The sequence below is a fragment of the Rhodococcus ruber NBRC 15591 genome (assembly GCF_001894945.1).
Lineage (GTDB): Bacteria > Actinomycetota > Actinomycetes > Mycobacteriales > Mycobacteriaceae > Rhodococcus > Rhodococcus ruber.
Genome location: NZ_BCXE01000021.1, coordinates 286,713 through 328,787 on the forward strand (window position 1 = coordinate 286,713; position 42,075 = coordinate 328,787).

Sequence of the window (42,075 nt, forward strand, 5' to 3'; positions counted from 1 at the left end):
GTAGCACCAGCAGGACCACGATGGCTTCGAGGACGAGCGTGCCGGCCATGACGCCTCGCAGCCCCTTCCACGGGTCCTTCGCGGGGGGCCGGACGGCGGAGTCCCGGTCCGGCGATGCGGCGGAGTTGTCAGCTGCCTCGCTCACGCGGGGTCCTTTCCGAAGAGAGTGCGGGCGGCGCCGGCGGTCACCACCGAGCCGGTGACCACGACACCCGCCCCCGATACTGCCTCACCCGGCTCGGCGACCTCCTCGGCGATGGCGACGGCGGTCTCGAGGGCGTCGGGCAGTGTCGGCGCGACGACCACGCGTTCGTCGCCGAACCGCGCCACGGCCAGGTCTGAGAGCTCGTCGACGTCCATCGCCCGCGGCGAGCCGTTGTGGGTCACGACGATCTCGTCGAACACCGGCTCGAGGGCGTCGAGCAGACCGGGCACGTCCTTGTCGGCCATCACCGACACCACTCCGACCAGCTTGCGGAAGTCGAACTCGTCGGCGAGGGCCGCAGCGAGAGCCTTCGCCCCGTGGGGGTTGTGGGCGGCGTCGAGGAACACCGTCGGAGCGCTACGCACCCGTTCGAGCCGGCCCGGGTTGAGCACCGAGGCGAACGCCGCGCGCACCGCGTCGGCGTCGAGCTGCCGGTCGGCACCGGCCCCGAAGAACGCCTCCACGGCGGCGAGCGCGAGCGCGGCGTTACGGGCCTGGTGCTCGCCGTGCAGCGGCAGGAAGATGTCGGTGTACACCCCGCCGAGGCCTTGCAGCTCGAGTTGCTGCCCGCCCACGGCGATGCGCCGGGCCAGGACCTGGAACTCGGCGCCTTCGCGTGCGACGGCGGCGTCCGCTTCGACGGCCCGGCGCAGCAGCACCTCCATCACCTCGGGTTCCTGCTGGGCCAGGATTGCGACGGTGTCGCGGGGCACGAGCCCGTCGTCGGGTGCCTTCTTGATGATCCCGGCCTTCTCCCCCGCGATCGTCGCGAGATCGGGGCCGAGGTATTCGGTGTGGTCGAGCCCGATCGGGGTGACGACCGCGACCTGCGCGTCGACGACGTTGGTGGCGTCCCAGGTGCCACCGAGTCCCACCTCGACGACGGCGACGTCGACGGGGGCCTCGGCGAACGCGGCGAATGCCATGGCCGTGGTCACCTCGAACTTGCTCATCGCCGGGCCGCCCGCGGCCTGCGACTGCGCGTCGATCATCGCGACGTACGGCTCGAGTTCGCGATAGGTGTCGACGTAGGTGCGCGGGGAGACCGGCGCCCCGTCGATGCTGATCCGCTCCGTGGCCAGCTGCAGGTGCGGGCTCGTGGTGCGGCCGGTGCGCCGGTGCAACCGGGTCAGCAGGGCGTCGATCATGCGGCTCACCGACGTCTTACCGTTCGTGCCGGCGATCTGGATGGACGGATAGCTGCGCTGGGGGGATCCGAGCAGATCCATCAGCGCCGCGATCCGGGTCAGCGAAGGCTCGATCTTCGTTTCGGGCCAGCGCTTGTCGAGTTCGGCCTCGACCAGGGTCAGCTCGGCCAGGTCGACCGGCGACGGCGTCGCCGGGCCGGCCGCGGACCGGTCCTCGCTCACGCCGACCCCAGTTCCTGCAGGCGCGCGGTGATCCGGGCGATCTCCTCCTCCGCGATCTGCCTGCGGGCGGTGATCTTCTCCACGACCGCCGCGGGCGCCTTGGCGAGGAACGCCTCGTTGCCGAGCTTGGCGGACGTGCCCGCGAGCTCCTTCTCGGCGACCGCGAGGTCCTTGCCGAGACGGGCGCGCTCGGCCGCCACGTCGACGGTGCCGGAGGTGTCCAGTTCCACGGTGACGGTGGCACGGGACAGGCGCACCTCGATGGCGGCGGTGGCGGCGAACTCCTCCGCAGGCTCGGTCAGCCGCGCCAGGGACCGTACGGCCGGCACCTGCGCAACCAGGTCGGCGGCGTCGATCTCGGTGAGGCGTGCGGCGACCTTCTGCGACGGCTTGAGGCCCTGGTCGCTGCGGAAACGGCGGACCTCGGTCACGAGCTTCTGCAGATCCTCGACGCGACGCGCGGAGTCGGCGTCGGGCTCGGTGCCGGTGGCGTTCGGCCAGGACGCGACGACCACGGACTCGCCGCCGGTGAGGACCTTCCAGAGGGTTTCGGTGACGAACGGGATCACCGGATGCAGCAGGCGGAGCAGCTGGTCGAGGACGTTGCCGAGGACCGCCTTGGTGCCCTGCGCGTACTCGCTGCCGTCGGCCAGCTGCACCTTGGCGAGCTCGAGATACCAGTCGCACACCTCGTCCCATGCGAAGTGGTAGAGCGCCTCGCACGCCTTGGAGAACTCGAACCGCTCGAACGCCTCGTCGACTTCGGCGCGGACCTGCTCGAGCCGGTCGAGGATCCACCGGTCCGCGTCGGTGAGGGCGGTGCGCGCCGGGAGCTCGGTGACGACCGCGCCGTTCATCAGGGCGAACTTGGTCGCGTTGAACAGCTTGTTGGCGAAGTTGCGGGAGGACTGCGCGTGGTCCTCGCCCACGGCGAGGTCGCTACCCGGGTTGGCGCCGCGGGCCAGGGTGAAGCGCAGCGCGTCGGCGCCGTACCGCTCCACCCAGTCCAGCGGATCGATGCCGTTGCCGCGCGACTTGGACATCTTCTTGCCGAACTGGTCGCGCACGAGGCCGTGCAGGAACAGGTCCTTGAACGGCACCTGGACGCCGGACTTCCCGCCGGCGGTGATCGCCTCGTCGTTCGCGACGTACAGGCCGAACATCATCATCCGGGCCACCCAGAAGAACAGGATGTCGTATCCGGTGACGAGAACGCTGGTGGGATAGAACTTCTCGAGCTCCGGCGTCCTGTCCGGCCAGCCCATCGTGGAGAACGGCCACAGACCCGAGGAGAACCAGGTGTCGAGGACGTCGGGATCCTGCTCCCAGCCCTCGGGCGCGGTCTCGTCCGGTCCGAAGCACGCGACCTCGCCGTCCGGGCCGTACCAGATCGGGATGCGGTGACCCCACCACAGCTGCCGCGAGATGCACCAGTCGTGCATGTCGTCGACCCACGCGAACCAGCGCGGCTCCTGGCTGGCCGGGTGGATCACGGTGTCGCCGTTGCGGACCGCGTCGCCCGCGGCCTTGGCGAGCGCATCGACCTTGACCCACCACTGCATCGACAGCCGGGGCTCGATTGTCTCGCCGCTGCGCTCGGAATGACCGACGCTGTGCAGGTAGGGACGCTTCTCGGCGACGACCCGGCCCTGCTCGGCCAGCGCCTCGCGCACCCGGACCCGCGCCTCGAACCGGTCCATGCCGTCGAATCGTGTTCCGGTGTCGGCGATCCTGCCGGCCTTGTCCATGATGGTGGGCATCGGCAGGTTGTGCCGCACGCCCATCTCGAAGTCGTTGGGATCGTGGGCGGGGGTGATCTTCACGGCGCCGGTGCCGAATTCGGGGTCGACGTATTCGTCGGCGATCACGGGGATACGCCGGCCGGTGAGGGGATGCTCGAGGGTGGTGCCGACCAGGTGCTGGTAGCGCTCGTCGTCCGGGTGCACCGCGACGGCGGTGTCACCGAGCATGGTCTCGACCCGGGTGGTGGCGACGATCACGTGCGGCTCGTCGTCGTCCAGGGAGCCGTAGCGCAACGAGACGAGTTCGCCCTCGACCTCCTCGAACTTGACCTCGATGTCGGAGATCGCGGTCTGCAGCACGGGCGACCAGTTCACCAGTCGCTCGGCGCGGTAGATCAGCCCGTCGTCGTAGAGCCGCTTGAACATCGTCTGCACGGCCCGCGAGAGACCCTCGTCCATGGTGAACCGGTCGCGGGACCAGTCGACGCCGTCCCCGATGCGGCGCATCTGCCCCTGGATGGTGCCGCCGGATTCGCGCTTCCAGTCCCAGACCTTCTCGACGAACAGTTCGCGACCGAAGTCCTCCTTGGTCTTCCCGTCCACCGCGAGTTGCTTCTCGACGACGGTCTGGGTGGCGATGCCGGCGTGGTCCATGCCGGGCAGCCACAGCACCTCGTAGCCCTGCATGCGTCTACGGCGCGAGAGCGCGTCCATGAGGGTGTGGTCGAGTGCGTGACCCATGTGCAGGCTGCCGGTCACGTTCGGCGGTGGCAGCACGATCGAGTAACCGGGCTTGTCGCTGGACGGATCGGCGGCGAAGTAACCGGCGTCCACCCAGCCCTGGTACAGCTCGTCCTCTACGGCGCTGGGGTCCCAGCTCTTGGGGAGGGCGTCGGCGGGGTTCTGGTGGTTCTCTGGCGCACTGGTCACCCCGCAATCGTAGTCAGCGGAGGCAAACCGCCTGCACACGCCCCACGTGCCCGGATCGGGCCTGCTGGACTGCGGATCACGGGTACGGCACCGTGGCAGACGTGAACGAGTTCCGCTTCGCCACGAACGTCTTCACCCTGGAGTCGGCCGGCGCGTTCGCCGGCCGATGCCGCCGCATCGAGGCGCTCGGGTACGACACGCTGTTCGCCGCGGACCACCTGGGGGTCGTCGCGCCGTTTCCCACGCTCGTCGCCGCGGCGCAGGCGACCGAGCGGTTGCGAGTGGGCACGCTCGTCCTCAACGCTCCGTTCTGGAACTCGGAGCTGTTGGCCCGCGACGTCGCGACCACCGACGTCCTCACCGGTGGCCGGCTCGAACTCGGCCTCGGCGCCGGGCACATGAAGTGGGAATTCGACGAGGCCGGCATCGGCTGGGATCCGATCGGCCGCCGCGTCGATCGGCTCGAGGCCCTGATCGAGGGTCTGGGGCGCCGCTTCGCGGAGGGCGGGTACCCACAACAGGCCGAGCTGCGCGCCGGCCTGGACCTGGCACCGCTGCAGCCGGTCCAGCGGTGCGGGTTCGGCGGCACCGGTCCCCCGCTGCTGATCGGCGGTACCGGGGACCGGGTGCTGCAGCTGGCGGCCGAGCGCGCCGACATCGTGGGGGTGGCCGGTGCCGTGCAGGTGCCGGGACAGGCGCCCGGGGTGCTGCGCATCGCGACGGCCGCCGAGGCCGACGAACGCGTGCGGTTCGCCCGCGAGCGCGCCGGCGCCCGCGCGGACCGCCTCGAGTGGCAGGTGCTGGTCCAGGCGGTCGTGGTGACCGACGACCGAGAGGCCGCGGCGCGGGCACTGCTCGAGCGCTTCGGTCCGATGACGAGCGTCGAGGAACTGCTGGACACGCCGTTCGCACTGATCGGCACGGTGGAACGGATGGCCGATCAGGTCCTGCGCGACCGCGACCGCTACGGCTTCACCTACTACACCGTCCACGGGCCGTACCTCGAGGCGTTCGCCCCGGTGCTCGAGCGGGTGCGGACGCTGGGCGGGTGAGCGTCGCCCCCGACGGAGATGCCGTTCGACTCCCGCGCCGCGCACCGCCGGGATCCGCGTCAGCCGAGCACCTCGGGCAGTTCCCGGGGACGCGCGAGCACGTGCTCCGCGAGGAACGCCTCGACCACCTCGTACCAGATCTTCGCGTGCTGGGGGCCGAGCACCCAGTGGTTCTCGTCGGGGAAGTAGAGGAAGCGATGCACGGTGGAGCCGTCCTCGGCGGCGGGTGCCCCCGACTCGGAGAGCAGTTCGTACCACAGTCGCAGCCCCTCCCCGATCGGCACGCGATAGTCCTTGTCGCCGTGGATCACCAGCATGGGAGTGACGATGTCGGCGACATACAGGTGCGGTGAGTTCTCCACCGCCATCTCGGGGGTCATCTCCCGCGCCCAGTACCAGGCCGAATCCGTGGTGGGTCCGAACTGGTCGAGAGCCCACAGGCTCGCGTGGGTGACGATCGCCCGGAACCGGTCGGTGTGCCCGGCCACCCAGTTGGCCATGTACCCGCCGAAGGAGCCGCCCATCGCGGCGGTGCGGTCGGCGTCGATCTCGGGGAGCTCGATCGCGGCATCGGTCAGCGCCATCAGGTCGGTGTAGGGCTCCTTGCCCCATCTGCCCCACCCGCGCCGGACGAAGTCCTGCCCGTAGCCGGAGGACAGGGCGGGGTCCGGGAGCAGCACGGCGTAGCCGCGGGCGACGAGAAGCCACGGGTTCCATCGCCACGACCAGGTGTTCCAGGAGCTGAGGGGGCCACCGTGGATCCACAGCAGCAGCGGTGCGGGGGCGTCGGGGTCGGCGGTGGCCGGCAGGGCCAGCCAGGCCCGCAGCGGGGTGCCGTCGGCGGCGGCAGTGGTCAGTTCCGTGAGGCGGCCGGGGAGGTCCGGCAGCTCGGCGGGAGCGCGCAGAACGGTGACGGCGCCGGAGCCGTCCAGCGGGATCCGCACCGGGTGCGGCGGAGCGTCGTAGGCCGCACGCAGGGCGTAGACGCACGTTCCGTCGGGTGCGACGCGCAGGTCGGTGTAGGCGGCCGGGTCGGTGGTCAACGGGGTGGGGACGTCGGCCCACAACGCGACCTGGAAGATCGGCGCGCGGCCGTGCTCGTCGGCGGTCACGAGCAGCGCCCCGGAGTCGGGACGCCAGACGACCGACGTCGGCCACCGGTCCCATCCGGGCACCAGAACCGTCGTGTCTCCCGATCGAAGATCGAACAGCCGCAACGTGATTGTCGGCGCGGTCTCGGGGTCGGAGTGTGTCTCGTGCAGGAATGCGATCCGGGTGCCGTCCGGCGAGATCGCGGGGGCGAACACGTCGGCGGTCTCGTCGTCGACGAGGACCGTGCGCAGTCCGGTGTCCGTGTCGATGCGCACCAGGGTGGTGCGGCGGGAGGCGAGCGGCCCGGGGACCGACCAGGTGGTGACGACGAACGTGCCGTCCGGGGCGAGGTCGAGGGTGGCCTCGCGCAGCGCGCCCCCGGGTCCGGGAGTCAGGTCCGACAGGGGCGGGTGGAGGCCGTCCGCGAGGGCGAGCAGGTGCGGCTCGGCCGGGCCGAGGTCGTGATCCCAGTGCCGGATCGGGTATCCGGTGTGCAGCACGGCGGAGATCTTGTGCTTCCTGCGGGCGTCCCGGATCCGTTCGTCGTCGCCGTCGGTACGGCCGAGCACGTCCGCCGTCACCACGATCCGGTCGGCGGCCCGCGCGGCGTGCACTGCGCGTACCCCGCCCTTGCGGGACACGACGCGCTGCGCTTCGCCACCGGCCGCCGGCAGCCGCCACAGTGCGACGGGGGCATCGTCGCCGTCCGTCCCGTCGGCCCGGGCCGCGGTGAACAGCAGGTCACCGGTGGCGGTGAAGACCGGGTTCGACTCGCCCTTCGCACCCCACGTGAGCCGCCGGGCGGGCTCCTGTCCGTGCGGGTCGACCTCCCACAAGGCCCCGACGTACCCGGTCCCCTCCTCGTCCAGGGTGGACTGGGCGATCACGACACGGGTCCCGTCCGGCGACAGCGCGAGCGCGGTGACGCGCGGGAGAGCGAGATAGTCGTCGAGGTCGTCGAATGCGGTCATGGTGCCCGAGGGTAGTGCGCGCCGGGGGCGTCACCGGGGAGCCGACACGGCCGTTTCGGACGGCGAATGCCCCTGCCGACCGGCACTGTGGTCTGCGCCGTCGCCGGCGCCGCGTGGGCGCTGCCCCCACGGTCGGACTCCTGGCGCCGCGTCACATGCGCGGTTGCCTCATCGCATCACCGGCAGGATCCGCGCGCCCGACCGGCCCGATGCCGCTTCGATAAAGTCCCGCGCGTCCGGGACGGCGGCGAGCACGTTGCGGGTGCGTTCGAGTGCCTCCGATTCGGGCGGCGGTCCGCCGACCGTGTCGACGACGTCGAGCAGGTGGACGGTCGTTTCGAGGATGGCCAGGTCGAGGAGTGCGCCGAGCGTCACCGAGCCCAGCAGAGGGTGTGGGACGACGGTCTCACGATCGAGGCCGGTCAGGCGATCGAACGCCTGCGGCAGTTCGACGGCGAATCGCTCGACGAGCGTCTCCCGGCCGGCGTCGGTGGCGGCGTGGCGGACCATCTCGGCGATCCGTCGGTGCATCGGTTCGGCGGCGACCGGGTCGGCGTTGAAGACGCGGAGCATCTCCGCGGCGCTGGTGACCTTTGCCGTGCCCTCGGGCGCGGGGTCGGCGATCAGGGCGATCAGGGCGTCGGGTGCGACGTGGACGTACAGGTCCCGAACGGTCCAGCCCGGCAGCCGGGTCGGGGCCGTCCACTGCTCGTCGCTCAATGCCCGGGCCCGTTCGGCCCAGGAGCGCCACAGCCGGATCAGCAGGGCTCGATCCCGGTCGAAGGTCGATGTCACCGCTCCCCCTCGTTCGGTCACCCGCGCGGCGGCCTCGGCCGGTGGGTGGTCGTCTTCCTGATGCTCCCGTCGGTGTCGTAGTAGGTCCACTCACCGGTCTTCCTGCCGTGCTCCCAGTGTCCGCTGTCGACGAGTGTCCCCGCCGCCGTCCAGCGTTCCCAGTAGCCGTGCTTGTCACCGTGGGCGAACCCGCCGCGCTGCAGCAGACCACCGGTGGCGCGGTACCAGGTCCAGGGACCGTGCAGGACGCCGCGGTCGTAACCACCCTCGGAACGTAGCGCCCCACCGGCGGAGAAGTGCCGCCACGTTCCGTGACGCTCGCCGTCGACGTAGGTGCCCACCATCAGCCCGCCGTGCGGGTCGGGCTCCGCCCATTCGCCGGTCTTGCGGCCGTGACCGTCCACGGCGTTCGGGCGCTCGAGGGGCGCGCTCACGTCGTGCCCCCGACCCGGGCCGGGGCTTCGCATACGCCGCTCGGTCCTGTGGCTGTCCGCGAGACATCACTCACAGATACCGACTATATGCAAGCAACTGCTTGCATATCAAGGGATCGGCCGATTCATCGCGTCACGGGTTCGCGCCACATCTTCCACAGGGTCGGCCCTCCGTTCGGGACGGCGATCTCGCCGGTGACCCGGAACCCGAACCGCTCGTAGTAGGAGATGTTCTTCTCCTTGCTCGATTCGAGATACGCGGGCATCCCGTCGGCGTCACAGCGGTCCAGCCGCGACCGCAGCAGGGCCTTCCCGAAACCTCCGCCACGCGCCGCGTTTCCGGTTCCGATGGCGGAGAGGTACCAGTGCGGCTCGGCCGGATGCGCCTCGTCGAGCGCGCCGTCGACCTCGGCGCCGACGCGGGCCCGGCGCCCGAGCGCGCGGATCATCCCCGCAGTGACCAGCACGGACCGCCACCCCGGGGCTTTCCAGCGACCCGGCGGCGCCCACATGGTCGCGCCTCCGGCGGAACCGTCCGGCCCCTCGGCGAGCTCGAGTCCGCCGTGCGACAGCAGATGATGCTGCGCCTCGGCGGCGAACATGCGTGGCAGACCTCGGCGCCGGCGCTCGTCGTCGGGCCACATCCACATCATCACCGGATCGTCGAAGAACGCGTCGGCGAGGGTGCGGGCGAAGACCGGTATGTCCCGTCGGGTGGCCGGGCGGACGACAGGGGTCATGCGGACGAGGCTACCGGCCTCGACGGAGCATCGTTGCCGCCCAGCAGGTTTTACGTCGTTGTCACACAGCGAGAACCGCGCGTGTTTCGTTTTATGCAACACTGTTTCCCTGTAAGAAACAACCGAAGTGCGAGCTGTGAGGAAATGCGATGACCGAAACCGCGAACATCGTCATCGTCGGCGGCGGACTCGAGGGCCTGGCTGCGGCCTGGTCCCTCGCCGAGCGCGGCGAAACGGATGTCCTCGTCCTGGAACGCGGGACGATGTGTTCCGGCATGACCGGCAAGTCCAGCGGCATCGTCCGCTGCCACTACGGCGTTCCGTCGCTGGCCGCGATGGCCTGGCACGGCGTGCAGGTGTTCTCCGAAGCCGAGGAGATCTTCGGGGCCGACATCGGCTTCCGGCAGACCGGATACGTCGTCGGCGTCGGGCCCCAGAACACCGCCCCGCTCGCCGCGAACGTCGAGATGCACCGGGCCCTCGGAGTGCCCGTCGAGACGATCGACGCCGGCGAGGTCCGCCGCCTGCTACCGGGGATAGCCCTCGATCCCTTCGCGGCCTTCGCGTACGAGCCCCTCGGCGGCCACGGCGACGCCTACATGACCGGAATGGCCTACGGCACCCGCGCCCGAGCCCTCGGCGTGCGAGTGCGCCAGGGCACCCCCGTCGCCTCCCTCCTGCAGCGCGAGGGCGGCGAGGTCTACGGGGTGCGGCTCGCGGACGGCTCCGAAATCCACGCGGGCACCGTCGTGCTCGCAACCGGCGTGTGGTCACCGGCACTCGGCGCGACCGCCGGCGTGGACCTCCCGATCCGGGCCCAGCGGGAACAACTCCTGCTCGTCGACCAGGGCGAACCCACCCCCGACATCCCCACCTTCTCCGACCTGGTGAACCTCCAGTACATCCGCCGCGAGCCCAACGGAGAGCTGCTGGTGGGCAACAGCGATCACTCCGCGCCGGAGTGGGCGGACCCGGACGACTACGCCAATCGCGCCGACGACCCGTTCGTGGAAACCGCCGTCGCGAAGCTCGACCGGTTGCTGCCGGCCATGCCCGATCCGCGGCTCGCCTCGTCGTACGCGGGATGCTACGACACCACACCCGACTACAACCCGATCATCGGCCCGTCCCCGGCGCCGGGACTGTTCCTGCTCGTGGGCTTCAGCGGCCACGGTTACAAGATCTCCCCTGCCGTGGGCCGGCTCGCCGCCGACCTCCTGCTCGACGGCATCAGCAGCGACCCCGCCGTGGACGGCACCGACTTCCGGTACTCGCGCTTCGCCGAAGGCAAGCCCCTCGCCAGCCTGAACCCGTACGTCGGGGCCGGGGAGATGCGCTGACGAAACGAACCGCCGGACACGCCGCTGTACCGAGGCCCGGGCGGGGTATAGAACAGAAGGTGAGGCTTCGGCGCGGAAACCGGAGAAGGTACACGTCATGCCGGACGACGAGGATCTGTTCTCGGCCACGGGAGAGCCGGACACGGTTCTCCGCGTGTTCGAGGCGCTGCCGTTCGCACTCGGAGCGTGGCAGGGACACGACCACGTGTACGTCGCGACCAACGCCGCCTACCGTGCGCTGCTCGGACGGGGCGATCTCCTGGGCCGGCCGGTGCGCGAGGCCGTCCCGGAACTCGAGGGTCAGCAGTTCTTCGAGCTGCTCGACCGGGTGGCGGCGACCGGCGTCGCCGAGACCGCCAAGGAATGGCGCATGCAGATCGACACCGACGGCAGCGGCGTGGTCCGCGAGCGCTACTTCGACTTCACTGTCGCCCCCTGCCGCGACCCCGGCTGCGGCGTCGCCGGACTGCTCTTCTTCGCCTCCGACGTGACCGACAGTGTCCTGGCGCGGCACGTCGCCGAGGCCCGGGCCCAGCTGATGTCGGAGAAGTACGAACAGGCCCGCGACGCGGTGACGGTGATGCAGCAGACCCTGCTGGCGCCGTCCGTTCCGGTCGTGCCGGGAGCCGAGGTGGCGGCGGCCTACCTGGTCGCCGCGGAGGACACGGCCGCCGGCGGTGACTGGTTCGACGCGTTGGCCCTCCCCGGCGGCGAGCTCGCGCTCATCACCGGAGACGTCGTCGGGCACGGCGTCGAGGCCGCCGCCGTGATGGGACAACTCCGGGCGGTTCTGCGCCAGCAGATCCTCGCGGGTGCAGACGTCGCCGGCGCCCTGTCCACGCTCGACGCCTTCTCGGCGCACGTCCCCGGCGCCCGCACCGCGACGGTGTGTGTCGCCGTCCTCGACACCGGAAGCGGCCGAGTCCGCTACTGCACGGGCGGGCATCCCCCGCCGCTGGTGGCGAGCCCGGTCGGGACGGTCCGCTACCTGCCTCCCTCGGGCGCGACGCCGATCGGAACCGGCTCGACGTTCCCCGTCGCCACCGACGCCCTCGCCACCGGCGACGTCGTGCTGCTCTACACGGACGGATTGATCGAGCGTCCCGGCCGGCCGCCCCCGGCGAGCACCGCCGAACTCGCCGAGCGGGCGGCTCTGAGCGTGGCCGGCCGCTCGTTCCCGATCCCGGACACACGCGCCCGGACGGTGGATCGGGTGTGCGGGGAGGTCCTCGAATTCCTGCTTCGGGAAACCGGATACAGCGACGACGTGACCATCGTCGCGGCTCAGCGGACGGCGATGCCGGATCCCCTGCACGTGCACCTGCACGCCGACCGGGAGGCGCCGAAGGCGGCGCGGTCGGCGCTGTGGCAGTGGCTCGTGCGTATCGGGGCCGACCATGCGGGGACCGTGGCCGTCGAACACGCGGTCTCCGAACTGGTGTCCAACGTCGTCGAGCACGCCTATCCCGGCACCGACGCCGAGCACAGCCCGGTCGAGATCGGCGGAGTTCTCGACGCCGACGGCTGCCTCCGGATCCGCGTACGGGACCGGGGCCGCTGGAAGACCCCCGCGACAACCCCGGAGTCCCACCGGTTGACGGACAGCCGCGGCCGCGGACTGACGATGGTCCGGCTCTTCGCCGACGATCTCCGCATCGACTGCGACGACACGGGCACGACTGCGACGGTCACGTTCCGGCTCACCCGGAGCGCCCGCGTCGTCACCGAGTTCACCGACGGCGCGATCGTCGGCCGTCCCGAGTCCTCGCGCGACTTCGCCGTCGACGAGACCGCACCCGGCCGCCTCGCGGTGCGGGGCGATGTCGACATCGACACCGCCCCCATCCTCAAGGGTCACCTCGACGTGGCGTCACGCGGCGGAACACTCTCGGTGACAGTGGATCTGAGCGAGGTCACCCATCTCGGCTCCGCCGGGGTCTCGTTGCTCTCGACGGCCCGTGAGCGTGCGGCCGGGCAGCACACCGCCGTGACCCTGGTGGCGCCGCCGGGCACCACCGCGCACCACGTGCTCACCCTGGTCGGACTCCACGGCCGGGCCGCACCCCCCGCGGGTGGCATCGCCGAACCCTCAGGCGACCCGGAGACGTGAACCCGGCACCGACGAAATGTCGATGCCGGGCGAAATCCTCGTCAGCTCGCGATCTTCCGTCTCCGGGACTGCACGTACTTCTCCCGCTCGGCGACCGACATCCCACCCCACACCCCGTAGGGTTCGCCCATCGTGAGCGCGTGCTCGCGGCACTGCTCGATGACCGGGCACCGATGGCACATCTCCTTGGCCTTCGACTCCCGCTGGTAACGCGCTCGGCCCCGTTCACCGTCGGGCGAGAAGAACACCGAGGAGTCGACACCGCGGCACAAGCCCTGCATCTGCCAGTTCCAGACATCGACGGTCGGCCGGAGGGGGTGAGGTGACAATGGCACGGGGCTCTCCTTGACAGCAGGCTCGCACGCAGTGCGAGCGGACCGGACGAAAGTCTGCGACCTTTCGTTCACTTCGATCCACGCGCCGCGACCCCCGCGAAGGGCCGGGTCTCGGTTCGTCGATCTCATGGACCGGGGAGTACCCCACGCCGCCGGAATTCATGCCAACAGAAAGAGAGATTTGTCGAAGATCCACGAAACTGGGGGCCGGACCGACCGCCCGCCCGGTCCCCGACCCGCATACCGCCTGTTCGCGGGGCGACGCGGCGGTACCCTCCTCGGACCCGGACCCGCGTCCGGTCGCGCGGAGCCGCCGGGGACGGTCAGCGGCCGGCCATCGCCCGGAGCAGTGGGGCGGCGGGCAGCGACGCGAAGAGCGCCGCCTCGTCGCGCCACGACGACTCCTCGTCGAGGAACCGCAGGATCGGCTCCGCGGAGGACCGGTCGAACAGGCCCGCGAAGGCGCGCTCGAGCACGGCGGGCCGCTCGACGACGGCCCGCAACAGCCCCTGGTCGTACCGGGCGAACCGGGACGGGGCAGGGCGCACGTCGAAAGGATGCCCGTGCCGGGCGAGCGACCGCGCGAGGGCCTCACTGTCGCGCTGGATCCGCTGATAGGCATATCCGCTGCTGCCCTTGAGCATCCCGCCCGCGGCGCCGATCCGCACGATGTTGCCGCGGCGCCGCGCGGGCGGCTGTGAGGCCAACGGCATCCGCGCGGACTCGTCCGCCTCGACCACGTAGGCGTCCTCGTCGGCGCCGAGCACCGTCGCCAGGTACTCCCGGAGTGCCTCGTCGTGGACGGCGGTGCCGACGGGCCCGGCGTCGGGACGCGCGAAACACGTGTGCTCGACGAGGGCGCGACGGTCGTCGGTGGGCAGCACGTACACGAAGGACGCGGCCCGGCCCTGATCGGTGCGGAAGTCGAACAGGGTGGGGACGCCGGGATCGAACAGGGGTGCATCGGCGCGGATCCGCCACCCCCGGAAGTCCAGCCACGCATCGGGGCCCGTCCCGTCGCGCGGGTCACCGCTGTCGGGGCCGCGGCCGTCGAAGACCCACTCGGGGTGCAGTTCCGTGCCGTCGGACAGGCCGACGCGCGGACGGGCCCCGTCGTGCACCCGCGTCACATGCCCGGTGCGGAACCCGATGTCGCCGACTGCATCCGTGATCTCGTCGACCACCGGCACCAGATCGGCGCCGCGGACGACGCCGTACCGGTACCGGCCGAGACCGAGGGTGCGGGACCGTCCGCCGACGTGAACCCGGATCCGGGCGAACCGCGCGGAGACGGCGGCGTCGAGGAGTCCGGGCCGGCGGGACCAGAACGCCCATCCGACTTCTCGGATGTCGCGGGCGCCGTCGTCGACGAGCACCACCGGACCGGGTCGCGCCGGGGCGGTGGCGAGATGGGCCGCCAGCGACAGCCCGCTCAGGCCCGCCCCCAGGACGGCGATACCGCCGTCGACCGGTTCGTTCCAGGCTCGCACGCTCGACCCTCCCCTCGCCGGAGCCGTCTCCTTCGTCACCGTACCGGCCACCGGGCACGGTCGTGCGGTCCTACGCGGCGTAGGTCCGTGTCCGTTCCCGCAGCCAGGCCATCGCCGGCCTGCGGTAGGAGTCGATGCCCTTGTACGCGGCGATCTCGCCGGGCAGCTCCTCGACGATGTCGGCGAGCTGTTCGGCCCACACCGGGACCTGCGCGATCTCCTCGAGCGGCGCCATGTAGGTGCGGATGTTGAACACGAGCGTTCCTGTCATGGGCAGCCGGATCAGGTGCTCGAGTTCGATGCGCAGCTGGATGCGGCCCCAGTCGCGGTCGGCGACGAGCCGTGGCATGTCGTCCATCCAGTCGGGCATCGTCTCGAGACTGGTGTCCCGCCGCCGCGAGCCGACCGCGGAGAAGGTCCAGTTCACCCGCCGGTACGGCCGCTCGGTCGTGAGCCGGCGCATGAACTGCTCGGCGCGGTCGGTCACCCCGTTCGAGGTCAGGCCGGGTACGGGACGGTGTATCTCGTGCAGGCTCATGCCGATGTCGAACTTGACGGACCAGTCGGCGGACGACGTGACCAGCGCCGCGTCGAACCACAGGTGCCCGTCGCGCTCGGTCACCAGCAGCACGTCGTCGGGCAGCTGGCATCCGATGAAGACCAGCGGGTGTTCCGGCAGGGTGGACAGATCGCCGAGCGCGAACCGCTGATCGATCCCGAGAAGGTCGTTGCGCCAGCGATACCCCTCGTTCTCGACGTCGAGATGCATGACGTCGGGGAAGGAGGCCGTCATGTCCCGCATGTAGTAGAGCATCAGATCCCAGCAGGCCGGCGTCATGTGGGGCAGCATCTGCACGCGGCCGGGGTCGGCCGCGAGGATCGCGCGACGCAACCGCATCATCTCGACGTACTCGGCGGGGCTCTTGCCGAGGTCGACGATGTGCTCGCCCCAGGCCCCGGCGGCGGTCTCGGTGCGACGCGGTGCCGGTTCGACATTGACGGCGTAGCGAAACACTCTGTCGCCCTGGGGGAAGGGCCACGGCAGGCAGGACAGGTCGCTGGCGACGGAGGCGGTCACGACGGTTCCTTTCCGGTAGGTGTCAGGCCACAGCGCCGAGATAGGCACCGTGGTGCCCCGACAGGTGGGGGCGGATCTCGAGGTCCAGGCCGCACGAACCGCAGGCGACGACATCCCCGGGTTCGGCGTCGACGGCCCGGGTCGTGCCGCAGTGCGGGCAGAACAGCGGCACTCCGTCGACGGCGGTGACATAGGTGGTCGTCTCACACGGCAGCAGGCCGGCGGTGCGCGCCGCAGCCGTCGCTGCCATCGCTTCCCGCCGCGGTCCGGCGATCAGCACGCGGGTACCGGCGCGAGCCTCGCGCACGAGCCGCGCCACCTCCGCAGCGCTCGCGTCCGGAACCACGGTGGCGACGCGGCCGGCGGCGAGCGCCCGCGCCGCCCAGGCCGTCACCGCGGCCCGCGCGTCGGCGCAGCCACCGAGGCAGAACATGAGGTGGATGCGCCCACTCGGATCGAGCGGGGGCAGCGCACCGGTGAGGAAACCGGAGTTCTTCACGGCCGCACACCCCCGAATTCGCGCAACCACTTCAGGCCCGGCTCGCGGGTGCGGGTGAGGCCCTTGTAGTCGGCCATGTCCTCGGGGAGTTCCTCGAGGACCCGGTAGAGCCGATCGGCCCATTCCGGCACCAGCGCGATCTCCTCGAACGGCAGCAGGTAGGTGCGGATGAGGAACATGATCGCGCCGGACGCGCCGAGCCGGATCAGGTGCTGCACCTCGACCCGCAGGTGCAGGCGACGGCCGACGTCCTCGAGGGGCCCCTCGGCGAGCAGGCGCCGGTCGCGTCCCCACTCGGGATACGTCTCGGTGGCCGTGTCGAGCCGGCGGTCCACGGTGAGGGTCCAGTTGGTGCGCCGGTACCGCTGCCCGGGTTGCAGTCCCATGAGGAAGGACTGGGCGCGGGTGATCACTCCCTCGGCGTGGATGCGGGGCACGGGACCGTGGATCTGCAGGAAGCTCATCCCGACGTCGAAGCGCAGCGACCAGTCCGCCGCGAACGTCACCAGGCCCGCGTCGCCCCACAGGGCACCGTCGCGCTGGTCGAGCAGCACGACGTCCTCCTGGATCTGCCGGCCGATGTACAGCAGGGGTGGCTCGGGCAGGGTGGCGGACTGCCCGTAGACGAACGCCTGCTCGAGGTCGAGGGCGAGGTTGCTCCACCGCCAGACGGTGCCGTCGCGGTCGAGCGCGAACGTCTGCGGGTACGCCTCGGCCAGCATCTTCATGAGGGTGAGCATCGCGTCCCACTGCGCGACCGCCATGTGCCCGAGCGTCTGGAAGCGGCTCGGGTCGGCGTCGAGCACGCGCCGTCGCTCGGCGAGCTCGTCGAGGAGGAAGCCGTCCATGTCGACCGGGTGCTCGCCCCAGCCGCCGGCCGCCGTGTCCGCGCGGGTCCCGGCCGGCTCGACGTTGGTGCTGTACCGGTAGGCGTCCCGCGGGAAGGGGAACGGGAACCGCGCGACGCGTTCCGGGAGCGCCTCGAATTCGGTTGCGGCAGTCACAGGTCCAGCTCCAATCGCTCGCCGCCGGCGCGGGAGACGCACGGCATCATGCAGTCGCCGGCGAGTTTCTCCGCGTCGGTCAGGTACAGGTCGCGATGCTCGATCGCGCCGCCGGTCACCGGGATCCGGCATTCGCCGCACACTCCCTGCCGGCACAGGTTCGGCACCGCGACCCCGTTCGTGTCGAGCGCGTCGAGCAGGCTCACGCCGGAGTTCACGACGATGTCGGCCCCGGTGCGGCGCAGATGTGCGGTGAACGGGGAGCCGGGGTCGAGGTCGCCGACACCGAAGTGCTCGTAGTGGATGCGGGCGTCCGGCCACCCCGCGCCACGGGCGCGGGCGGTGAGTTCGTCGATGAGACCGGTGGGCCCGCACACGTACAGGTGGGTGCCGAGCGGCTGATCGAGCAGGGCCGGGCCGAGTGCGGCCCAGAACTGCCCGGGTGTGTGATAGGTGTGCAGGCGGTCGCCGCACAGTTCGCGCAGTTCGCCGAGGTGCGGGCCGTCGCCCTCGCGGAACGTGTAGTGGACCTCGAAGGAGCGGCCCCACTGAGCGGCGGCGCGGGCGTGCGAGAGGATGGGTGTGACGCCGATGCCGCCGGCCACGAGCAGGTGGTGACGCGCGGTGAGGACCGGCGCGAAGGCACTTCGGGGCCTGCTGACCTCCACGACGTCGCCGACCTCGAGACCGTGGACCCAGCGGGAGCCGCCCCGGCCGGTCTCGTCGAGCCGCACGGAGATCGAGTAGCTGTGCGGTTCGAGCTCCGGACCGGTCAGGGAGTAGGAGTTGCGGCGGGGCCGGCCGTCGTCGCGGGGGCCGCAGGAGAGCACGACGTGGCTGCCCGGGGTGAACGACGGCAGTGGCGCACCGGTGGGGTCGACGAACCGCACGTGCCGCACGCCGGTGGCGACGGTGGTCACCTCGGCGACGGCGAGGGTCAGGGTCGCGTCGTTGCGCCGGACGGCCGCTCCGGAGTCGGATACGAGAGTCATCAGCATTCCTCCGCGTCGAGCTGGTAGCCGAGATATGCGCCGTGGTGGCGCGAAACGTGGTGGTAGACGACGAGGTTCGCTGCGCATCCCGGGCACGTGCTCGTCTGCCCGATCGCGGCGGCGGTGTCATGGGTGTGCGCGCAGTGCGCGCAGTACACCGTGCGGGTGTCCGTGGTCAGCACCTCGGGCAGGATCTCGTCGTCGAGTGCCCCCGCGGCGACGGCCACGGCCCGGGCGGCGAGGACGGCGGCCTCGTCGCCCACCAGGACGAGCCGCCAGCCGACGCGGGCCGCGGCGAGCTGGCGTTGCAGGACCTCCGCGGCCGCGTCGCCCCAGGTGGCGGGCGCCCGTAGCCAGCTCACCCGCCGGCCTTCGAAAGAGGTCACGAGGCGGCGGGCGTGGTCGCCGGCGGCGGCGCCGAACGACAGGACGGTGACGGTCCTGCCGCCGTCGGCGACGATGCGTTCCTCGTCCCAGCGCGGGACGCTGGTCGTCTCCGTACAGACGCTCATGTCCGGGTCCTCACGGCGCGAACGTGCGCTGGCCGACGTAGAACGCCAGGGCACCGTCGGGAGTGGTGAAGCGGATGCGTGAGCCCTTGGGGAAGAAGATCGCGTCCTTGGCGCGGGCGATCTCGACCTGGCCGGTGTCGAGGTTCTCGAGCCGGAACTCGCCTTCGAGGACGACCTTCATCTCGTCGTACTCGTACAGGTAGTCCAGGGGGGCGTCGGTGTGCTCGAGCTTGAAGTAGCCGGCCGCCATCTCCGACCCCTCGGGATTGGGGTAGACGTCGTCGATGAAGCCCGCGGTGCCCGGAAATTCGTCGGTGGACATCTGGGGCAGGCTCTTCCAGAAGTCGGCGGTGACGCGGAATGCGGGGGCGGTGGTGGTCTCTGCCATGGAGGCTCCTGGGATCGGGGCCGGTCGAGCCGGCGGGAGTGGAGAACGTCGATCGCTGACGTGAAACAGACAGTAATGAGGTGAAACACCCCGGGCGGTTGCCACCGCGTTAACGCGTGTAACCGAATCCTCTCAGCATCAGGAGAATTCGCGGCTCGGCGATCCGCCGGGCACGTCGAGCCGGACCGTCACCACAAACTCACGACCACGTAACACGCCCGTCATGCATGCTATGTTTCATTTCATTCGACAGCGATTCACCTTATGAAACTTCGCAGCCGGACCCCAGGAGTACCCATGACGCTCGAAGCCACCGACCTCCCCGTGATGCGTCTGCCCTCCCCGGACGCCCCCGCCGCCGAGCTCGCCGCTCTCGCCCGCGCCACCGACACCCGCTTCATCCTCGCGGTGTTCACCAATCTCGCCGGAAAGCCCTGCGCCAAGCTCGTCCCGGTCGAGGCGGTCGACGAGCTCCAGTCCGACGGGGTCGGTTTCGCGGGCTACGCGGCCGGAGCGATGGGTCAGGTCCCGAAGGATCCCGATCTCGTCGCACTCCCGGATCCCACCTCCTTCACGCCGATCCCGTTCGTGCGTCCGGGGCTCGCGCTGGTGCACTGCGATCCCCACGTCGAGGGCAAGCCCTGGCCCTACGCCCCGCGGGTGATCCTGAGGCAGGTCCTCGGCAAGGCCGCCGAGCGCGGGCTGTCCGTCAAGGTCGGCGCCGAGATCGAGTACTTCCTCGTCCAGCGGGACGAGGACGGGACGCTGCGCACCGCCGACGCGCTCGACACCTCCCGGCAGCCCTGCTACGACGCCCGGGACGTCACCCGCATGTACGAACACCTGACCTCGATCTCCGCGGCGATGAACTCCCTCGGCTGGGGCAACTACGCCAACGACCACGAGGACGGCAACGGACAGTTCGAGCAGAACTTCCACTACGCCGACGCGATGACCACCGCCGACCGGGTGGTCACGCTGCGCTACCTGATCTCGGTGCTCGCCGAGCAACGGGGCATGACCGCGACGTTCATGCCCAAGCCGTTCGCCGACCGCACCGGCTCGGGCATGCACATGCATCTGTCGCTGTGGCGGGAGGACGGGGCCGCCTTCCCCGATGCCGGCGATCCCCGCGGACTCGGACTGTCCGAGACCGCCTACGCGTTCATCGCCGGCATCCTCGACCATGCCTGCGCCCTGCAGGGCGTGATCGCCCCGACCGTCAACTCCTACAAGCGGACCGGTGCCACCGCGACCAGCTCCGGCGCGACGTGGTCGCCGCGGCACGCCACCTACGGCGGCAACGACCGCACCCACTATCTGCGCGTTCCGGACGGCAACCGCGTCGAGCTGCGCGGCGGGGACGGCTCGGCCAACCCCTACCTCGCTGCCGCGGCCGCCGTCGCGGCGGGCCTCGACGGCATCGACCGCAAACTCGATCCCGGCGTACCCGGAGGCACCCCGAATCCGGAGACACTGCCGATGACCCTGCTGCACGCGATGGACGCCCTCACCGCCGACCCCGTGGTGACCGGCGCCCTCGACGCCGCCGGCCCGGGTGTCGCCGAGTACTTCGCCGCGCTCAAGCGCGAGGAGTTCTTCCACTGGCACAACACCGTGACCGCGTGGGAGATCGACAGCTACCTGACCGCCTTCTGACCCGTGCGGGTCACCGCGAACGACGATCGAAAAGGAGAGACGACCCATGTGCGGAATCGTCGGGCTTCACCTGCGTGACGCCGCCCTCGCCCCCCGGCTGGGCAGCCTGCTGACCGGCATGCTCGGCCAGATGGTCGACCGGGGACCGGATTCGGCCGGGGTCGCCCTCTACGGCGACCCCACCTTCTCCCCCGCCGGCCACGCGTCGGTGTCCCTGCTCGGCGCCGCCCCGGACCTCGCCGCCACCGTCGGTGCCGCACTCGGGGTGAGCGTGACCGGAATCGACCTGGCGCCCACCACGGTGCTGCACGCGCCGGTCCCGGCGCAGCTGCTCGCCGACACTCTCCGCGCTGTCGATCCCGGCGCCACGCTCATCGGCTTCGGCGACGACGTGACCGTCCTCAAGGGCATGGGCGACCCGGTGGCGCTGGCCGAGCGCTTCGGGATCCCCGCCGCCTCCGGATGGCAGGGCGTCGGCCACACCCGCATGGCCACCGAATCGGCCGTCACCGCCGCGGGCTCGCACCCGTTCGCCGTCGGCCCGGACCAGTGCCTGGTGCACAACGGCTCGTTCTCCAACCACCTGTCGGTCAAGCGGGAACTCGAGGCCGAGGGGGTGGCGTTCGACAGCGCGAACGACACCGAGGTCGGGGCGCGATTCGTCGCCAAGCACCTCGCCGAGGGCGCCGACCTCGAGAAGGCCCTGCGTCTGCTCGGAGAACGCTTCGACGGGTTCTACACCCTGCTCGTGTCGACGTCCGACTCCTTCGCCGTCGTGCGCGACCCGATCGCGTGCAAACCCGCGATCGTCGCCGAGACCGACGCGTACGTCGCGATGGCCTCCGAGTTCCGGGCCCTCGCCGGCCTGCCCGGCATCGCGGACGCCCACATCTTCGAACCCGAGCCGGAGCGGGTCTACGTATGGCACCGCTGACCAGCACCGACGCTTCCCCCATCTCTTCGACGCCGGAGACGACCATGCCTGCCGAGACCCTGCCTTCCGAGACCCTGCCCACCGACACGCTTCCCGCCGACATGCTTCCCGCCGGCACGACGTACGACCTCGACGTCACCACCACGCGCGAACTCAACGCCGCACTGCAGGCCACCGAGGCACCCGCGTCGGTGACCGTCACCAATCCCCAGGGCAAGCACGCACTCGCGTGCGGGCTCGACCGGCCGATCGACGTGCGCATCGACGGCCACGTCGGCTACTACGCCGCCGGAATGAACAAGCACGCGACCGTCACCGTCGCGGGCAACGCCGGGGTCGGGGTCGCCGAGAACATGATGTCGGGCACCGTGCGCGTCACCGGGGACGCCTCCCAGTCCGCCGGCGCCACGGCCCACGGCGGGCTGCTGGTGATCGAGGGCAACGCCGCCGCCCGCTGCGGCATCTCCATGAAGGGCGTCGACATCGTCGTCGGCGGCAGCATCGGCCACATGAGCGCCTTCATGGGGCAGGCCGGGCGGCTCGTCGTCCTCGGCGACGCCGGCGAGGCCCTCGGAGATTCGTTGTACGAGACGCGCATCTACGTCCGCGGCACCGTCGCCTCGCTCGGCGCGGACTGCGTCAAGAAGGAGATGCGGCCCGAGCACCTCGAGGAACTGCGCGAACTCCTCCGGGCCGCCGGCTTCGACGCCGACCCCGCCGAGTTCACCCGCTACGGCTCCGCCCGCGGGCTCTACCACTTCCACGTCGACAACGCCTCGGCGTACTGATCGCACCGCATCCCAGGAGAACCCCATGACCTTCCAGCCCGGACTTCGTGAGTCGGCCACCTTCGACCGCAACGTCATCCACGAGATCCAGCGTGCCGCCGACACCGGCATCTACGATATCCGCGGATGGGGCGCCAAGCGCAAGCTCCCGCACTTCGACGACCTGCTGTTCCTCGGCGCGTCGATGTCGCGATACCCGCTCGAGGGTTACCGCGAGAAGTGCGAGACCGACGTGGTCCTCGGCGACCGGCACGCGAAGTACCCGCTGCACCTCGACATCCCGGTCACCATCGCCGGCATGAGCTTCGGGGCGCTGTCCGGGCGGGCGAAGGAGGCGCTCGGGCGCGGCGCGAGCGAGGTCGGCACCTCCACCACCACCGGCGACGGCGGCATGACGCCGGAGGAACGCGGCCAGTCCAAGCACCTCGTCTACCAGTACCTGCCGTCGCGCTACGGCATGAACCCCGACGACCTGCGCAAGGCCGACGCCATCGAGGTCGTCCTCGGCCAAGGGGCCAAGCCCGGGGGCGGCGGCATGCTGCTCGGGCAGAAGATCACCGAGCGCGTCGCCGGGATGCGCACCCTGCCGGTCGGTATCGATCAGCGCAGCGCCTGCCGGCACCCCGACTGGACCGGCCCGGACGACCTCGCGATCAAGATCATCGAGCTGCGCGAGATCACCGGCTGGGAGAAGCCGGTCTATGTGAAGGTGGGCGCAACCCGCACCTACTACGACGTCAAGCTCGCCGTGAAGGCCGGCGCCGACGTCGTCGTCGTCGACGGCATGCAGGGCGGCACGGCGGCCACGCAGGACGTGTTCATCGAACACGTGGGGATTCCGACGCTCGCCGCGATCCCGCAGGCCGTGCAGGCGCTGCAGGAGCTGGGGATGCACCGCACCCCGGGCGGCGTGCAGCTCGTCGTCTCCGGCGGCATCCGCTCGGGTGCCGACGTCGCCAAGGCCATGGCCCTCGGCGCAGACGCCGTCGCGATCGGTACCGCAGCGTTGATCGCGTTGGGCGACAACGACCCCCGATACCAGGCGGAGTACGAGAAGCTCGGCTCGGCCGCCGGGTTCTACGACGACTTCCAGGACGGCAAGGATCCCGCCGGCATCACCACGCAGGACCCGGACCTGCAGGCCCGGTTCGATCCGGTCGAGGGTGGCCGCCGCCTCGCGAACTACCTGCGGGTGCTCACCATGGAGGCCCAGACCATCGCTCGCGCCTGCGGCAAGTCCCACCTGCGCAACCTCGAGCCGCAGGACCTCGTGGCCCTGACCCTCGAGTCGGCCGCCATGGCGCGCGTACCGCTGGCCGGCACCGACTGGATCCCCGGCCGAGGCTTCTGAACCGCTCGGGCCCCGAGCGAATGTGCCTTGCCGTCGGACTGTCCGACGGCAAGGCACATTCGCTCGCTTTCGCATGTCCACCCCCCGCACGACCGTCCACTGTCGGGAAACAGCACGTACAGTGAGGACATGAGCAGCCCCGAGCGCCCCGTACTGCACGACGTGCCGGGCCGGGAGGTCCCACGGGACACCCCGACCGGGGTGGACCTGGAACGTGCCATCGCCCGGGAGGTCCGCAAGCTGCGGATCGCCAGCGGGCTCTCCGTGGGCGACATGGCCGCGAAGGTGGGCATCTCCAAGGCGATGCTGTCGAAGATCGAGAATGCCCAGACCTCGTGCAGCCTGTCGACCCTCGCTCGCCTTGCGGCGGGTCTCGACGTCCCGGTGACGTCGCTGTTCCGGGGCGCCGACGCGCAGCGCGAGGCGGTGTTCGTCAAGGCCGGACAGGGCGCGGAGATCGTCGGCCGCGGCACCCGCGTCGGACACCACTACGAACTGCTCGGCACGCTGCGGGGTCAGCACAAGCGGCTCGAGCCGGTCCTGGTGACGCTCACCGACGCGAGCGAGGTCTTCCCCCTGTTCCAGCACCCGGGAACCGAGCTGCTCTACATGCTCGAGGGCGAGATGGTCTACGGGCACGGCGAATCCGAGTACCGGCTCCAACCGGGCGACGCCCTGCTGCTCGACGGCGAGGGCATCCACGGGCCGAACGAACTCGTCACCCTGCCGATCCGGTTCCTCGCCGTCACCGCGTATCCGGACAAGCACCAGGACTGACCCGCCTCCCCCACGAGCGGGGAGTTTCCGCGCCGAGAGGGACACCGCCGCGGTGAATCGCGGGTGCGGGCAGCGGTGACCGCCCCTCGTCGCGAGAGTCTCCCGCTCGACGACGAACGAGGCCCCCGCCGTAGCGGGGGCCTCACCCGTTGTCGGTCCTCGGTCAGAGCTTCTCGGCGGCGGCCTTCGACGTGAGCACCGTCGCGGCCTCGGCCACCGACGCCGCCTCCGGGCGGGACGTGCCGGAGAATCCCACCGCGTCGAGCACGTACGCGGTTTCGCCGTGCACGACGACGTCGAGGCCTTCGTATTCGGTCTCCGGGTCGACGCGCAGGCCCATGACCAGGTCCAGACCCTTGGCGATGATCCAGGTGACCGCGAAGGAATAGGCCAGCACCGCGAGCACGGCGACGGTCTGGGTGCCCAGCAGACCGAATCCGCCGCCGTAGAAGAGCCCGGTGGCACCGCTCGGCGCCGCCGGCACGGCCAGGAATCCGATGAGAATCGTGCCCAGGACACCGCCGACGAGGTGGATGCCCACGACGTCGAGCGCGTCGTCGTAGCCCAGGCGGAACTTCAACGAGATCGCGAAGCAGCACAACGCGCCGGCCAGGGCGCCGACGACGAGCGCGCCGATCGGCGAGACGGCACCGCAGGCCGGGGTGATCGCGACGAGGGCGGCGATGAGGCCGGACGCCGCACCGAGTGTGGTGGCGTGGCCCTCCCGCAGCCTTTCGACGATCAGCCAGCCACAGATGCCGGCGCACGCCGCGGCGAGGGTGTTGAGCACCACGACGGAGGCGCTGTTGTTCGCGGCGAGCGCGGAACCGCCGTTGAAGCCGAACCAGCCGAAGAACAGGATGCCGGCACCGAGAACGGTCAGCGGAAGGCTGTGCGGCCGAGGCGGATTGAGGAACGATCGGCGCTTGCCGAGAACGAGGATCACCGCGAGAGCCGCGATGCCGGCGTTGATGTGCACGGCGGTGCCGCCGGCGAAGTCGACCGCGCCGAGGGTGTTGGCGATCCAACCGCCGACGACGGACCCGTCCTCCGAGTCGAACGCGAACACCCAGTGCGCGACGGGGAAGTACACCAGCACTGCCCACAGCCCGGCGAACACCATCCAGGCCGAGAATTTCATGCGGTCCGCAAGGGCGCCGCACACGAGGGCGACGGTGATGCCTGCGAACAGCAGCTGGAATCCTGCTATCAGGGCCGGGGGCAGCCCCGGTTCGGCCGGCGCCGCGAGCAGCTGGCCGAGCCCGAGATACTCGAGGGGGTTGCCGAGCAGTCCGGCACCGCCGAGCGAGTCTCCGAGCACGGCCGAGTAGCCGAACAGCACCCACAGGACTCCGACCAGTGCGAATCCTGCGAACGTCATCATGATCATGTTGAGCGTGCTGCGGACGCTCACCATGCCGCCGTAGAACAGCGCGAGCCCGGGAACCATCAGCGAGACCGCCGTGAAGGCCGCGAGAATCCAGGCGGTATCGGCGGCAGCGATTGCCTCTTCCATAGGTGTCCACCTTGTCCAGTCCCGAGGGATCGCCCCTCGTCCGTGTCGCGGTGACTGTCTTATGTTGTTAATCACCGTCACCTGAGAGTGAACTCGCTGTGTAATGTGCGTGGGAGCCGCCGGTGAACTTCGTGTAACGGCAGCTCGCGCCCGGAACTGCCACCCCCGATCGCTCGCTCGGCGGCAACCGGTAGCGTTCGAACTGGTATGCGCATCTCCCGCGGGTGAGGATGGACACATGACTCGACACGGTCCGCTGCACGACATCGTGGAATCCGACCTGGAGGTCACCGGGCCGAAGGACCACGCCGCCGGTGTCCCGGCGGTCCTGGTGTCGCTGAAGCGCGCCTACGAACAGATGGGCGTCGCCCGCACCGCCGCGACGCTGCCGCGTCTGAACCAGCGGCACGGCTTCGACTGCCCGGGCTGCGCCTGGCCCGAGACTCCCGGTCACCGCAAACCCGCGGAGTTCTGCGAGAACGGCGCCAAGGCCGTCGCCGAGGAAGCCACCCTGCGCACGGTCACGCCCGAATTCTTCGCCCGGCACTCCGTCGCCGAGTTGTCGCAGAAGACCGACTACTGGCTCGGACAGCAGGGCCGGCTGACCCATCCGATGGTGCTGCGCCCGGACGCGAGCCACTACGCCCCGATCGAGTGGGACGACGCGTACCGGCTGATCGCCGACCACCTGCGCGACCTGCCCACCCCGGACCACGCCGTCTTCTACACCTCGGGCCGCACCAGCAACGAGGCCGCGTTCCTCTACCAGCTGCTGATCCGCAGCTACGGCACCAACAACATGCCCGACTGCTCCAACATGTGCCACGAATCGTCGGGCAGCGCACTCGTCGAGAGCATCGGAATCGGCAAGGGCTCGGTGTCGGTGCCCGACCTCGAACAGGCCGACCTGATCCTCATCGCCGGACAGAACCCCGGCACCAACCATCCGCGCATGCTCTCCACCCTGGTGAAGGCCAAGGAGAACGGCGCGAGGATCATCGCGATCAATCCCCTGCCCGAGGCCGGGCTGCTCCGGTTCAAGGACCCGCAGCGCGTCGACGGCGTGCTCGGGCACGGCACCGACATCGCGGACGAATTCCTGCAGATCCGCCTCGGCGGCGACCTGGCCCTGTTCCAGGGACTCGGCAGGCTCCTGTTCGAGACGGAGGACGCGGCCCCCGGCACCGTGATCGACCGGGCTTTCGTCGACGCCCACTGCGCGGGCTTCGACGAGTACGAGCGGCACATCCGCGCGGTGGATCTCGGCACGGTCGTCGAGGCCACCGGGCTGAGCGAGGAGCAGCTGCGCGCCACCGCCGCGGACCTGGCGCGCTCGCAGCGCACCGTCGCGTGCTGGGCGATGGGACTGACCCAGCACACCCATGCCGTCGCCACCATCGCCGAGGCCGTCAATCTCCTGCTGCTGCGGGGAATGATCGGCAAGCCCGGCGCGGGTGTGTGCCCGGTGCGGGGACACTCCAACGTGCAGGGCGACCGGACCATGGGCATCTGGGAGAAGATGCCCGAGTCGTTCCTCGCCGCGCTCGACCGCGAGTTCGGCATCACGAGTCCCCGCGCACACGGGTACGACACCGTCCACGCGATCCGTGCGATGCGCGACGGACGGGCGAGCTTCTTCATGGCGATGGGCGGCAACTTCGTCGCCGCGACCCCGGACACCCGTGCCACCGAGGAAGCGCTCCGGCGCTGCGACCTGACGGTGCAGATCTCGACCAAGCTCAATCGCAGCCACCTCGTGCACGGCCGCACCGCACTGATCCTGCCCACTCTCGGCCGGACCGACCTCGACGTGCAGAAGAGCGGCAGACAGCTGGTCTCCGTGGAGGATTCGATGTCCATGGTGCACCTGTCCCGCGGCCGGCTGCACCCCGTCAGCGACGAACTGCGCAGCGAGGTCGCAATCGTGTGCCAGCTCGCGCGCGAGTTGTTCGGCCCCGACCACTCCGTCCGGTGGTCGGCGTTCGAGGGCGACTACGACCTGATCCGCGACTCGATCGGGCGCGTCGTGCCCGGCTGCGAGGACTACAACACGAAGGTCCGCCGACGCGACGGGTTCCAGCTGCCGCACCCGCCGCGCGACAACCGCGAGTTCGACACCCCCACCGGCAAAGCCAACTTCAGCGTCAACGACCTCGTCTGGGTGCCCACTCCCCCGGGCCGGCTCGTCCTGCAGACCCTGCGCAGCCACGATCAGTACAACACCACGATCTACGGACTCGACGACCGCTACCGCGGCGTGAAGAACGGCCGCAAGGTCGTCTTCGTCAACGCCGAGGACATCACCGAACTGGGCCTGACCGACGGCGATCTCGTCGATGTCGTGTCGGAGTGGCAGACCGGGGACACGGTCGAAGAACGCCGGGTGAAGAGCTTCCGGGTCGTCGCCTACGACACCCCGCGCGGCAACGCCGCCGCCTACTACCCGGAGACCAACCCGCTGGTGCCGCTCGACCACGTCGCCGAGAAGTCCAACACCCCGGTCTCCAAGGCGATCGTCGTGCGGCTCGAACCGGCCGGGACGGACTGATGGGCCGAGTCACCGCCCGCCGGCCCGTCCTGCGGATCACCGCGGACGGGCAGGCGCGCCGGCCGGACAGCCTCGCGGTGGAGGAACCGCTCGAGATCCGCCTGGACGGCCGCGCCCTCACGGTGACCATGCGGACCCCGGGACACGACGTGGAACTCACCCACGGCTTCCTCCTCGCGGAGGGCATCATCGGCGGCCGCGAGGACGTCGCCGTGGTGCGCTACTGCGACGGGGTCGACGACACCGGCGCCAACACGTACAACGTGCTCGACGTGCAGCTCGCGCCCGGGGTCGCGGTGCCGGACGGGGCGGGCGCACGCAACTTCGTCACGAGTTCCGCATGCGGGGTGTGCGGGAAGGAGTCCCTCGATCAGGTGCGCACCCGTACCCGGTTCCCGCTGACCGACGGTTTCGCGGTCTCCGCCCGCGCCCTCACCGGAATGCCCCCACGGATGCGTCAGCGGCAGAAGGTCTTCCAGAGCACCGGGGGCCTCCACGCCGCAGCGCTGTTCACCCCCGACGGCACCCTGCTGGCGCTACGGGAGGACGTGGGCCGGCACAACGCGGTCGACAAGGTGCTCGGCTGGGCGCTGACCGAGAACCGGATCCCGTTGTCGGACAGCGTGCTCGTCGTCAGCGGGCGGGCGTCCTTCGAGCTGGTGCAGAAGGCCGTGATGGCGGGAGTACCGGCGCTCGGCGCGGTTTCGGCCCCGTCGTCGCTCGCGGTCGATCTCGCCGCGGAGTCGGGCCTGACACTGGTCGGCTTCCTCCGCGGCGACTCGATGAACGTCTACACCGGCACCGTCGCGTGAATCGACGGTCCGGACCTCAGCTGCAGACGGCCGCCGGCGCCTCGCCGGAGCTCACCTCCTCGACGAACGAGCGCACGTCGTCGTGGGCGGCCTCGAGCACGCCGCGGTGGTCGGCGCCGTCGTAGACCTCGTACGAGACGGGGGATCCGTTGCTGCACAACGAGTTCGTGACCTCGTCGGTGATCTGGCGGGAGACGAGCACGTCGGTCGTCCCTTGCACGACGAGCGTCGGCACGGTCAGCGTCAAGGCTTCGGGTTCCTGCGTGGCGAAGTACTCGGTCAGGCGACCGACGTCGGCGCCGGGCGCGAACACCTGGTCCACGGGCACGGTTGCGGCCGCGGCGCGCACGTCGTCCATGCACCCGGTGCGCGCCGCCGCGAGCAGCGGCCGGGAGGCGTCGGTGAGCATCGCGTCGGCCGCGATGTCCGGGTCGGCGGCCTCGGCGCCGAGCAGGAGGACGGGCAGGAAGCTCAGCGCCTGCGCGATGCCCGGACCGCCGGTTTCGAAGTAGGCGGCCGTCTCGCTGGTGCGGCTGCCCGGCGCATAGGCGACCGCTCCCTGCAGTTCGAGCTCGGGGGCGCGCTCGGCACCGTGCGCGGCGGTGAACAGCGCGGCGTGCCCGCCCTGGCTGTGGCCCATCGCCGTCCACCGGGTGCCGACCCCGGGATCGGCTTCGCGGGCCGCCCGCACGATGTCGACGACGGTGTTCGCGGCGCTGTCGCCGTTCATGTACGGGTGGCCGCCGGGCGTGCCGAGCCCCTCGTAGTCGGTCTGCACGACGACGTAGCCGTCCGCGACCCACCGATCGAGCATGGCGGTGGTGCGGGACAGGTAGCCGTGGGCGGGTCCGCCGACCGTGTCGGCGGACGGTGCGCAGGCGTCCCCGACACCGGTGGTGCCGTGGGCCCAGCTGATCACCGGCCACCCACCGTCGGGAGCATCGCCCCGGGGGATTGCGACGGTCCCGGATACGAGGATGGTGCGGCCGGCCGCATCCTCGGACAGGTAGGTGATCAGGTCGGTACGCGCCGCACTGGGCAGTGCCGCAGCGGTGGTCAGGGGGCGGGAGCTGACGAGTGCACCGGGTGCGCGCTCGGACGGCGGCGGATCCGACTCCGAACACGCCGATGCAGCCACTACCGAGGACAGAGCGAGCGCGACGACGATGCGCCTGCCGGAAAGTCGGGTCACGAGTTCCTCCGTTAAGATGCTCGTATTAAATGGAAAGTTGAGCTTCTTAGTACAGTGGACGTCATGGTCGTGTCAACGGGTCGTCTCGCCCTGCTCGATGCCGCGGAGGAACTGATCGCGCACCGCGGCATCCACGGCGTCTCGGCGCGGGAGGTGGTCAAAGCCGCCGGTCAGCGCAACAATTCGGCCGTCGCGTACCACTTCGGGTCGTGGCACGGACTGCTCGACGCGGTGTGGACCCGGCACGCACCGCGAGTCAACGCGGAACGGGCCGCCCTCGTGGACGCCGCCCGCCTCGACACGCCGCCGCGCCTGGAACGGCTGGTCTTCGCCTACGTCCACCCCCTCACGACCGAGGTCGCCCGCGGCCGGCCCAGCTACTGGGCCCGCTTCAACGAGCAGTGGCTCGCCGTGGCGCCCCTGGAGTTCCTGACGATCCCCGCCTCCGGCGCGTCCCGTGCCGACTACTACCCGACCGACGAGTCGCTCACGGTGCTCACGTCGCTGTTCGAGGCGATCGTGCACAGTCTCGAGCTGGCCGAGGCCGAGGCCCGGCGCCGGGTCGGCCTGACGGTGCGGTTCGTCATCGGCTCCTACGCCGCCTGGGAACGCGCCCACGACGTGGGGGAAGCGCCCGAACTGGGAGCGTTCGAGTCGGAGATCGTCGATCTGGCCTGCGCGATGCTCCGCGTGCCCAAACGGTAGCCGCCCCGGAGGACGCACCCGGACGTGCCGGTCAGACGGCGACCTTCTCCGCTTCGATCAGGGCGGTCATGTGCGCGAGCATCCGCTCCGCATCGGGCTCCACGCCGGTGAAGATGCGGAATGCGTCGACGGCCTGGAAGACGGCCATCCCCGCCCCGGTCAGCGTCGGGGCGCCGAGCGCCCGAGCCCGCAGGACGAGCTCGGTCTCGATGGGCCGGTAGACGACCTCGGCGACCCACAGGTCGGGCCGCAGCAGCGCCGGGTCGAAGGCCGTCCCGGGGTGGGTGGCCATGCCGACGGGCGTCGCGTGGACGAGGCCGTCGGCGGCGGCCAACAATCGGGGCAGCTCGTCCGGCGTCGCCGTACCGACAGCGGCGCCCGGGAACAACACGGTCAGCTTGTCGCGCAGTGCGGTGGCTCGCGCGAGATCGGCGTCGACGACGGTGAATTCGCGCACGCCGCGGGTGAGCACCGCATAGGCGACCGCCGCACCGGCTCCCCCGGCCCCGAGCTGGACCACCCTGTCGAGGGCGACACCGCCCAGACCCCGGTCGAAGTTGCGACCGAATCCCGACCAGTCGGTGTTGTGCCCGATCGCCCGGCCTCCGTCGAAGAGGACGGTGTTGACGGCACCGAGCCGGCTCGCCTCCGGGGAGAGGTCGTCGAGGTGCTCGATGACCGCCTGCTTGCACGGATGGGTGATATTCAGGCCACGGAAGCCCAGGTCGTGCGCGGAGCGGAGCAGCCGCGGCAGATCGGCCACCGCCAGACCCAGCACGTCGAGGTCGACGATCTTGTAGACGTAGCGCATACCCTGTCGCGCGCCCTCCGCCTCGTGCATGGGCGGGGTCAACGACGCACCGATGCCGGTTCCGATGAGGCCGCAGAGGATGGAGTCGGTCATGGCGGGCCTTTCCCAGCGCAATGTACGAACTAGTGAGTTACAAGACACAGCGTACGGCCACGGAGGGCACCGGCACAACACCCGGTCGATAGGGTGGCGCCATGGCAACCGAGCAGACCACCGGCCGACGCCGCCGCAACAGCGACCTCACCAGGGAGAACATCCTCGAGGTGGCCACGGCGGAGTTCGCGGACAAGGGGCTGTCCGGAGCCCGGGTCGACGAGATCGCCGAGCGCACGCAGACCACCAAGCGGATGATCTACTACTACTTCGGCGACAAGGAGGGCCTCTACCGGGCCGTCCTCGAGAACTCGTACGGAACGATCCGCGCCCAGGAGCGCGAGCTGGACCTCGCGGACCTCGGCCCCGTGGAAGCCATCCGCACGCTGGCCGAGGCCACGTTCGACCATCACGACCAGCATCCCGACTTCATTCGCATCGTCGCCAACGAGAACATGCTCCGCGGCGAGCACATCCGCCGGTCGACCCGGCTCGCCGGCCTGGGGGCGCCCGCCGTCGACGTGCTCACCGGCATCCTCGAACGCGGCCGGGCAGACGGGATCTTCCGCGACGGCGTGGACGCTCTCGACATCCACCTGGTGATCAGCAGTTTCTGTGTCTTCCGCACCGCCAACCGGTACACCTGGCAGGCACTGTTCGACCAGGATCTCGCCACGGACGAACTGCGGACCCGGCACCGGCGGATGCTTAGCGATCTCGTGGTCGCCTACCTGACGACCGCGCCCGACTGAGCGACCCCGACGCCACGGCACACCGGCACGCCTCCCGAAAATTTATGAACTATCTAGTTCATACATCTTGCGGCGGGCGTGTGATGGCGCCTACATTCGGAACGACGCAGAACGAACCCGGGTTCGTATCTCGAACATCCCCCATCTTTTCCGCACAGGAGACGCGATGACCGCGCACACCCTCGACACGCCGGAGAATTCCGGTATGACGACCGCTGCCCGCCCGCACGACACCACCAAGGTCAAGCGCGCGGCGTCGTCGGCCTTTCTCGGCAGCATGCTCGAGTACTACGACTTCTACATCTACGCCTCCGCCGCTGCCCTGATCTTCCCGACGGTGTTCTTCCCCGACAGCGGGCACGCGGCACTGCTGTCCCTGTCGACCTTCGGCGTCGCCTACGTCGCGCGTCCCCTCGGCGCCGTGGTCCTCGGCCACTTCGGTGACCGGGTCGGGCGCAAGAACGTCATGCTGTTCACCCTCATCCTGATGGGTGTCGCCACCTTCGGCATCGGCCTGATCCCCAGCGCCGAGTCGATCGGCGTGCTCGCCCCCGCCCTGCTCGTACTGATGCGCATCTTCCAGGGCATCTCCGCCGCCGGCGAGCAGTCCGGCGCCAGCTCCCTGACCCTCGAGCACGCCCCGCAGAACCGTCGCGCATTCTTCGCGAGCTGGACGCTCAACGGCACCCAAGCCGGCTTCATCCTCGCCAGCCTGGTGTTCCTGCCCGTCGCGGCCATGCCCGACGACATCCTCTACAGCTGGGGCTGGCGCGTCCCGTTCTGGGGCAGCCTGCTCGTGCTCGTCGCCGCGTGCGTCATGCGGCGCAAGCTCGAGGAGCCTGAGGAGTTCGCGGAGACCAAGAAGGCCGACGACGTCGCCAAGCTGCCGGTGGCCGACCTGCTGCGAACCCACTCCGCCAACCTGGCTCGCGTGGTCTTCTGCGCCTTCGTCGCGGTCGTGAGCACGATCTTCGCCGTCTTCGGCCTGGCGTTCGCGACCAGCGACGAAGTGGGCATCGCCAAGTCGACGATGCTCGCGGTCGCGATCGCCGCCAACGCCGTCGCCCTGTTCAGTCAGCCCGCCCTCGCCGCCCTGTCGGATCGCGTCGGCCGTAAGCCCGTCTTCGTCACCGGCGTCCTCGGCTCGGCGGTGTTCGTCTTCGTGTACTTCCAAGCCATCTCGACCGGTAACGTCGCGCTGATCTTCGCCGCCGGCATCGCCCTGATGGGTCTGCTCTACGCCGCACCCAATGCGATCTGGCCGTCGTTCTACGCCGAGATGTTCAACACGAAGGTCCGCTACTCCGGTATGGCGATCGGAACCCAGCTCGGCTTCGCCATCGCCGGCTTCGCCCCCGCCATCGGCACCGCGCTCATGGGCGGCGACCCGACGAACTGGCTGCCCGTCGCCATCCTGACCTCCGGCGCCTGCCTGGTGTGTGCGGTCTCCGCGCTGTCCGCGAAGGAGACCTTCCGCACCCCGTTGCGCGAGCTCGGCAACCGGATCTGACCCTCCCCCCAGGGACCGAATGTCACATCGCGTCGATCACATCGATGCGATGTGACATTCGGTCACACAGGTTCCGGACATACGAGTAGGCCCCGGCACGTCGTGTGCCGGGGCCTACTCCGTGTTCCGCGATCAGGCGGTCTTGTCGCGACGCTCGCGCTCGGGCTTGCGCGGCACGATCGTGGGAAGCACGTTGTCGTTGACGGTTTCGGCGGTGACGACCACCTTGGCGACGTCGTCGCGGCTCGGGATGTCGTACATCACCGGCAGCAGGACCTCCTCCATGATGGCGCGCAGACCGCGGGCGCCGGTACCACGCAGAATCGCCTGGTCGGCGACGGCTTCCAGGCCGTCCTGGGTGAACTCGAGTTCCACCCCGTCCATTTCGAAGAGCCGGACGTACTGCTTGACGAGGGCGTTCTTCGGCTCCGACAGGATCTGCACGAGCGAATCCTTGTCGAGGTTCGTCACCGAGGCGACGACGGGCAAGCGACCGATGAACTCGGGGATGAGCCCGAACTTGATCAGGTCTTCGGGCATGACCTCGGCGAAGTGATCGGTGGTATCGATCTCGGCCTTCGACTTCACCTCGGCGCCGAAGCCGATCCCGCGCTTGCCCACCCGGTCCGAGACGATCCGCTCGAGTCCGGCGAAGGCACCGGCGACGATGAACAGCACGTTGGTGGTGTCGATCTGGATGAACTCCTGGTGCGGGTGCTTGCGCCCGCCCTGCGGCGGCACCGACGCCTGGGTGCCCTCGAGGATCTTCAGCAACGCCTGCTGGACGCCCTCACCGGACACGTCGCGGGTGATGGACGGGTTCTCGCTCTTGCGGGCGATCTTGTCGACCTCGTCGATGTAGATGATCCCGGTCTCGGCGCGCTTGACGTCGTAGTCGGCCGCCTGGATGAGCTTGAGGAGGATGTTCTCGACGTCCTCACCGACGTAGCCGGCCTCGGTCAGGGCGGTGGCGTCGGCGATCGCGAACGGCACGTTCAGCATCTTCGCCAGGGTCTGCGCCAGGTACGTCTTGCCGCAGCCGGTGGGTCCGAGCAGCAGGATGTTCGACTTGGCCAGCTCGACCGACTCGCCACGCGTATCGCGCGCCTTCTCGCCCGCCTGGATGCGCTTGTAATGGTTGTAGACCGCCACCGCCAGGGTCCGCTTCGCGGAGTCCTGCCCGATGACGTAGTTGTCGAGGAACTCGCGGATCTCGGCCGGCTTGGGCAACTCGTCGAGCTTGACCTCGTTGGACTCGGCCAGCTCTTCCTCGATGATCTCGTTGCACAGGTCGATGCACTCGTCGCAGATGTAGACCCCTGGGCCCGCAATGAGCTTCTTGACCTGCTTCTGGCTCTTTCCGCAGAAAGAACATTTGAGCAGGTCGCCCCCGTCACCGATACGTGCCATCTGTCAGGTCCCTACTTCCTCGTGAGCGTGCAACCGATCCCGCGACCGCCGACAGCGCCGGTCCGGGGAGCGGGCCCTTGGAACGACCGTACCCGGAGACAGCGACGGCGGTCGACCGGTTCCGGGCGATTCGGGCCATTATTTGTGCGCCGCAGCGGCAACGCCGCTCGAGCACACCGGCCCGGTCCCGGAGGCGCGCGGGGCGCACTCCGGGCCGGGCCGAGGCGGTTACTTCTGAGCCGAGAGCTTGCGGTACTCGAGCACGTTGTCGATCAGACCGTAGTCGACGGCCTCCGCGGCGGTGAGGATCTTGTCGCGGTCGGTGTCCTTGCGAATCTGGTCGGGATCCTTGCCGGTGTGCTTGGCCAGCGTCGTCTCCATCAGGCGGCGCATGCGCTCGATCTCCGCTGCCTGGATCTCCAGGTCGGACACCTGGCCCTGGATGCCGCCGGTAGCGGGCTGGTGGATGAGCACGCGGGCGTTGGGCAGGGCGAGCCGCTTGCCGGGGGTGCCGGCAGCGAGCAGCACCGCCGCCGCCGATGCGGCCTGGCCGAGGCAGACGGTGGTGATGTCGGCCCGCACGTACTGCATGGTGTCGTAGATCGCCATCAGTGACGTGAAGGAGCCGCCGGGCGAGTTGATGTACATCGTGATGTCGCGGTCCGGGTCCAGCGACTCGAGCACCAGCAGCTGAGCCATGACGTCGTTCGCGGAGGCGTCGTCCACCTGCACGCCGAGGAAGATGATGCGTTCCTCGAAGAGCTTGTTGTACGGGTTGGACTCCTTGACGCCGTAACTCGAATGCTCGATGAACGAAGGCAGGATGTAGCGGCTCGCCGGGGATGCGGGGGCGGTGCCCCCAGGTGCGGCAGCAGCTTGGCCGCCGAGCTGGCGCGGATCGAACAGGTTGGTCATCGCTTCTCCAGGAATTCGTGGGGCGTAGAGCGGATCGGGGGGCTCGGAACTAGTTGCCGGTGCCGCCGGCCTGCTGCGCCCGCGAGACGACGTGATCGACGAAGCCGTACTCGAGCGCTTCCTTGGCGGTGAACCAGCGGTCGCGGTCCGAGTCCTTCGTGATCTGCTCGACGGTCTGGCCGGTGTGCTCGGCGATCAGTTCCGCCATTTCCCGCTTGGTGTGCGCGAACTGTTCCGCCATGATCGCGATGTCACTCGCGGTACCGCCGATACCGGCGGACGGCTGGTGCATCATGATCCGCGCGTGCGGCAGGGCGTACCGCTTGCCCCGCGTGCCGGCCGAGAGCAGGAACTGCCCCATGGAGGCAGCCAGACCCATCGCGAAGGTCGCCACGTCGCACTCGACGAACTTCATGGTGTCGTAGATCGCCATGCCGGCTGTGACGGATCCACCCGGGGAGTTGATGTAGAGCGAGATGTCGCGAGTCGGATCCTCCGCGGACAGCAGCAGGATCTGCGCGCAGAGCTTGTTCGCGATGTCGTCGTCGACCTGGGTACCGAGGAAGATGATCCGCTCGCGCAGCAGCCGCTCGTAGACCGAGTCGCTGAGGTTGAGCCCAGCGGTGGCCGAGGTCATCGTGGGACCGATGGATGTCGCCGGATTCTGAGGAGTCACGGTACCTGCCTTCTCGTCAATCGTGGATTGCTGACACTGACAGTAACGAAGTGGGGCGGCACCGGATGCCCGGTGCCGCCCCACTTCGCTCAAAGCGGAAATTTCCACTCGGCGTACCCGGCGGAGGACCGTTGCCACGCCCCGCATGCAATCGCGCGGTGCGGCAACGGATCTCGGCCGACTACTCGGATTCGCCCTCGCCGGCCGGAGCCTCGGCGTCCTCGGACTCGTCGTCGCTCTTCGTGCCGAACAGCTCGGAGGTGTCGACCGTGGCGCCACTGGTGTCGGTGACGGTCGCGCGGTCGACGACGCTGCCGAGGGCCTTGCCGCGACGGACGTCCGCGTAGACGGCGCCCAGCTGGTTCGCCTGGCCGATCTGCTGGATGAACTGCTCCGGCGGAATCCCGTAGCGCTGCGCCTGGAAGAAGATGCGCTCGGTGAGCTCTTCCTGCTCGACGGTGGTGCCTTCGGCCTCGGCGATCGCGTCGAGCAGCAGCTGCACCTTCACGGCGCGCTCGGCGGACTCACGGGTGTCCTTGTCGAACTCCTCGCGGCTCGAGCCCTGCTCTTCGAGGAGCTCGTCGAGCTTGGTCTCGTCGTGATCGAGCGCGTGGATGGCGTCGTGCAGGGCGCCGTCGATCTCGGCCTGGACGACGGCCTCGGGCAGCGGCACCTCGACCGTCTCGAGCAGCACGTCGAGAACCTTGTCGCGGATCTGACCGGCCTGCTCGACCTTCTTGACCCGGGAGACCCGCTCGCGCAGGTCCGCCTTCAGCTCGTCGAGGGTGTCGAACTCGCTCGCGAGCTGGGCGAACTCGTCGTCCTCGGCGGGCAGCTCGCGCTCCTTGACACTGTTCACCGTGACGGTGACGACGGCCTCGTCGCCGGCATGGTCACCGGCGACCAGCGTGGTGGTGAACTCCTTCGACTCGCCCGCGGACATGCCGACGAGCGCCTCGTCGAGGCCGTCGATGAGCTGACCCGAACCCACCTCGTGGGACAGACCGGTGGTGGAGGCCTCGGGGACCTCCTCGCCGCCGACGGTCGCGGACAGATCGATGGACACGAAGTCACCGTCCTGCACCGGACGCTCGACACCGGTGAGGGTGCCGAAACGCTGACGCAGCGACAGCAGCTGCTCCTCGACCGCCTCGTCGGTGATCTCCACGGGATCGACGGTGACCTCGATGGTGGAGAAGTCGGGCAGGGCGATCTCGGGCCGGACGTCCACCTCGGCGGTGAAGACGAGCTCGACGTTGTCCTCGAGCTTGGTGATGTCGACCTCGGGCTGGCCGAGGACCTTGACCTCGTTGGCGGTCACTGCCTCGCTGTAGCGGGCCGGGATGGCGTCGTTGACGACCTGCTCGAGCACGGCGCCCCGCCCGACGCGGGCCTCGAGCAGCTTGCGCGGAGCCTTACCCGGCCGGAAGCCGGGCAGTCGGATCTGGCTGGCGAGTGCCTTGAACGCGCGGTCGAAATCAGGCTGGAGCTCCTCGAAGGGCACCTCAACGTTGATACGGACTCGCGTCGGGCTGAGCTGCTCGACGGTGCTCTTCACGGACATGCTCCTTCTGTCGTGCTCGTGTGTCGTTCTGTTCGTGCTCGTGTGTCGTTCGATCAAGCTGTCACGGGTGCTCGGTCTTCCACCCGGTTCGTCCTGGTCGGGATGACAGGATTCGAACCTGCGACCCTCCGCTCCCAAAGCGGATGCGCTACCAAGCTGCGCCACATCCCGTCAACACCGGCACCCGGAACCTTCCGGGGACCCGCGGGAGAATCCTACGGCCCCCCGATTATGAAATCCAAAGCGAGGTTCGGTACAGTCTGTTCCTGCACGCGGCGGACCCGGAAACCGGGGTCGATCGCATGCATGGGGATGTAGCTCAATGGTAGAGCCCCAGTCTTCCAAACTGGCTACGCGGGTTCGATTCCCGTCATCCCCTCCACCGGACCGTCACCGGTCCCGCCGCTCCTCGGCGTCGGCGAATTCGCAGAACGCGGTGTACGCCCGCGAACCGTAGATCGTCGCGGGCCCTCCCTGCATGAGGAATGCGACGCCGATCGCCTCGGCCGCCTCCTGCCTGCTCGCTCCGGCACGGACGGCGCTGCGCGCATGAGAGGCGATGCAGCCGTCGCATTCGTCGACGACGCCGATCGCGAGGGCGATCAGTTCCTTGGTCCTGGTATCCAGGGCTCCGGGAGCGAAGGCGGCCTTGCTCAGTGCGTTGAAACCCTGATAGACCTCGGGGATCGCCGCACGCAGCGCCCGGTGCTGCGGATTCAGTACGTTGAGGATTTCCTGGTAGTGCCCGTGCTCGCTCATGAGCCGACGGTAGACATCCACCCCCGGCGCGGGCATCGAATCGGCGGATTCGGGGCGTGTCACACAGCGTGCGAGAGCCGCAGCAGCCCGTCGATCTCGTCGGTGAAGGCGCGGACGAGATTCTCGGGATCGGGCACCCGGTCCGCGTCCGCCTTGAAGCCGACCCGGACCCTGCCGCTGTAGCTGAAGATCGAGACACCCAGGGTCTGCTCGCCTGCGCCGGGCACCCAGGCGAGCACACCGCGGATCTTCGTTCCTCCCAGGTACCGGTCGCCCGTCGGGCCGGGGACGTTGGTGGTGACCCCGATCGCCTTGTCGGAGAAGAAGTCCACGAAGAACCTCTCCAGTTCCGGGCCGGTACGCCCGATCGCCTTGATCAGGCCGAAGGTGAGGGTCACCTCCGGTGAGTGCTTGATGACCTCCATGCGCCGGTGGGTCTCGACGATGCGTTCGAGCGGAGTCGCCAGCGCCGACGGGTATTTGAAGAGCACCAGTGCGAACTGGTTCCCGAGTTCCTTCGGGAGGGGCTGGTCGAGGGGGCGAACGTTGACGGGCACCATCGTGGGTACGTCCTGCGGCTCGCCGCCGTGCTCACGGATGTACGTCGCGAGTGCGCCGGCGACGGCTCCCATGAGCACGTCGTTGACGGTGGTGCCGGTCTCGTGACCGATGTGCTTGATGTCGTCGAGCGGAAAGGGCTCGCACCACACCGCGCGCTTGGCCGTTCCCGGTCGGCCACTGAGCGGCGTGTGCGGCTTGGGACCGAGCACGAGCTTGTCCGCGATCCCGCCGGTGCGTTCGACCTGGGTGAAGGCGTCGCCCAGGACATGCGGGTCGAGCAGTTTGGGCAGGTCCCACAGCATGTGGGCGACTCCGGACGCGGCACCGGCGGTGGTCGCTATCGCGGTGCCGGCCAGTTTGGCCGCGCCCTCGAGGAGACCGGCACGGTGCTCGGGCTCGGTAGCCCCGGGGGCGTCGAGGTCACTGTCCGGAGTCTCGCCGGTCATCGAGAGCATCACCTGGTTGAGCGCGATGCCGTCGGCGATGCAGTGGTGGAGCCGGGTGTAGACGACGGCTCCGTGCCGGTATCCGTCGACGAGGTGCATCTCCCACAGCGGGCGGTGACGATCGAACGGCACCGGCATCCGCTGCTCGATGTACCGCTGCAGCGTCGCGTCGTCACTGCGGGGCAGGGTCGTCCGGATCAGGTGGTTGTCGAGATCGAACGCCGGGTCGTCCTCCCAGTGCGGCGACCCGATGTGGGTGCGCGGTTGCACCGGGCGTTGCCGGAAAGCGGGGTAGGCGTCGACGAAGCGGCGTTGCACGAGGGACACCACGCGCGACCAGTCCACGGGCCCCTCGAAGAACATCAGCGAGTCGATGATCATGAGGTTCTCGGGCCGGTCCATGTTGAGCCAGATGGTGTCCACCGGCCCCATCGCTCTGTTCACCACGGATGTCCCTTCTCGAGTGGGCGTCTACGAGTTTTTCACCGGCACGCGGACCGCGGAAGGGTCATTGGCCCTCGGACCGCGACGCGAACACCCCGCCCAGCTCGCGCAGGGCGGGGTGTTGCCGCGGCGGAGAATGCGGTGGAGGCGCAGTCTCGTCGAGGTGCGGTCAGCGGCGAAAGAGTCCGCCGAGGGTGTGTGCCTGCGCACCGGGGGTGGTGTCCTGGCCGCAGGTGCAGCGCTCGGGTGCGGGCACGGAACGCATGACGGCATCGACATGCTGGCCGCAGCCGCCCCAGCCGGTCTTCCCACAGTTCGGGCAGGTGACGGGGTAACACATGGGGTCCTCCTAGGGGTGACAGGGTCGGCGTCAGGCGCCGGCGGCGGCCTTCTGGTCGGCGATCCGGGCGTGGACCTCGGTCATGTCCAGCGCCTCGATCTGCCCGATGAGGTCTTCGAGGGCGGCCGCGGGCAGGGCGCCGGGCTGGGAGAAGACCAGGACGCCCTCTCGGAACGCCATGATCGTCGGAATCGAGCGGATGTCGGCCATCGCGGCGAGCTGCTGCTCGGCCTCGGTGTCGACCTTGGCGTGCACGATGTCCGGGTGCGCCTGTGACGACTTCTCGAACACCGGGGCGAAGGCGCGGCACGGACCGCACCACGACGCCCAGAAGTCGACGAGGACGATGTCGTTGCCGAGGATTGTGGACTCGAAGTCCGCGAGGGTGAGATTCTTCGTTGCCATCGGATGGTTCCTTTCGTTCTCGTCGGCG

At 69.8% G+C, this 42,075-nt stretch carries 39 protein-coding genes and 2 tRNA genes (1 of these 41 cut by a window edge); 14 read left to right on the plus strand and 27 right to left on the minus strand.

The features are described 5' to 3' along the window. The 3 genes in view from RR3_RS14395 to RR3_RS14405 are tightly spaced (each overlapping or abutting the next) and all read right to left on the minus strand, a layout consistent with a single transcriptional unit that may run on beyond the window. A protein-coding gene (locus RR3_RS14395) for a DUF4233 domain-containing protein (RefSeq protein WP_010592810.1) crosses the window boundary here: on the minus strand, window positions 1-145 show its beginning. Its footprint begins 281 nt before the window's first position; 145 of the gene's 426 nt are visible here — the first part of the coding sequence; its start codon is at window positions 143-145; the stop codon falls past the left edge of the window. Next, complete coding sequence (folC, locus tag RR3_RS14400) at window positions 142-1,575, minus strand: bifunctional tetrahydrofolate synthase/dihydrofolate synthase (RefSeq protein WP_010592811.1); 1,434 nt, start codon at window positions 1,573-1,575, stop codon at window positions 142-144. Before folC ends, RR3_RS14395 begins: the two co-directional genes overlap by 4 nt. Further along, a complete protein-coding gene (locus RR3_RS14405) occupies window positions 1,572-4,247 on the minus strand; it encodes a valine--tRNA ligase (protein WP_010592812.1) in 2,676 nt (891 codons plus the stop codon). The genes folC and RR3_RS14405 overlap by 4 nt, the downstream gene beginning before the upstream one ends. Window positions 4,248-4,348: 101 nt before the next feature. On the opposite strand from RR3_RS14405, the gene RR3_RS14410 reads away from it, so the two are divergent. Beyond that, window positions 4,349-5,299 carry a TIGR03621 family F420-dependent LLM class oxidoreductase gene (locus RR3_RS14410; protein WP_040271716.1) on the plus strand — a complete coding sequence of 317 codons (951 nt, stop codon included), beginning with the start codon at window positions 4,349-4,351 and terminating at the stop codon, window positions 5,297-5,299. A gap of 59 nt (window positions 5,300-5,358) precedes the next feature. Here the strand turns inward: RR3_RS14410 and RR3_RS14415 are convergent, their stop codons facing one another. From RR3_RS14415 to RR3_RS14430, 4 genes are all read right to left on the minus strand, one after another. After that, window positions 5,359-7,362: a S9 family peptidase gene (locus RR3_RS14415; RefSeq protein ID WP_010592814.1), complete on the minus strand. Its 2,004-nt coding sequence runs from the start codon at window positions 7,360-7,362 to the stop codon at window positions 5,359-5,361. A gap of 168 nt (window positions 7,363-7,530) precedes the next feature. After that, on the minus strand, window positions 7,531-8,157 hold the full coding sequence (locus tag RR3_RS14420) for a maleylpyruvate isomerase N-terminal domain-containing protein (RefSeq protein ID WP_010592815.1): 627 nt from the start codon (window positions 8,155-8,157) through the stop codon (window positions 7,531-7,533). Window positions 8,158-8,174: 17 nt separating this feature from the next. Further along, the gene (locus tag RR3_RS14425) at window positions 8,175-8,591 is read right to left on the minus strand and encodes a toxin-antitoxin system YwqK family antitoxin (protein ID WP_017680513.1); all 417 of its coding nucleotides are present in this window, start codon (window positions 8,589-8,591) and stop codon (window positions 8,175-8,177) included. Window positions 8,592-8,716: 125 nt separating this feature from the next. Then, on the minus strand, window positions 8,717-9,331 hold the full coding sequence (locus RR3_RS14430; protein ID WP_010592817.1) for a GNAT family N-acetyltransferase: 615 nt from the start codon (window positions 9,329-9,331) through the stop codon (window positions 8,717-8,719). Window positions 9,332-9,480: 149 nt separating this feature from the next. Between RR3_RS14430 and RR3_RS14435 the strand changes: the two genes are divergently transcribed. Continuing rightward, the gene (locus tag RR3_RS14435; RefSeq protein ID WP_010592818.1) at window positions 9,481-10,671 is read left to right on the plus strand and encodes an NAD(P)/FAD-dependent oxidoreductase; all 1,191 of its coding nucleotides are present in this window, start codon (window positions 9,481-9,483) and stop codon (window positions 10,669-10,671) included. Window positions 10,672-10,768: 97 nt separating this feature from the next. Continuing rightward, window positions 10,769-12,781, plus strand: a complete 2,013-nt coding sequence (locus RR3_RS14440) for a SpoIIE family protein phosphatase (RefSeq protein ID WP_017680512.1) — start codon at window positions 10,769-10,771, stop codon at window positions 12,779-12,781. Window positions 12,782-12,822: 41 nt separating this feature from the next. On the opposite strand, the gene RR3_RS14445 is transcribed toward RR3_RS14440, so the two are convergent. The 8 genes from RR3_RS14445 to RR3_RS14480 form a co-directional block, all read right to left on the minus strand. Beyond that, a complete protein-coding gene (locus RR3_RS14445) occupies window positions 12,823-13,062 on the minus strand; it encodes a WhiB family transcriptional regulator (protein ID WP_017680511.1) in 240 nt (79 codons plus the stop codon). A gap of 377 nt (window positions 13,063-13,439) precedes the next feature. Then, window positions 13,440-14,606 carry a lycopene cyclase family protein gene (locus RR3_RS14450; RefSeq protein ID WP_064066181.1) on the minus strand — a complete coding sequence of 389 codons (1,167 nt, stop codon included), beginning with the start codon at window positions 14,604-14,606 and terminating at the stop codon, window positions 13,440-13,442. 70 nt (window positions 14,607-14,676) lie between these two features. Next, window positions 14,677-15,684, minus strand: coding sequence for a heme-dependent oxidative N-demethylase family protein (locus RR3_RS14455; protein ID WP_064066180.1), 1,008 nt, complete (start codon window positions 15,682-15,684; stop codon window positions 14,677-14,679). Window positions 15,685-15,706: 22 nt separating this feature from the next. Then, complete coding sequence (locus tag RR3_RS14460; RefSeq protein ID WP_064066179.1) at window positions 15,707-16,183, minus strand: dimethylamine monooxygenase subunit DmmA family protein; 477 nt, start codon at window positions 16,181-16,183, stop codon at window positions 15,707-15,709. Further along, window positions 16,180-17,187, minus strand: a complete 1,008-nt coding sequence (locus RR3_RS14465) for a heme-dependent oxidative N-demethylase family protein (protein WP_064066178.1) — start codon at window positions 17,185-17,187, stop codon at window positions 16,180-16,182. The genes RR3_RS14460 and RR3_RS14465 overlap by 4 nt, the downstream gene beginning before the upstream one ends. Beyond that, window positions 17,184-18,179: a PDR/VanB family oxidoreductase gene (locus RR3_RS14470; protein WP_064066177.1), complete on the minus strand. Its 996-nt coding sequence runs from the start codon at window positions 18,177-18,179 to the stop codon at window positions 17,184-17,186. Before RR3_RS14470 ends, RR3_RS14465 begins: the two co-directional genes overlap by 4 nt. Then, window positions 18,179-18,691 (minus strand): dimethylamine monooxygenase subunit DmmA family protein, encoded by a 513-nt coding sequence (locus RR3_RS14475; protein WP_064066176.1) that lies wholly within the window; start codon window positions 18,689-18,691, stop codon window positions 18,179-18,181. The genes RR3_RS14470 and RR3_RS14475 overlap by 1 nt, the downstream gene beginning before the upstream one ends. A 10-nt stretch (window positions 18,692-18,701) precedes the next feature. Continuing rightward, window positions 18,702-19,079, minus strand: a complete 378-nt coding sequence (locus RR3_RS14480) for a cupin domain-containing protein (protein ID WP_064066175.1) — start codon at window positions 19,077-19,079, stop codon at window positions 18,702-18,704. Between the two features lie 297 nt (window positions 19,080-19,376). Here RR3_RS14480 and glnT point away from each other — a divergent pair, with 297 nt between their 5' ends. The 5 genes from glnT to RR3_RS14505 all read left to right on the plus strand — a co-directional run bounded on the left by glnT (window position 19,377) and on the right by RR3_RS14505 (window position 24,588). Further along, a complete protein-coding gene (gene glnT, locus RR3_RS14485; protein WP_017680508.1) occupies window positions 19,377-20,738 on the plus strand; it encodes a type III glutamate--ammonia ligase in 1,362 nt (453 codons plus the stop codon). A 46-nt stretch (window positions 20,739-20,784) separates the two neighbouring features. Then, complete coding sequence (locus RR3_RS14490) at window positions 20,785-21,672, plus strand: class II glutamine amidotransferase domain-containing protein (RefSeq protein WP_017680507.1); 888 nt, start codon at window positions 20,785-20,787, stop codon at window positions 21,670-21,672. A 101-nt stretch (window positions 21,673-21,773) separates the two neighbouring features. Then, a complete protein-coding gene (locus tag RR3_RS14495; protein WP_026137697.1) occupies window positions 21,774-22,460 on the plus strand; it encodes a GltB/FmdC/FwdC-like GXGXG domain-containing protein in 687 nt (228 codons plus the stop codon). 25 nt (window positions 22,461-22,485) lie between these two features. Beyond that, window positions 22,486-23,811 (plus strand): FMN-binding glutamate synthase family protein, encoded by a 1,326-nt coding sequence (locus RR3_RS14500; protein ID WP_017680505.1) that lies wholly within the window; start codon window positions 22,486-22,488, stop codon window positions 23,809-23,811. A gap of 129 nt (window positions 23,812-23,940) precedes the next feature. Further along, on the plus strand, window positions 23,941-24,588 hold the full coding sequence (locus RR3_RS14505) for a helix-turn-helix domain-containing protein (protein WP_017680504.1): 648 nt from the start codon (window positions 23,941-23,943) through the stop codon (window positions 24,586-24,588). Between the two features lie 163 nt (window positions 24,589-24,751). Here the strand turns inward: RR3_RS14505 and RR3_RS14510 are convergent, their stop codons facing one another. Next, window positions 24,752-26,104, minus strand: a complete 1,353-nt coding sequence (locus RR3_RS14510; RefSeq protein WP_017680503.1) for an ammonium transporter — start codon at window positions 26,102-26,104, stop codon at window positions 24,752-24,754. 238 nt (window positions 26,105-26,342) lie between these two features. Between RR3_RS14510 and RR3_RS14515 the strand changes: the two genes are divergently transcribed. Together RR3_RS14515 and fdhD are read left to right on the plus strand one after the other, a co-directional pair. Then, window positions 26,343-28,652 (plus strand): FdhF/YdeP family oxidoreductase, encoded by a 2,310-nt coding sequence (locus RR3_RS14515; protein WP_064066174.1) that lies wholly within the window; start codon window positions 26,343-26,345, stop codon window positions 28,650-28,652. Then, window positions 28,652-29,464 carry a formate dehydrogenase accessory sulfurtransferase FdhD gene (gene fdhD / locus RR3_RS14520; RefSeq protein WP_064066173.1) on the plus strand — a complete coding sequence of 271 codons (813 nt, stop codon included), beginning with the start codon at window positions 28,652-28,654 and terminating at the stop codon, window positions 29,462-29,464. The genes RR3_RS14515 and fdhD overlap by 1 nt, the downstream gene beginning before the upstream one ends. A 16-nt stretch (window positions 29,465-29,480) precedes the next feature. Here fdhD and RR3_RS14525 read toward each other — a convergent pair whose 3' ends face one another. Then, on the minus strand, window positions 29,481-30,656 hold the full coding sequence (locus RR3_RS14525) for an alpha/beta hydrolase family protein (protein ID WP_017680500.1): 1,176 nt from the start codon (window positions 30,654-30,656) through the stop codon (window positions 29,481-29,483). Between the two features lie 63 nt (window positions 30,657-30,719). Here RR3_RS14525 and RR3_RS14530 point away from each other — a divergent pair, with 63 nt between their 5' ends. Continuing rightward, window positions 30,720-31,361 (plus strand): TetR/AcrR family transcriptional regulator, encoded by a 642-nt coding sequence (locus tag RR3_RS14530; protein WP_225222741.1) that lies wholly within the window; start codon window positions 30,720-30,722, stop codon window positions 31,359-31,361. A 31-nt stretch (window positions 31,362-31,392) separates the two neighbouring features. Here the strand turns inward: RR3_RS14530 and RR3_RS14535 are convergent, their stop codons facing one another. After that, the gene (locus tag RR3_RS14535; protein ID WP_017680499.1) at window positions 31,393-32,265 is read right to left on the minus strand and encodes a shikimate dehydrogenase; all 873 of its coding nucleotides are present in this window, start codon (window positions 32,263-32,265) and stop codon (window positions 31,393-31,395) included. 101 nt (window positions 32,266-32,366) lie between these two features. Between RR3_RS14535 and RR3_RS14540 the strand changes: the two genes are divergently transcribed. Then, a complete protein-coding gene (locus RR3_RS14540; RefSeq protein WP_017680498.1) occupies window positions 32,367-33,017 on the plus strand; it encodes a TetR/AcrR family transcriptional regulator in 651 nt (216 codons plus the stop codon). Window positions 33,018-33,183: 166 nt separating this feature from the next. Beyond that, window positions 33,184-34,527 (plus strand): MFS transporter, encoded by a 1,344-nt coding sequence (locus RR3_RS14545; protein WP_064066172.1) that lies wholly within the window; start codon window positions 33,184-33,186, stop codon window positions 34,525-34,527. Between the two features lie 132 nt (window positions 34,528-34,659). Here RR3_RS14545 and clpX read toward each other — a convergent pair whose 3' ends face one another. The 5 genes from clpX to RR3_RS14570 form a co-directional block, all read right to left on the minus strand. Further along, complete coding sequence (gene clpX / locus RR3_RS14550; protein WP_003938129.1) at window positions 34,660-35,937, minus strand: ATP-dependent Clp protease ATP-binding subunit ClpX; 1,278 nt, start codon at window positions 35,935-35,937, stop codon at window positions 34,660-34,662. Between the two features lie 228 nt (window positions 35,938-36,165). After that, the gene (locus RR3_RS14555; RefSeq protein ID WP_003938128.1) at window positions 36,166-36,852 is read right to left on the minus strand and encodes an ATP-dependent Clp protease proteolytic subunit; all 687 of its coding nucleotides are present in this window, start codon (window positions 36,850-36,852) and stop codon (window positions 36,166-36,168) included. A gap of 49 nt (window positions 36,853-36,901) precedes the next feature. Further along, window positions 36,902-37,528, minus strand: coding sequence for an ATP-dependent Clp protease proteolytic subunit (locus tag RR3_RS14560; protein ID WP_003938127.1), 627 nt, complete (start codon window positions 37,526-37,528; stop codon window positions 36,902-36,904). Between the two features lie 181 nt (window positions 37,529-37,709). After that, window positions 37,710-39,086: a trigger factor gene (gene tig / locus RR3_RS14565; RefSeq protein ID WP_064066185.1), complete on the minus strand. Its 1,377-nt coding sequence runs from the start codon at window positions 39,084-39,086 to the stop codon at window positions 37,710-37,712. 100 nt (window positions 39,087-39,186) lie between these two features. Continuing rightward, window positions 39,187-39,263: transfer RNA gene (locus RR3_RS14570), tRNA-Pro, on the minus strand. 137 nt (window positions 39,264-39,400) lie between these two features. Between RR3_RS14570 and RR3_RS14575 the strand changes: the two genes are divergently transcribed. Beyond that, window positions 39,401-39,474, plus strand: a tRNA-Gly gene (locus RR3_RS14575). An 8-nt stretch (window positions 39,475-39,482) separates the two neighbouring features. On the opposite strand, the gene RR3_RS14580 is transcribed toward RR3_RS14575, so the two are convergent. From RR3_RS14580 to trxA, 4 genes are all read right to left on the minus strand, one after another. Then, window positions 39,483-39,851 carry a carboxymuconolactone decarboxylase family protein gene (locus RR3_RS14580; RefSeq protein WP_010592839.1) on the minus strand — a complete coding sequence of 123 codons (369 nt, stop codon included), beginning with the start codon at window positions 39,849-39,851 and terminating at the stop codon, window positions 39,483-39,485. Window positions 39,852-39,910: 59 nt separating this feature from the next. Beyond that, on the minus strand, window positions 39,911-41,302 hold the full coding sequence (locus RR3_RS14585) for a wax ester/triacylglycerol synthase family O-acyltransferase (RefSeq protein ID WP_228287164.1): 1,392 nt from the start codon (window positions 41,300-41,302) through the stop codon (window positions 39,911-39,913). A gap of 169 nt (window positions 41,303-41,471) precedes the next feature. Continuing rightward, entirely contained in the window at window positions 41,472-41,642 is a 171-nt protein-coding gene (locus RR3_RS24925) for a DUF8730 family Cys-rich protein (protein ID WP_162919307.1), read from the minus strand. A 30-nt stretch (window positions 41,643-41,672) separates the two neighbouring features. Beyond that, window positions 41,673-42,047: a thioredoxin gene (trxA, locus tag RR3_RS14590; RefSeq protein ID WP_010592841.1), complete on the minus strand. Its 375-nt coding sequence runs from the start codon at window positions 42,045-42,047 to the stop codon at window positions 41,673-41,675. Window positions 42,048-42,075: the final 28 nt, after the last annotated feature.

What these genes read in the sequence shown, in the direction of transcription:
- RR3_RS24925 (WP_162919307.1), bottom strand. Translation starts at nt 41,642, where the DNA reads ATGTGTTACCCCGTCACCTGCCCGAACTGTGGGAAGACCGGCTGGGGC.
- RR3_RS14505 (WP_017680504.1), top strand. Translation starts at nt 23,941, where the DNA reads ATGAGCAGCCCCGAGCGCCCCGTACTGCACGACGTGCCGGGCCGGGAG.
- RR3_RS14545 (WP_064066172.1), top strand. Translation starts at nt 33,184, where the DNA reads ATGACCGCGCACACCCTCGACACGCCGGAGAATTCCGGTATGACGACC.
- glnT (WP_017680508.1), top strand. Translation starts at nt 19,377, where the DNA reads ATGACGCTCGAAGCCACCGACCTCCCCGTGATGCGTCTGCCCTCCCCG.
- RR3_RS14440 (WP_017680512.1), top strand. Translation starts at nt 10,769, where the DNA reads ATGCCGGACGACGAGGATCTGTTCTCGGCCACGGGAGAGCCGGACACG.
- RR3_RS14445 (WP_017680511.1), bottom strand. Translation starts at nt 13,062, where the DNA reads ATGCAGGGCTTGTGCCGCGGTGTCGACTCCTCGGTGTTCTTCTCGCCC.
- RR3_RS14470 (WP_064066177.1), bottom strand. Translation starts at nt 18,179, where the DNA reads ATGACTCTCGTATCCGACTCCGGAGCGGCCGTCCGGCGCAACGACGCG.
- RR3_RS14515 (WP_064066174.1), top strand. Translation starts at nt 26,343, where the DNA reads ATGACTCGACACGGTCCGCTGCACGACATCGTGGAATCCGACCTGGAG.
- RR3_RS14495 (WP_026137697.1), top strand. Translation starts at nt 21,774, where the DNA reads ATGCTTCCCGCCGGCACGACGTACGACCTCGACGTCACCACCACGCGC.
- RR3_RS14430 (WP_010592817.1), bottom strand. Translation starts at nt 9,331, where the DNA reads ATGACCCCTGTCGTCCGCCCGGCCACCCGACGGGACATACCGGTCTTC.
- RR3_RS14500 (WP_017680505.1), top strand. Translation starts at nt 22,486, where the DNA reads ATGACCTTCCAGCCCGGACTTCGTGAGTCGGCCACCTTCGACCGCAAC.
- RR3_RS14535 (WP_017680499.1), bottom strand. Translation starts at nt 32,265, where the DNA reads ATGACCGACTCCATCCTCTGCGGCCTCATCGGAACCGGCATCGGTGCG.
- RR3_RS14490 (WP_017680507.1), top strand. Translation starts at nt 20,785, where the DNA reads ATGTGCGGAATCGTCGGGCTTCACCTGCGTGACGCCGCCCTCGCCCCC.
- trxA (WP_010592841.1), bottom strand. Translation starts at nt 42,047, where the DNA reads ATGGCAACGAAGAATCTCACCCTCGCGGACTTCGAGTCCACAATCCTC.
- RR3_RS14510 (WP_017680503.1), bottom strand. Translation starts at nt 26,104, where the DNA reads ATGGAAGAGGCAATCGCTGCCGCCGATACCGCCTGGATTCTCGCGGCC.
- RR3_RS14480 (WP_064066175.1), bottom strand. Translation starts at nt 19,079, where the DNA reads ATGGCAGAGACCACCACCGCCCCCGCATTCCGCGTCACCGCCGACTTC.
- clpX (WP_003938129.1), bottom strand. Translation starts at nt 35,937, where the DNA reads ATGGCACGTATCGGTGACGGGGGCGACCTGCTCAAATGTTCTTTCTGC.
- RR3_RS14435 (WP_010592818.1), top strand. Translation starts at nt 9,481, where the DNA reads ATGACCGAAACCGCGAACATCGTCATCGTCGGCGGCGGACTCGAGGGC.
- RR3_RS14415 (WP_010592814.1), bottom strand. Translation starts at nt 7,362, where the DNA reads ATGACCGCATTCGACGACCTCGACGACTATCTCGCTCTCCCGCGCGTC.
- RR3_RS14530 (WP_225222741.1), top strand. Translation starts at nt 30,720, where the DNA reads ATGGTCGTGTCAACGGGTCGTCTCGCCCTGCTCGATGCCGCGGAGGAA.
- fdhD (WP_064066173.1), top strand. Translation starts at nt 28,652, where the DNA reads ATGGGCCGAGTCACCGCCCGCCGGCCCGTCCTGCGGATCACCGCGGAC.
- RR3_RS14580 (WP_010592839.1), bottom strand. Translation starts at nt 39,851, where the DNA reads ATGAGCGAGCACGGGCACTACCAGGAAATCCTCAACGTACTGAATCCG.
- RR3_RS14555 (WP_003938128.1), bottom strand. Translation starts at nt 36,852, where the DNA reads ATGACCAACCTGTTCGATCCGCGCCAGCTCGGCGGCCAAGCTGCTGCC.
- RR3_RS14540 (WP_017680498.1), top strand. Translation starts at nt 32,367, where the DNA reads ATGGCAACCGAGCAGACCACCGGCCGACGCCGCCGCAACAGCGACCTC.
- RR3_RS14475 (WP_064066176.1), bottom strand. Translation starts at nt 18,691, where the DNA reads ATGAGCGTCTGTACGGAGACGACCAGCGTCCCGCGCTGGGACGAGGAA.